48 protein-coding genes (1 of these 48 only partly in view) are annotated in these 57,671 nt (G+C 66.9%); 25 read left to right on the forward strand and 23 right to left on the reverse strand.

Annotated features, from left to right (window positions below):
- The 3 genes in view from ACFPPA_RS16605 to ACFPPA_RS16615 are tightly spaced (at most 36 nt apart) and all read right to left on the reverse strand, a layout consistent with a single transcriptional unit that may run on beyond the window.
- Positions 1–953, reverse strand: the 5' portion of a protein-coding gene (locus ACFPPA_RS16605) for a COX15/CtaA family protein (protein WP_377321936.1). It extends 226 nt beyond the left edge of the window; only the first 953 of its 1,179 coding nucleotides appear in the window; the start codon lies at positions 951–953; its stop codon lies beyond the left edge, outside the window.
- Positions 950–1,522, reverse strand: a complete 573-nt coding sequence (locus ACFPPA_RS16610) for a hypothetical protein (protein ID WP_377321938.1) — start codon at positions 1,520–1,522, stop codon at positions 950–952. Before ACFPPA_RS16610 ends, ACFPPA_RS16605 begins: the two co-directional genes overlap by 4 nt.
- 36 nt (positions 1,523–1,558) lie before the next feature.
- Positions 1,559–2,290 (reverse strand): SURF1 family protein, encoded by a 732-nt coding sequence (locus ACFPPA_RS16615; protein ID WP_377321940.1) that lies wholly within the window; start codon positions 2,288–2,290, stop codon positions 1,559–1,561.
- 59 nt (positions 2,291–2,349) lie between these two features.
- On the opposite strand from ACFPPA_RS16615, the gene ACFPPA_RS16620 reads away from it, so the two are divergent.
- A complete protein-coding gene (locus ACFPPA_RS16620; protein ID WP_377321942.1) occupies positions 2,350–2,565 on the forward strand; it encodes a twin transmembrane helix small protein in 216 nt (71 codons plus the stop codon).
- Positions 2,566–2,764: 199 nt separating this feature from the next.
- Here the strand turns inward: ACFPPA_RS16620 and ACFPPA_RS16625 are convergent, their stop codons facing one another.
- The 5 genes from ACFPPA_RS16625 to ACFPPA_RS16645 all read right to left on the reverse strand — a co-directional run bounded on the left by ACFPPA_RS16625 (position 2,765) and on the right by ACFPPA_RS16645 (position 7,054).
- Positions 2,765–3,652: a cytochrome c oxidase subunit 3 gene (locus tag ACFPPA_RS16625; protein WP_377321944.1), complete on the reverse strand. Its 888-nt coding sequence runs from the start codon at positions 3,650–3,652 to the stop codon at positions 2,765–2,767.
- 116 nt (positions 3,653–3,768) lie between these two features.
- Entirely contained in the window at positions 3,769–3,969 is a 201-nt protein-coding gene (locus ACFPPA_RS16630; RefSeq protein ID WP_377321946.1) for a hypothetical protein, read from the reverse strand.
- Positions 3,962–5,578 carry a cytochrome c oxidase subunit I gene (gene ctaD / locus ACFPPA_RS16635; protein ID WP_377321947.1) on the reverse strand — a complete coding sequence of 539 codons (1,617 nt, stop codon included), beginning with the start codon at positions 5,576–5,578 and terminating at the stop codon, positions 3,962–3,964. Before ctaD ends, ACFPPA_RS16630 begins: the two co-directional genes overlap by 8 nt.
- Positions 5,579–5,639: 61 nt before the next feature.
- The gene (gene coxB, locus ACFPPA_RS16640; protein ID WP_377321949.1) at positions 5,640–6,593 is read right to left on the reverse strand and encodes a cytochrome c oxidase subunit II; all 954 of its coding nucleotides are present in this window, start codon (positions 6,591–6,593) and stop codon (positions 5,640–5,642) included.
- A complete protein-coding gene (locus ACFPPA_RS16645) occupies positions 6,590–7,054 on the reverse strand; it encodes a DUF2244 domain-containing protein (RefSeq protein ID WP_377322240.1) in 465 nt (154 codons plus the stop codon). Before ACFPPA_RS16645 ends, coxB begins: the two co-directional genes overlap by 4 nt.
- 239 nt (positions 7,055–7,293) lie before the next feature.
- Between ACFPPA_RS16645 and putA the strand changes: the two genes are divergently transcribed.
- From putA to ACFPPA_RS16665, 4 genes are all read left to right on the forward strand, one after another.
- The gene (gene putA, locus ACFPPA_RS16650) at positions 7,294–10,449 is read left to right on the forward strand and encodes a bifunctional proline dehydrogenase/L-glutamate gamma-semialdehyde dehydrogenase PutA (RefSeq protein WP_377321951.1); all 3,156 of its coding nucleotides are present in this window, start codon (positions 7,294–7,296) and stop codon (positions 10,447–10,449) included.
- A gap of 99 nt (positions 10,450–10,548) precedes the next feature.
- Positions 10,549–11,964 (forward strand): coniferyl aldehyde dehydrogenase, encoded by a 1,416-nt coding sequence (locus ACFPPA_RS16655; RefSeq protein ID WP_377321953.1) that lies wholly within the window; start codon positions 10,549–10,551, stop codon positions 11,962–11,964.
- A 98-nt stretch (positions 11,965–12,062) separates the two neighbouring features.
- Positions 12,063–12,356: a YcgL domain-containing protein gene (locus ACFPPA_RS16660; RefSeq protein ID WP_377321954.1), complete on the forward strand. Its 294-nt coding sequence runs from the start codon at positions 12,063–12,065 to the stop codon at positions 12,354–12,356.
- 82 nt (positions 12,357–12,438) lie between these two features.
- Positions 12,439–15,891: an ankyrin repeat domain-containing protein gene (locus tag ACFPPA_RS16665; RefSeq protein ID WP_377321956.1), complete on the forward strand. Its 3,453-nt coding sequence runs from the start codon at positions 12,439–12,441 to the stop codon at positions 15,889–15,891.
- Positions 15,892–15,905: 14 nt separating this feature from the next.
- Here ACFPPA_RS16665 and ACFPPA_RS16670 read toward each other — a convergent pair whose 3' ends face one another.
- The 4 genes from ACFPPA_RS16670 to bioD all read right to left on the reverse strand — a co-directional run bounded on the left by ACFPPA_RS16670 (position 15,906) and on the right by bioD (position 21,315).
- Positions 15,906–17,732, reverse strand: coding sequence for a monovalent cation:proton antiporter-2 (CPA2) family protein (locus tag ACFPPA_RS16670; RefSeq protein WP_377321958.1), 1,827 nt, complete (start codon positions 17,730–17,732; stop codon positions 15,906–15,908).
- A gap of 153 nt (positions 17,733–17,885) precedes the next feature.
- Entirely contained in the window at positions 17,886–20,093 is a 2,208-nt protein-coding gene (gene dcp / locus ACFPPA_RS16675; protein ID WP_377321960.1) for a peptidyl-dipeptidase Dcp, read from the reverse strand.
- Positions 20,094–20,234: 141 nt separating this feature from the next.
- Positions 20,235–20,582 carry a hypothetical protein gene (locus tag ACFPPA_RS16680; RefSeq protein WP_377321962.1) on the reverse strand — a complete coding sequence of 116 codons (348 nt, stop codon included), beginning with the start codon at positions 20,580–20,582 and terminating at the stop codon, positions 20,235–20,237.
- Between the two features lie 55 nt (positions 20,583–20,637).
- Positions 20,638–21,315 carry a dethiobiotin synthase gene (gene bioD, locus ACFPPA_RS16685; RefSeq protein ID WP_377321964.1) on the reverse strand — a complete coding sequence of 226 codons (678 nt, stop codon included), beginning with the start codon at positions 21,313–21,315 and terminating at the stop codon, positions 20,638–20,640.
- A 272-nt stretch (positions 21,316–21,587) separates the two neighbouring features.
- Between bioD and ACFPPA_RS16690 the strand changes: the two genes are divergently transcribed.
- Positions 21,588–22,316: a hemerythrin domain-containing protein gene (locus tag ACFPPA_RS16690; RefSeq protein WP_377321966.1), complete on the forward strand. Its 729-nt coding sequence runs from the start codon at positions 21,588–21,590 to the stop codon at positions 22,314–22,316.
- A 10-nt stretch (positions 22,317–22,326) separates the two neighbouring features.
- Here ACFPPA_RS16690 and ACFPPA_RS16695 read toward each other — a convergent pair whose 3' ends face one another.
- Both ACFPPA_RS16695 and ACFPPA_RS16700 read right to left on the reverse strand, forming a co-directional pair.
- Positions 22,327–23,682, reverse strand: a complete 1,356-nt coding sequence (locus ACFPPA_RS16695; protein ID WP_377321967.1) for a GAF domain-containing protein — start codon at positions 23,680–23,682, stop codon at positions 22,327–22,329.
- On the reverse strand, positions 23,679–24,179 hold the full coding sequence (locus ACFPPA_RS16700; protein WP_377321968.1) for a hypothetical protein: 501 nt from the start codon (positions 24,177–24,179) through the stop codon (positions 23,679–23,681). Before ACFPPA_RS16700 ends, ACFPPA_RS16695 begins: the two co-directional genes overlap by 4 nt.
- Before the next feature lie 161 nt (positions 24,180–24,340).
- Between ACFPPA_RS16700 and ACFPPA_RS16705 the strand changes: the two genes are divergently transcribed.
- Positions 24,341–24,832 carry a GAF domain-containing protein gene (locus ACFPPA_RS16705; RefSeq protein WP_377321970.1) on the forward strand — a complete coding sequence of 164 codons (492 nt, stop codon included), beginning with the start codon at positions 24,341–24,343 and terminating at the stop codon, positions 24,830–24,832.
- A 93-nt stretch (positions 24,833–24,925) separates the two neighbouring features.
- Here ACFPPA_RS16705 and yihA read toward each other — a convergent pair whose 3' ends face one another.
- Entirely contained in the window at positions 24,926–25,585 is a 660-nt protein-coding gene (yihA, locus tag ACFPPA_RS16710; RefSeq protein WP_377321972.1) for a ribosome biogenesis GTP-binding protein YihA/YsxC, read from the reverse strand.
- Positions 25,586–25,784: 199 nt separating this feature from the next.
- On the opposite strand from yihA, the gene ACFPPA_RS16715 reads away from it, so the two are divergent.
- The 5 genes from ACFPPA_RS16715 to ACFPPA_RS16735 all read left to right on the forward strand — a co-directional run bounded on the left by ACFPPA_RS16715 (position 25,785) and on the right by ACFPPA_RS16735 (position 29,502).
- On the forward strand, positions 25,785–26,483 hold the full coding sequence (locus ACFPPA_RS16715; protein WP_377321974.1) for a c-type cytochrome: 699 nt from the start codon (positions 25,785–25,787) through the stop codon (positions 26,481–26,483).
- Positions 26,484–26,551: 68 nt separating this feature from the next.
- Positions 26,552–27,418: a thiol:disulfide interchange protein DsbA/DsbL gene (locus tag ACFPPA_RS16720; RefSeq protein WP_377321975.1), complete on the forward strand. Its 867-nt coding sequence runs from the start codon at positions 26,552–26,554 to the stop codon at positions 27,416–27,418.
- Between the two features lie 62 nt (positions 27,419–27,480).
- Positions 27,481–28,131: a thiol:disulfide interchange protein DsbA/DsbL gene (locus ACFPPA_RS16725; protein WP_377321976.1), complete on the forward strand. Its 651-nt coding sequence runs from the start codon at positions 27,481–27,483 to the stop codon at positions 28,129–28,131.
- 130 nt (positions 28,132–28,261) lie between these two features.
- The gene (locus tag ACFPPA_RS16730) at positions 28,262–29,074 is read left to right on the forward strand and encodes an endonuclease/exonuclease/phosphatase family protein (protein ID WP_377321977.1); all 813 of its coding nucleotides are present in this window, start codon (positions 28,262–28,264) and stop codon (positions 29,072–29,074) included.
- Positions 29,075–29,103: 29 nt separating this feature from the next.
- Positions 29,104–29,502 (forward strand): hypothetical protein, encoded by a 399-nt coding sequence (locus tag ACFPPA_RS16735; RefSeq protein ID WP_377321978.1) that lies wholly within the window; start codon positions 29,104–29,106, stop codon positions 29,500–29,502.
- Here ACFPPA_RS16735 and ACFPPA_RS16740 read toward each other — a convergent pair.
- Positions 29,413–31,014 carry a glycoside hydrolase family 17 protein gene (locus ACFPPA_RS16740; RefSeq protein ID WP_377321980.1) on the reverse strand — a complete coding sequence of 534 codons (1,602 nt, stop codon included), beginning with the start codon at positions 31,012–31,014 and terminating at the stop codon, positions 29,413–29,415. The genes ACFPPA_RS16735 and ACFPPA_RS16740 overlap by 90 nt on opposite strands.
- Positions 31,015–31,142: 128 nt before the next feature.
- Between ACFPPA_RS16740 and ACFPPA_RS16745 the strand changes: the two genes are divergently transcribed.
- Both ACFPPA_RS16745 and ACFPPA_RS16750 read left to right on the forward strand, forming a co-directional pair.
- Complete coding sequence (locus tag ACFPPA_RS16745) at positions 31,143–33,176, forward strand: transglycosylase SLT domain-containing protein (RefSeq protein WP_377321982.1); 2,034 nt, start codon at positions 31,143–31,145, stop codon at positions 33,174–33,176.
- Positions 33,177–33,204: 28 nt separating this feature from the next.
- Entirely contained in the window at positions 33,205–34,143 is a 939-nt protein-coding gene (locus tag ACFPPA_RS16750) for a complex I NDUFA9 subunit family protein (RefSeq protein ID WP_377321983.1), read from the forward strand.
- Between the two features lie 12 nt (positions 34,144–34,155).
- Here ACFPPA_RS16750 and ACFPPA_RS16755 read toward each other — a convergent pair whose 3' ends face one another.
- Positions 34,156–35,757, reverse strand: coding sequence for a tetratricopeptide repeat-containing sulfotransferase family protein (locus ACFPPA_RS16755; protein ID WP_377321985.1), 1,602 nt, complete (start codon positions 35,755–35,757; stop codon positions 34,156–34,158).
- 139 nt (positions 35,758–35,896) lie between these two features.
- Between ACFPPA_RS16755 and ACFPPA_RS16760 the strand changes: the two genes are divergently transcribed.
- Both ACFPPA_RS16760 and ACFPPA_RS16765 read left to right on the forward strand, forming a co-directional pair.
- The gene (locus tag ACFPPA_RS16760) at positions 35,897–37,132 is read left to right on the forward strand and encodes a multifunctional CCA addition/repair protein (protein WP_377321987.1); all 1,236 of its coding nucleotides are present in this window, start codon (positions 35,897–35,899) and stop codon (positions 37,130–37,132) included.
- 75 nt (positions 37,133–37,207) lie between these two features.
- A complete protein-coding gene (locus ACFPPA_RS16765; protein WP_377321989.1) occupies positions 37,208–39,415 on the forward strand; it encodes an LTA synthase family protein in 2,208 nt (735 codons plus the stop codon).
- A 43-nt stretch (positions 39,416–39,458) separates the two neighbouring features.
- Here ACFPPA_RS16765 and ACFPPA_RS16770 read toward each other — a convergent pair whose 3' ends face one another.
- On the reverse strand, positions 39,459–40,652 hold the full coding sequence (locus ACFPPA_RS16770) for a class I SAM-dependent methyltransferase (RefSeq protein WP_377321991.1): 1,194 nt from the start codon (positions 40,650–40,652) through the stop codon (positions 39,459–39,461).
- Between the two features lie 104 nt (positions 40,653–40,756).
- Positions 40,757–42,901: a TonB-dependent receptor gene (locus tag ACFPPA_RS16775; RefSeq protein WP_377321993.1), complete on the reverse strand. Its 2,145-nt coding sequence runs from the start codon at positions 42,899–42,901 to the stop codon at positions 40,757–40,759.
- A gap of 211 nt (positions 42,902–43,112) precedes the next feature.
- Here ACFPPA_RS16775 and ACFPPA_RS16780 point away from each other — a divergent pair, with 211 nt between their 5' ends.
- Together ACFPPA_RS16780 and ACFPPA_RS16785 are read left to right on the forward strand one after the other, a co-directional pair.
- The gene (locus tag ACFPPA_RS16780) at positions 43,113–43,808 is read left to right on the forward strand and encodes a hypothetical protein (protein WP_377321995.1); all 696 of its coding nucleotides are present in this window, start codon (positions 43,113–43,115) and stop codon (positions 43,806–43,808) included.
- 82 nt (positions 43,809–43,890) lie between these two features.
- Entirely contained in the window at positions 43,891–44,637 is a 747-nt protein-coding gene (locus ACFPPA_RS16785; RefSeq protein ID WP_377321997.1) for a pteridine reductase, read from the forward strand.
- Positions 44,638–44,695: 58 nt separating this feature from the next.
- Here ACFPPA_RS16785 and folK read toward each other — a convergent pair whose 3' ends face one another.
- The 3 genes from folK to folB are packed head-to-tail and all read right to left on the reverse strand — an operon-like array spanning position 44,696 to position 46,843.
- Entirely contained in the window at positions 44,696–45,184 is a 489-nt protein-coding gene (folK, locus tag ACFPPA_RS16790; RefSeq protein WP_377321999.1) for a 2-amino-4-hydroxy-6-hydroxymethyldihydropteridine diphosphokinase, read from the reverse strand.
- A 4-nt stretch (positions 45,185–45,188) separates the two neighbouring features.
- Positions 45,189–46,466: a mechanosensitive ion channel family protein gene (locus ACFPPA_RS16795; RefSeq protein ID WP_377322001.1), complete on the reverse strand. Its 1,278-nt coding sequence runs from the start codon at positions 46,464–46,466 to the stop codon at positions 45,189–45,191.
- 17 nt (positions 46,467–46,483) lie between these two features.
- The gene (gene folB, locus ACFPPA_RS16800; RefSeq protein ID WP_377322003.1) at positions 46,484–46,843 is read right to left on the reverse strand and encodes a dihydroneopterin aldolase; all 360 of its coding nucleotides are present in this window, start codon (positions 46,841–46,843) and stop codon (positions 46,484–46,486) included.
- 178 nt (positions 46,844–47,021) lie between these two features.
- Here folB and ACFPPA_RS16805 point away from each other — a divergent pair, with 178 nt between their 5' ends.
- The 4 genes from ACFPPA_RS16805 to ACFPPA_RS16820 all read left to right on the forward strand — a co-directional run bounded on the left by ACFPPA_RS16805 (position 47,022) and on the right by ACFPPA_RS16820 (position 51,073).
- Entirely contained in the window at positions 47,022–47,342 is a 321-nt protein-coding gene (locus tag ACFPPA_RS16805) for a metalloregulator ArsR/SmtB family transcription factor (protein ID WP_377322005.1), read from the forward strand.
- 103 nt (positions 47,343–47,445) lie between these two features.
- Positions 47,446–48,813, forward strand: a complete 1,368-nt coding sequence (locus ACFPPA_RS16810; RefSeq protein ID WP_377322007.1) for a DUF2867 domain-containing protein — start codon at positions 47,446–47,448, stop codon at positions 48,811–48,813.
- 69 nt (positions 48,814–48,882) lie between these two features.
- Positions 48,883–50,262: an ATP-dependent RNA helicase DbpA gene (gene dbpA, locus ACFPPA_RS16815; RefSeq protein WP_377322008.1), complete on the forward strand. Its 1,380-nt coding sequence runs from the start codon at positions 48,883–48,885 to the stop codon at positions 50,260–50,262.
- Positions 50,263–50,296: 34 nt separating this feature from the next.
- Entirely contained in the window at positions 50,297–51,073 is a 777-nt protein-coding gene (locus ACFPPA_RS16820) for a glutaminyl-peptide cyclotransferase (protein ID WP_377322009.1), read from the forward strand.
- A 24-nt stretch (positions 51,074–51,097) separates the two neighbouring features.
- On the opposite strand, the gene ACFPPA_RS16825 is transcribed toward ACFPPA_RS16820, so the two are convergent.
- Complete coding sequence (locus ACFPPA_RS16825; RefSeq protein WP_377322011.1) at positions 51,098–52,333, reverse strand: TIGR03862 family flavoprotein; 1,236 nt, start codon at positions 52,331–52,333, stop codon at positions 51,098–51,100.
- A gap of 802 nt (positions 52,334–53,135) precedes the next feature.
- On the opposite strand from ACFPPA_RS16825, the gene ACFPPA_RS16830 reads away from it, so the two are divergent.
- From ACFPPA_RS16830 to ACFPPA_RS16840, 3 genes are all read left to right on the forward strand, one after another.
- A complete protein-coding gene (locus tag ACFPPA_RS16830) occupies positions 53,136–55,187 on the forward strand; it encodes a pre-peptidase C-terminal domain-containing protein (protein WP_377322012.1) in 2,052 nt (683 codons plus the stop codon).
- Positions 55,188–55,213: 26 nt separating this feature from the next.
- Complete coding sequence (locus tag ACFPPA_RS16835) at positions 55,214–55,648, forward strand: hypothetical protein (protein ID WP_377322013.1); 435 nt, start codon at positions 55,214–55,216, stop codon at positions 55,646–55,648.
- A 406-nt stretch (positions 55,649–56,054) separates the two neighbouring features.
- A complete protein-coding gene (locus ACFPPA_RS16840) occupies positions 56,055–57,191 on the forward strand; it encodes a hypothetical protein (protein WP_377322014.1) in 1,137 nt (378 codons plus the stop codon).
- Positions 57,192–57,671 lie beyond the last annotated feature (480 nt).

Genomic DNA, 57,671 nt, shown 5'->3' on the forward strand with positions numbered 1-57,671 from the left:
TATGCCAGCCAGCCGAGATAGCAGAACACCACCAGCGCGCCGAGCCGGTGCGCCAGCTGGATCGCGCTGCGCGCGGCCATGTCCAGCACGCCACCTTCGTAGTTGACGCCGATCCCGCGCCACAGCACGAAACCCTGTCCGAAGTCCGTCGGCGGCGCCCATTGCCCCAGGCACTGCGGGAACGAACCGGGGCCGTAGCCGCAGGCCAGCGCCGCGTAGTTGGCCGAGGTCCAGCCACCCAGCGCGATCTGGCAGAACAGCAGCACCAGGCCGACGACCACCAGCCGGCGCAGATCGGCCAGGCGCCCGTCCGCTGCCGCCACGCCGGCGAAACGCAGCGCGGCGTAGGCCAGCAGCGCAAACGTGGTCATGCCGCCGAGCAGATGCCCCATCACCACGATCGGCTTCAGCAGCAAGGTCACCGTCCACATGCCGAGCATCGCCTGGAAGATGATCACCGCCAGCGCCAGCACGCAGACCCGCCATGCGCCGGGTCGCGGCAAGCGGATCGCGGCGAGCAGCGGCAACGCGATCGCGCACACCGCCAGCAGCGACGACCACCAGTGTTCCCCGCCCATGTACAGCCCGACCCCGACCGCCGCAAACGCCGCACCGAGCAGCACCGCCAGCAACGCACCGCGTCGGCGCCAGCTCGCCAGCAGCGCCAACGCCAGCACCATCATGCCCAGGGTGCCGGCGAGGAACCGGTGGACCTGCTCGCGCCATGCCTTGTCGGCCTCGTAGGGACGATCCGGAAAGGCCGCGTCCGCATGGGCCACCGCCTGCGCATGCTGTGGCCAGCTCACCTGGCCATAGCAGGTCGGCCAGTCCGGGCAGGACAGGCCGGCATTGGACAGCCGCACGAACGCACCGAACATCACCAGGCCAAACGCAAACACCGCGGCAAGCACGGACAGGCCGCGCAGGATCCTCAACGCGCGCGGCGAGCTCACTTGATCACCTTGCGCAGGTCGCGCAGCAGGCCGGCCGCATCGAAGCCCGCCGGGTAGAACGACAACGCGGTGCCATTGGACTCCACCAGCACGGCACTGACGCTGTCCGGCGTCGCCGGCCGGTAGCGGGCCAGCTTGCCGTCGACGTCCCGACCCAGCTGCCAGTAACTCGCCATCGCCGTGCGATCGGCGGCATTGGCCGGCGGCGTGCCGAGGTAGAGCAGGCGCAGGCGTGACTGGTTGCGGCTGAGCATCACGCGCGCCTTGGCCATGGCGGTCAGTGTATCGAGGCAGCGCGCGGCGCAATCCGGCCCGGCCAGCGCCAGCAGGGTCATGCGCGGCTCGCTGTCGCGCCACGCATACGCCTGACCATCCGCCAGCTGCACGCGCAGCTGCTCGTCGACGAAATTGCGCTGCGGCACGATCGGCTGGCCATTGCCCTTGGCGGAAGGTTGCCAGCCGCCATAAGTGAGCAGCCCCGCCACGATCATCGGCGCGGCAAACACCAGCGCGATCAGCAGCAGGTACAGGCGACTCTTGCGCAACGACTTGGACTCAGCAGTATTCATCGGGACTGTTCATCGGGCAGGGTGGGCAGGCATGGATCAGGGCCGGCGTCGGTCGCGCTTGCGATGCAGCACCAGCAGGATCACCACTGCCGCGAGCGCAAACGAAAACCACTGGAACGCATAGGCTCGATGCCGTGCGGGCGGCATCGAGGAAAGATCGAGGGTGCGTACGCGCACATAGATCGAGGCCGGATCGGCGTCCAGCGCGAGTACCCGCGGATACAGCGGACGCCCCAGGTCACGGGCGATTTCCGCCGGCGCCAGGAAGATGCTCGTCTTCGGCCAGCGGGTCTGCCGGGCCAGTGCATCGCCGCCCATTTCGAAACCGGTCGGCGGCGGCGGCACGTACAGGCCCTGCAGCGTGACTTCGCCGGTCGGCAGCGGCGGCAACTCAGGCGCCTGGTCGGTGCCGTTGCCGGGGAGAAAGCCCAGGTCGACCAGCAACAGGGATTTTTGCCCGGGCAACGCGAACGGCGCGAATGCCTCGACCCCGCCGCGTTCGTCGTGTTTCGGGTTGTCCAGCAGATACAGCCGATCGACCAGGTAGCGGCCCGCCACCCGCACCCGCGGAAAACGGTCGGCCGGCGGATTGGCAGCCACCTTGGTGAAGTCCTGCAGCGGCGCGGAGGACGATGCGGCATAGCGCCGCAGAAGCGCCTCCTTGAAGTCGGCGCGGTGCAGCTGCCACACCCCCAAACGTATGAACAGCAAGGCGCCAGCCAGCGTCAGCAGCAGCGCCCACCATGTCGGACGTCGAAATCCGCTCACGCTGAACCACCGCCGGCGGTGGCTATACTGCCCATGTCAAAGTGGATCGGGTGCGTCACGTGGAAGCCATTTACAAAATTGCGCTGGTGGTGGTGCTGCTGGTGGTGATCTTCAGCCTCGGCCAGGCGCTGTACTTCATGATGACCGACAAGGACGACGACAAGCGCACCGTGTGGGCGCTGACCCGTCGCATCGGCCTGTCCCTGCTGCTGATCGCCATGGTCGCGTTCGGTATCTGGATGGGTTGGCTGCATCCGCACGACATCGGCCAGTGATTGTACCGGCTGCGCCGCCGCGGCGTCCCGGCCGCGACATATTGCGCGCAGTGGAGAGCATCTCCGCGCACGTTTGAGACGATCGCCGCAACAACAAGAAGCCCGCCAATGGCGGGCTTCTTGTTGCGTCCGTGTCCCGGCTCTCGAGCAGGACCTGCCACGAGTGGCCGGTCCTGCTCTTCGCGAAACGGACGTCGCGTCAAAGAATGTAGACGAACATGAACAGGCCCAGCCAGACCACGTCGACGAAGTGCCAGTACCAGGCCACCGCCTCGAACGCGAAATGGTGATCCTTGCTGAAATGGCCCTTCGCCACGCGGAACCAGATCACCGCCAGCATGATCGTGCCCAGGGTCACGTGCAGGCCATGGAACCCGGTCAGCAGGAAGAACGTGGAGCCGTAGACGCCGCTGTGCAGGGTCAGGTTCAGCTCCTTGTACGCCTCGATGTATTCGTGCGCCTGGAAGTTCAGGAACAGCGCACCGAGCAGCACGGTCAGGCCGAGGAAGACCAGGATCCTGCCGCGATGCCCCGCGCGCAGCGCATGATGCGCGATCGTCACGGTGACACTGGAGCTGAGCAGGATCAGCGTATTGAGCAGCGGCAGCCCCCACGCCGGCACCGTGCTGAATGCACCACCGACATGCTGCGGGCCATTGCCGCCGTTGGCGCCCCACGAGGCGGCGTAATCGCTCCACAGGAACTGATGGGTCAGCACGCCATGGCCTTCGCCACCGATCCACGGCACCGAGAACATGCGGATGTAGAACAGCGCGCCGAAGAATGCGCCGAAGAACATCACCTCGGAAAAGATGAACCACATCATGCCCATGCGGAACGAAGTGTCGACCTGGTGGTTGTAGTCACCGGCCAGAGACTCGTTGATCACCGAGCGGAACCAGCCGAAGAACATGCCCAGCACACCCAGCACGCCGACCGCGAGCACGGTTCGGCCAAACCCGGCATCACCGGGCTCGGCATTGAGCCAGTGCGCGGCGCCAAACACGGTGGTGAACATGACCACCGCGGCCACGAACGGCCAGTAACTCCTGGCTGGAACAAAGTAAGCGTCGTGCTGCTGACCCATGGTGAGACCCCGTGGATTTCTCTTGATGACTTTTGCCCCGCCGGATAGCTCGGGGAACTGCATGCCGGTCGTACCAACCCGAGCGATTGAAGAAAACGCTTGCTGCCGCGTTGCTGCTATTTCATCAGCACGATCTGCACGAACGACAACAGGAAGAAGAACGCCACCACCACCACCAGGATCGTCACGGTGCGCCTTACACCGCGGCGGCTGGCTTCACTGACCTGGTCTGTCGTCTGTTGCGTCATGTCCACCGGCTTCGTCTGGATGTTGCCCCGACCAGCGCTGGCCGGGGCAACGGAATGAGTGTCAGGCATGCACGTTGCCGTGGGCCAGCTCTTCGTCATGGATGATCGGCGGCACGTCGAAGGTGTGGTGCGGCGCCGGCGACGGTACGGTCCACTCCAGGCCCTTGGCGCCTTCCCAGACCCGATCGGTGGCCTTCTTCTTGGAGAAGAACGCGCAATGGATCAGCAGGAACAGGAAGATCAGCTGCGAGGCGCCGAACAGGAAGCCACCGATCGAACTGATCATGTTGAAGTTGGCGAACGCGACGTTGTAGTCGGGAATGCGTCGCGGCATGCCGGCCAGGCCCAGGAAGTGCTGCGGGAAGAACAGCACGTTGACCCAGATCACGCTGTTCCAGAAATGCACCTTGCCCCAGAACTCGCTGTACATGTGGCCGGTCCACTTCGGCAGCCAGTAGTAGGTCGCCGCGATGATCGCGAACAGCGCACCGGTCACCAGCACGTAATGGAAATGCGCCACCACGAAGTAGGTGTCCTGGTACTGGAAGTCGGCCGGTACCAGCGCCAGCATCAGGCCGGAGAACCCGCCGATGGTGAACAGGATCACGAACGCGATGGCGAACAGCATCGGCGTCTCGAACGTCATCGAGCCACCCCACATCGTCGACACCCAGTTGAACACCTTCACGCCGGTCGGCACCGCGATCAGCATGGTGGCGTACATGAAGAAGATATCGGCGCCCAGCGGCAGGCCCACCGCGAACATGTGGTGCGCCCACACGATGAACGAGAGGAACGCGATCGAGGCGATCGCGAACACCATCGCCTTGTAGCCGAAGATCGGCTTGCGCGCGAAGGTCGGGATGACCTCGGAGATGATCCCGAACGCGGGCAGGATCATGATGTAGACCTCGGGGTGCCCGAAGAACCAGAAGATATGTTGATACAAGACGGGGTCGCCACCGCCGCCCGGGTTGAAGAAGCTGGTGCCGAAGTACTTGTCGGTCAGCAGCATGGTGACCGCACCGGCCAGCACCGGCATCACCGCGATCAGCAGGAACGCCGTGATCAGCCAGCTCCACACGAACACCGGCATCTTCAGCAGATCCATGCCGGGCGCGCGCATGTTGAGGATCGTGGCGATGATGTTGATCGCACCCATGATCGAGCTGATGCCCATCAGGTGGATCGCGAACACCACATAGGCCAGCGAGTCGCTCTGCAGCGACAGCGGCGGATACATCGTCCAGCCGCCGGCCGGGCCACCGCCTGCCATGAACAGGGTGGACAGCAGCAGGGTGAAGGCGAACGGCAGGATCCAGAACGACAGGTTGTTCATGCGCGGCAACGCCATGTCCGGCGCACCGACCATCAGCGGGATCATCCAGTTACCGAGGCCGACGAAGGCCGGCATGATCGCGCCGAAGATCATCACCAGCGCATGCAGCGTGGTCATCTGGTTGAAGAAATACGGCTGCACCAGCTGCAGGCCCGGCTTGAACAGCTCGGCGCGGATGACCATCGCGAAACTGCCGCCGATGAAGAACATCGTCAGCGCGAAGATCAGGTACAGCGTGCCGATGTCCTTGTGGTTGGTGGACATGCACCAGCGCTGGAAGAAATTCTTCGGCGCGCCGTGGTGATCATCATGCTGATCATGGGTGGCTGCGTGGGACATGGCCTTGCACCTCTAACCTGTTATTGAATGCGACTGCATGGAACGGCGTGAACGGCGTGGATCAGCCCTGCGCGCGGTTGACCGGGGGGGTGACGACCTGGGCGGAAGCGGGTGCCGCGGCAGTCGATGCCGGCGCCGGCGCCGCAGCGGGTGTCGCAGCAGGTGCCGCCGACGTCGCTTCCTGCTCGGCCAGCCACTTCGCGAAGTCGGCCTTGGACTTGGCCACCACCACGATCGGCATGAAGCCATGATCCTGGCCACACAGCTCCGCACACTGGCCACGATAGGTGCCAGGCGTCTTGATGTTGGTCCAGGCGGCGTTGACGATGCCCGGAATCGCGTCGAGCTTCCAGCCGAGCGCCGGCACCCACCACGAGTGGATCACGTCGCCGCCGGTGATCACGAAGCGGATCTTGGTGTCGACCGGCACCACCAGCGGCTTGTCGACGTTCAGCAGGTAGGTATTCTCGTCACCCACCTTGACCGCGTACGGGTCCATGCCCGAGCCGAGCTGGCGGGTCTGGTCGCTCTGCGTGTCGAGCTTGGACATGAAGCCGACCTTGTCGATCGGCTTGCCCAGGTAGCTGACGTAGTCGTAACGCCACTTCCACTGGTATCCGGTGACCTTGACGGTCATCTGCGAGCCGGTGGTGTTGGCCCACGAGGTGAGTCCGCCGGTGGCCAGGTAGGCCAGCACCACCAGGATGATCACCGGCACGGTGGTCCAGACGATTTCCAGCTTGGTGTTGTGCGACCACTTCTCGGCCACTGCCCCGCGCGATTTGCGGAAGCGGAACATCGCGATGAACATCGCACCGAAGACCAGGATGCCGATCACCACGCAGACGCCGAGCGAGATGTTGTTGAGGTGGTACGGCACGTCCGACCAGGTGCTGGCGCCACGCTCCATGTTCAGCTGCCAGGGTCCGGGGGCGGCCTGAACCACACTGCCGAAAGATGCAAGGACGAAGCTCGCCGCTGCCATGAATGATCGCCTGATACCGCCAGATGTCATGTCTTGCACCTTTGTTGAACCTGTTTGCGTGGCTGTCCGTTGAAATCGGCCAGCAACACCTTGAGTTTCTTCGACAGCTCGACGCGCTCCTGTTCCGCCAGGAACTCGCCGATCTCCAGATTACGGCCATGCGATGACAGCAGCAGGCGTTGGTGACCATTCCCCGCCTCCAGCAACACGCGCACCCAGTACGACGGGAAACGCACGCAGCGCCGGCTCGGCAGCAACCGCACCTCCAGCGACGATTCGTCGAGGGTGATGCGCTCACTGCGGTCGCCGGCCCGCCAGGCCACGCCCAGGGCGTAGCTGATGGCGGCGGATTCCACCAGGGCAAACAGCGGAGCAAACACGTTCCCCTGCCACGCCCCCAGTCCTGCCGTTGTCAGCGCCAGAGCCACCAGAACCATGATCAATCGACGCAACCCGCGCCGGCTGAGCGCGCGATTGGGCTTGAGCCACATCGTCACGCAGGGCAAGCCGGCGGTAGCTGGTCGAAGCACGATCATGGGGATCCGGCGTGCCTGGAACGTCGGAATGATAGGCTGCGGCGAGGCGTCGGGCAAGAATGTCGCATCCGGCTGATCTGGATCAAGGCGATTGGGCGATCCGTCACGCGACGTACGGATGCGTGTGGGCACGGCCACCGCGTACAATCGCGCGTTCACTTATCGCGCATGCAGTGTCCCTGCCGAAAACCCCCGTGACCCAGCCCATTCTCAGTCCCGAACTCCCCACCGACATCACGCCGGCACGTGCGCGCATCACCGCGGCGTGGCTGCGTGACGAGACCGAAGCGGTCAACGACCTGCTCGACCAGGCCGACCTGCCGCCGGACGAACGCGAGCTGGTGATCGAGCGTGCCGCCGCGCTGGTCTCCCGCGTTCGCTCGCGCGTGAAGGACCAGAGCGTGGTCGAGTCGTTCATGCGCCAGTACGACCTGTCCAGCGAGGAAGGCGTGCTGCTGATGTGCGTGGCCGAGGCGCTGCTGCGCATTCCCGACAGCACCACCGCCGACAAGCTGATCCGCGACAAGCTGGGCGACGCCAACTGGCGCAAGCACCTGGGCCGCAGCGAATCGCTGCTGGTCAACGCCTCCACCTGGGGCCTGATGCTGACCGGCCAGCTGGTCAACCTGACCGACGGCACCCATCAGGATTTCGCCGGCGCGCTGCGCCGGCTGGTGACCCGCATCGGTGACCCGACGATCCGCGTGGCGGTACGCCAGGCCATGCGCATCATGGGCTACCAGTTCGTGATGGGCCGCACCATCGGCGAGGCTCTGGATCGTGCCGCGAAGAAGGAAAACGCGCCCTACCGCTATTCGTACGACATGCTCGGCGAGTCGGCGGTCACCGCGCGCGGTGCCGAGCGCTACCAGCAGGATTACCGCAACGCGATCGCCGCGCTCGGCCAACGCGGGCCGTTTGCCAGCCACACCGATGCTCCGTCGATCTCGGTGAAGCTGTCGGCGCTGTTCCCGCGCTACGAAGTGGCCCAGCGCCAGCGTGCGCGCCAGGCGCTCACCGAGAAGCTGCTGGAGCTGTCGCAGCTGGCGATGAAGCACGGCATCGCGCTGTCGGTCGATGCCGAGGAGGCCGACCGGCTGGAGCTGTCGCTGGACATTCTCGGCGACGTCTTCAAGCATCCCTCGCTGGAGGGCTGGAACGGCCTGGGCATCGTGGTGCAGGCGTATGCCAAACGCACCCCGTTCGTGATCGACTGGCTGGTCGAGACCGCGCTGGCCGCCGGGCGTCGCTGGTACGTGCGGCTGGTCAAGGGGGCCTACTGGGACGCCGAGGTGAAGCGGGCGCAGGAACAGGGCCTGGCCGGCTACCCGGTGTTCACCCGCAAGCCGAACACCGACGTGTCCTACCTGGCCTGCGCACGGCGCCTGTTCAATGCGGGCTCCGAACTGATCTACCCGCAGTTCGCCACCCACAACGCCCACACCATCGCCGCCGTGCACCACCTCGCCCAGGGCCGGGTGTTCGAGTTCCAGCGCCTGCATGGCATGGGCACCGACCTGTATGCCGAGGTGATCGGCAAGAACAGCTTCAACGTGCCCTGCCGCGTCTATGCACCGGTCGGTTCGCATCAGGACCTGCTGCCGTACCTGGTGCGCCGCCTGCTCGAGAACGGCGCCAACACCAGCTTCGTCAACCGCGTCGTCGACGAGAGCCTTTCGCCACGCGAGCTGGTCGCCGATCCCTGCCAGACCGTGCGCGGCTTCGACTCCATCCCGCATCCGCGCATCCCGCTGCCGGCCAATCTCTACGGTGAACTTCGGAAGAATTCCATGGGCGTCAACTTTGCCAACGACAACGAACTGAATGACCTCGCCGCGGCGGTCAACGCCCAGCATGGTCCATGGACCGCCGGCCCGCTGGTCCCGGGTGCCAGCAGCGGCGGCGCCACGGTCGAGGTCACCGATCCATCCGACCGTCGCCGCGTCATCGGCAGCTACGTCACCGCCGACCAGGCCACCGTGGACCTGGCGGTGGCCAACGCAGCCGCCGCACAGGAACGCTGGAACACGCTGCCGGTGGCCAATCGCGCCGCCATGCTGGAATACGCCGCCGAGCAACTCGAGGCACGCCGCGGAGAGTTCATCGCGCTGTGCGTGCGCGAGGCCGGCAAGAGCCTGCCCGACGCGATCGCCGAGATCCGCGAGGCGGCGGATTTCCTGCGCTACTACGCCACCATGGCGCGCCGGCTGTTTGCCGAACCCGAGCAGCTGCCCGGCCCGACCGGCGAGACCAACCAGCTGTTCCTGGGCGGCCGCGGCGTGTTCGTGGGGATCAGCCCGTGGAACTTCCCGCTGGCGATCTTCGTCGGCCAGGTCAGCGCCGCGCTGGCCGCGGGCAACACCGTGCTGGCCAAGCCGGCCGAGCAGACCAGCCTGATCGGCTACCTCGCCACCCAGCTGCTGCACGAAGCGGGCATTCCGAAGGACGTGCTGCAATACCTGCCCGGCGACGGCCCCACCGTGGGCGCCGCCCTGACCCGCGATCCGCGCGTGGCCGGCGTGGTGTTCACCGGCGCCACCGAGACCGCCTGGGCGATCAACCGCGCGCTGGCCGCGCGCAACGCCCAGATCGCCGTGCTGGTGGCCGAGACCGGCGGCCAGAACGCGATGATCGCCGACTCCTCGGCGCTGCCCGAGCAGATCGTCAAGGACGTGATCGCCTCGGCGTTCCAGTCCGCCGGCCAGCGCTGTTCGGCCGCGCGCGTGCTGTACATCCAGGAAGACATCGCCGACAAGGTGATCACCATGCTGGCCGGCGCGATGGCCGAGCTGAAAGTCGGCGATCCGGGCCTGCTCTCCACCGACGTCGGCCCGGTGATCGACGAGGACGCCAAGGCGATCCTGGTCGCCCACGCCGAGCGGATGGACAAGGAGGCGAAGAAGATCGCCGAGGTGCCGATGGATCCGGAGCTCACCGGCCACGGCACGTTCTTCGCGCCGCGGGCGTACGAGATCCCCTCGCTGTCGATGCTGCATCGCGAAGTGTTCGGCCCGGTACTGCACCTGATCCGCTTCAAGGCCAGCCAGTTGAAGGAAGTGGTCGACGAGATCAACAGCACCGGCTACGGCCTGACCCTGGGCATCCACAGCCGCATCGACGCCACCGTCGACTACATCAGCCGGCATGCGCGCGTCGGCAACTGCTACGTCAACCGCAACCAGATCGGCGCCGTGGTCGGGGTGCAGCCGTTCGGCGGCGAAGGCCTGTCCGGCACCGGCCCCAAGGCCGGCGGTCCGCACTACCTGCTGCGCTTTGCCGGCGAACGCACGCTCACCATCAACACCACCGCCTCCGGCGGCAACGCCTCGTTGCTGACCATCGGCGAATAAGCCCCGGACCGATGCGCCGGCAGGCGCATCGGCCCCTGCAGCCATCCCGATGTCCGCTGCATCGGGCTATGCTGCGGGCTCAGACGTGGGTGAGATGACATGACGACCGACAACGCATCCGATCTCATCGCGCAGCTGCAGTCGATGCGCGCCGCGCAACGACGGCAGCCGATGCCGGATTGGTCCACCCGAGCCATCCGCCTGCGGGCGCTGGAGACGATGCTGCGCGACAACCGCGCCGGCATCACCGAAGCGATCAACGCCGACTTCGGCTGTCGCCCGCGCCAGGAAACCGAGCTGCTGGAACTGTTTCCCAGCCTGTCGGCGATTCGCCACGCGCTCGCCAAGGGCCGGCGCTGGATGAAGCCGCGCCGCCGCCTGGCCGACCTGCTGTTCCTGCCCGGTCGCACCGAGCTGCGGCCCCAGCCGCTGGGCGTGATCGGCATCATCGTGCCGTGGAACTACCCGCTGTACCTGGCCGTCGGGCCGCTGGTCGACGCGCTGGTCGCCGGCAACCGCGCGATGGTGAAGATGAGCGAGTTCACGCCGCGCTTCTCGGCCCTGTTCGCCGACCTGGTCGGGCGCTATTTCGAGGCCGACGAGATCGCCGTGATCAATGGCGACGCCGCAGTGGCCCAGGCGTTCTCGTCGCTGCCGTTCGACCACCTGCTGTTCACCGGCTCCACCACCGTCGGCCACCACGTGATGCGCGCGGCCGCGGCCAGCCTGACCCCGGTCACGCTGGAACTGGGCGGCAAGTCGCCGGCGATCGTCGGTCCGGGGGCGCGCTTCGAGCATGCGGTGGAGCGCATCATGCTCGGCAAGCTGGTCAATGCGGGACAGACCTGCATCGCGCCGGACTACGTGCTGCTGCCGCGGGCGCGCGTCGCCGAGTTCATCGAGACCGCCCGGCGGATCGTCACCACGATGTACCCGCAGCTGGCCCGGAGCACCCAGTACGCCAGCATCGTCTCCGATCGCCAGTACCAGCGCCTGGTCGCCCTGCGCGATGCCGCGGTGGCCAGTGGCGCCCGGGCGCACGCGCTCGGCGACGCGGCGGACGACCCGGAGCGCCGGCTGCTGCCGCCGCAACTGCTCAGTGACGTCGACGACGACATGAACGTGATGCAGCAGGAGATCTTCGGCCCGTTGCTGCCGCTGCTGCCGTATGACTCGCTGGAGGAGGCGATCGCCTATGTGGCGGCGCATCCGCACCCGCTGGCGCTGTATCTGTTCGAGCAGGATCGCGCGCTGATCGACCAGGTGCTGGCCCAGACCGTCGCCGGCGGCGTCAGCGTCAACGACACGCTGTATCACATCGCCCAGCACAACCTGCCATTCGGTGGCGTGGGGGCCTCCGGCATGGGCGGATACCACGGCGAAGCCGGTTTCCGCACCTTCACGCACCTCAAGCCGGTCTTCCATCAGGCCCGCTTCAACGGCGTCGGCCTGCTCAATCCGCCCTACGGCGCACGCTTCAGGCGCATGCTTGAACTATTCTTGAAGCGCGGTTGAACCGGCGGCTCCGAACCGCCGCGGTCCCGCCGCACTGCTGTTACCCTCACGAACGCCGCGGGGCCGCGCCCCGTCAAGCCTTCCCAGCAGGTGCCGCCATGCCTTGTTACGTCTATGCCAGTCTGCGCAAGATCGACAGCTACGTGTGGCTGGCGCAGCGCGACGGGTTCGATGTGTTGCCCGAATCGTTGCTGCTGCTGCTGGGCGAACTGCGCTTCGTGATGGAAGTGCACCTGGACGAAGCGCGCAAGCTGCCGGTCGAGGATGCCGAACAGATACTCGAGCATCTGCGCACGCAGGGCTGGCACCTGCAATTGCCGCCCCAGGAGACCCTGGCCACCGCCAACCATCCGGTCTACACGCACTCCCCGCAGAGTGATCACGACGACTGACTCGCACCTCGCCGGTGCACGCTGTCCCCATGGTTAACACTTGGTTACCGTCTGCCATGCCAACGATTTCTATACTGTCGCCATGAACCAGCCCAAATCACGTCGCCGCCCCCCCTTGCTGCAAGCGCTTGCCTGGTTCATTCCGGGTCTGCTCGCGGTCGCCGTCGCCGGATCGACCACCCATCCGCTGACCCTGCTGCCGTTGCTGCTGGCCAATGCACTGACCATGGCGGCGATCTGCCACGCGATCGGCTTCGATCCCGAACCGCGTTTCGGCCGCACCGTGCTGCGCCGGGGCGCCGCGCACCTGGTGATGTTCAGTGGCTACGCCGCGCTGGTGTTCCTGCTGGTCGCCTGGCCGATGCTGCAGTTGAGCCAGACGCCCAGCCTCAGCGCATCGCTGCTGCTGGCCGCGGCGCTGGTGCTGGCGCTGGTGGCGCTGTGGCGGTTGTGGCCGGCGTTCGGCCTGGTGTTCGTGTGGGACGACGCCTATCCGCAGCAGAGCGATGGCTCGTGGATATTCACCGCAACCTTGCGCAGCATCGCGTTCGGGCGGCATCTGTCGCGCGAGGAGCGTTTCTTCAGTCATTTCCTGCCGGCCGCCTTCTCCCTGCTGGTGCTGGCCTTCGGCGCGATCGCACTGACCGGTCTGGTCGGCATGCTGCCGTCCGAGCTGCGCATCGCGGCGCTGGTCCTCTACGGCTTCGTGCTGCTGCCGCTGGGCTGTCTGGTCATCGCCAACCGGACGCTGCGCGCCTTGCTCTGCGAAAAGCACCGGCCACGCCGGCGCAGCGACCTCGGACCGCCGTCGGCGAGCACTGCGGCCCATACCCCGCGTCCGATATTGAGCGAGCAGGAACGCACCGCCGGCAGCCCCGAACAGGCCGCCTCGCTGCTGGCGGCCACCCGGGATGGGGATATCGAACGCGCGCTGGCCCTGCTCGAGGTCGGTGCCGACCCCAACACCGCACCAGCCGACGACGAGCGTGACCAGCGCCCGGTCCTGATGCTGGCCGCGCTGCTGCCCGACACCCGCCTGCTGCGCGCCCTGATTGCCAGGGGCGCGGACGTGAATCGCGCCAGCGGCGGCATCACCCCGTTGCTGGCGGCCACCCGCGACAGCTGGCACGGGCGCGCCGAGGCCGTGCTGACCCTGCTCGCCAACGGCGCCAGCCCGCTGGCCACCGACGGCGATGGCAATACCGCCCTGCACGGCGCCGTGCTCAGCGGCGAACCCGGCGTGGCGGCGATGCTGCTGGATGCTGCGGCGCCGATCAACGCGCTGAACCAGGCCGGCATCAGTCCGCTGGCCAGCGCCTGCCATGCGGCCAACTGGCCACTGGTGAAATTCCTGCTGGAACGTGGCGCCAAGCCGACGCCCGCCGAGGGTGAGCCCGCGCTGGTGGCCGCTGCCGGCATCGCCGACGACGACGCGACCGGGGTCAAGCTGCTGCTGAAGCACCGTGCCGCGATCAATGCCGTCGATGCACGTCATCGGCATGCCTTGCTGAGCGCCGCCGCCGAGGGCCACGAGCAGATCGCCCGGGTCCTGTGCGCCGCCGGCGCCGACGTCAAGCTGGCCGATCGGCACGGCACGACTGCACTGATGGAGGCGGCGCGTGCCGGCGCCAGCGGTATCGTGCAACTGCTGGCCGAGGCACAGCCCGATGCGCGGGTGCGCGATCAGCACGGTCGCGACGCGCTGACCCTCGCCTGCCAGTCGCCGCATGCCGACGGCGAAACCGTCGGTGCCCTGCTGGCACTGGGTGCGGAACCGAAAACGCCGGGCAGCGATGGCCGCAGCGCGCTCGATCACGCCGCCGCTGCCGGCCGCTGGGATCTGGTCGCCCTGCTCGATCCGGATACCCCGCTCCCGACCAGCCTCAGCCAGGATCTGCTGGCCGAAGGCGCCGATACGCCGCGGCACCTGCTCGACGCGCTGCGCTTCGGGCACTGGGCGATCGTGTCCGGTTTTGCCGAGCGCGTACGCGAATGGCCGCAACCCCAGCTGGCCCAGCTGTATCTGGATCTGGCCGCACCGGGTCTTGCCGCCGGTCGGCGCTGGCTGCTCGACCACGGCCTGGATGCCGAGGCGCGGCTGGAAGCGCCGCAGGTGGATGACGCCGAAACCGCCGAGGCCCCCGTGCTGCCGCCACCGGGCCGGCGCCTGTTCGACGCCTTGCTGCAACAACTGCCGGATTCGACCGAAGCGTTGGAGGATCTGCTGCAAGCCGGCGCCTCGCCGGCCGGCGCCGGCCTGCTGGCCCTGGCATTGTCGCGCCTGGGCGCCGCCGCCCAGGGCGCGGCGTTGCCGTTGAACCTGCTCGAACGCGGCGCCGACCCGTTCGGACCGGATGCGCGCGGACGCACGCCGCTGCATCTGGCTGCGATCAACGGGCAAAGCGAACTGCTGCATGCCCTGCTGGCCCGCGGCTGCGATCCGAACGCGCGCGACCGCGACAACCGAACGCCGCTGTTCGCCGCGCTCGAACACGGGGCACAGGCGTTGCCGCTGGTGCGTGCGCTGATCGCCCATGGTGCCAACCCGGAAGCAACCGATGCCAACGGTGAAACCCCGTTGGGGCTGGCACTGGAACACCCGGCGGTGGAGCGCTGGCTGGACTGGCGCGACTGGCCGCGGCCACACCGTCCGTTGCGCCCCAGCGACCTGCCGGCCGCTGCCGCCGCCGGTGCGCTGGCCACGGTACAACGCCTGCTGGAACTGGGCTTCGCCGTCGATACCCAGGATGACCAGGGCGCCTCGGCCCTGCTGCGCGCGTGCGGCGCCGGTCATCGCGAGGTGGCCGCCTGCCTGCTCGAGGCCGCCGCCGATCCCGCTCTGCCCGCCCGCAGCGGAGTGACTCCGCTGGCCGCCGCCGTCGCGGCGCGACGCGAAGCGCTGGTCGCCCTGCTGCTGCAACATCGGGTCGCCGTCGATCAGCGCCTGCCGAACGAGGCGACCGCTCTGATGGTGGCCGCGGCGATGGGCTATCCGGACATCGCCGAACAGCTGCTGGATGCCGGCGCCGACGTCAACGCCGTCGACGCCGCCGGCCGCAGCGCGCTGCATGCCGCGGCGCAGTTCGGCTTCGAGCACAACGACAGCCTGCGCGCGCGGCGCCAATTCGACGGCCTGCTCAAGCGCGGCGCCGACGTCAATCGCGCGGACAACGAGGGCAAGACACCGCTGCTGCTGCTGCTCGGCGCGCAATTGCCTCCCGGCAGCGACTGCGATGCCACCCACCTCGGGGCTCTGGTGCCGGTACTGCTGGAAGCCGGTGCGAAGGTGGAGCATGCCGATCAACGCGGGGTCACCGCCTTGCATGCCTGCGCCATGCATGCGCTGCTGCCGCCGGCACGCGTGCTGCTGTCGCGCGGCGCCGATCGCCATGCCGCCGACGGCTTTGGCCGTACCGCCGCCGATGTGGCGCGACAGCTGGGCTTCATCGACATCGCGCATGAGCTGGCCGCCCGTGTCGGTGCGATCCCCAGTGTGCGGCAGACCCTGCGGCAACCGGCCCAGCCGGCCGACTGAGCCGGCTGCGCGGATCAGTCCGGGCGCACGGGCTCGGCCAGGTCTTTTTCGCGGGCACGTTCGGCGCCCGGCTCGGCATCGGCCTCGAACAGTTGCTGCAAGTCGACCAGCGCATCGCGGGTGCTCTGGATCAACTTGGTCTCGTCGTCATAGACCAGCGCCTGTTTCTTCAGCAGATCCTCGTCGTAACGGCGGAAGCGCTCGACCCGGTCGGCCGCCCGCTCCGGCGAAAGACCCAGCGCCTCCAGCGTCTTGCGGGTCATCTTGAGACTGGAATGAAACGTCTCGCGCACCGGGTCATCCACCCCCATATCCATCAACCGGAACACGTGCTGGCGGTTGCGTGCGCGCGCCACGATCTTCAGGTGCGGGTAGTGCCGCCTGACCAGTCGCGCAGTGCGCAGGTTCGCCTCCGGGTCGTCGGTCGCCAGCACGAACACCTCGGCCCTGGCGGCCTGCGCCGCGCGCAACAGCTCCGGCCGGCCCGGATCGCCGAAGAACAGGTTGATGCTGCCGAAGCGGCGCGAGACATCGACCTGCTCGGCCGAGTGCTCCAGCGCCACGAACGGAATGCCCTGCGCGCGCAGCACACGGGCGATGATCTGGCCGACCCGGCCGAAGCCGGCGATGATCACCCGCGGCGTATCGGCGTCGATGTCGTCGAACTCGCGCCCGGGCTTGCGCGGATGCACGTTCAGCGCCTTCGCCGCCAGCACCACCAGCAGTGGGGTCAATGCCATGGTCAGGGTGATCGCCAGCACCAGCGCGTCACGCTGGCCCACCCCGATCAGCTGCTGCTCGGCCGCCTGCCTCAGCACCACGAAGGCGAACTCGCCGCCGCAGGCCAGCAGCACGACCAGGCGCAGGGTATCGGAACGGTTGAGCCCGCCCAGCAGGCGGCCCAGCGGCCACAGCAGCAGGCCCTTGAGCAGCAGCAGCGCCGCCACCAGGCCGAAGATCAGGCCCGGCCGGTGCAGCAGCAAGGACAGGTCCATCGACATGCCGACGCTGATGAAGAACAGGCCCAGCAGCAAGCCCTTGAACGGCTCGATATTCGATTCCAGCTCGTGCCGGTATTCCGAATCGGCCAGCAGCATGCCGGCGAGGAACGCCCCCAGCGTGGCCGAGACCCCGGCCAGCTCCATCAGCCAGGCGACCCCCATCACGACCAGCAGCGCGGTGGCGGTGAAGACCTCGACCGAGTCGGCACGGGCCACGAAACGGAAGACCGGCCGCAACAGGTAACGACCACCCGCCACCACCGCCACGATCACGCCCACCGTGCGCAACACGCCGAACAGTTCGAAGTTCTGCGCGTTCGAGGACGCCAGCAGGGGCACCGCGGCAATCAGCGGAATCGCGGCCAGATCCTGGAACAGCAGGATCGAGAATACCTGGCGCCCGTAGGCCGAACCCGCTTCCTTGCGCTCGGCCAGGATCTGCAGGCCGAATGCGGTAGAGGACAGCGCCAGGCTGCCACCGACGATGGCCGCGGCCTTGCCGGTGAGGCCGACCAGGAAATATGCCGCGGCCCCGATCGCCACGCAACTGGCCAGCACCTGCAGCAGGCCGGTACCGAATACCGAGCGGCGCATCACCCACAGCCGCTGCGGCGAGAGCTCCAGACCGATCACGAACAGCATCAGCACCACGCCGAACTCGGAGATCGCGGCAACCCCGCCGGTCTCGCTGACCAGCCCCAGCAGTTGCGGGCCGATCACCACGCCGGCCAGCAGGTACCCGAGCACCGCGCCGAGGCGGAACCGCTTGGTCAGCGGCACCGCGATCACCGTGGCGAGCAGGAACACCACCGCGGTCTGCAGGAAATGATGGCTGTCCACGTGCGCCGCTCCGATTCGGGAAGACGGATTATTCCACGCGAGCGGTGATCGCACGGCATGCACCGGCGATTTCAGTGGTCGGCCCCAAAAATGGATCAGGCCCGCACGAGGCGGGCCTGATCTGCAGCGGGCGGAGCGTCGGGGAAGCGCCGATTATTTCTTCGGCACGTCCTTCAGGCCCCGGTTCTCCAGCATCGGCTCGATGCTGGGTTCCTTGCCGCGCCAGTCCTTGTACATCTTCGCCAGCTCCTCGGTGTTGCCGCGCGACAGGATCATGGCGCGGAAACGGTCGCCATTCTCGCGGGTCAGGCCGCCATGGTCCTTGAAGTCGACGAACGCATCGTCGGCCAGCATCTCGGTCCACAGGTAGGCGTAGTAACCGGCCGCGTAACCGTTGCCCCAGATGTGCTGGAAGTAGCTGGAACGGTAGCGCGGCGGCACGTAGCTGAGATCGATGCGATCCTTCTTCAGCGCGGCAGCCTCGAACTTGTCCGCGTCCTGCAGCGGCGCATCCGCACCCAGCGTATGCCAGTTCATGTCGAGCAATGCGGCGCTGACCAGTTCGGTCATGTCGTAGCCCTTGTTGAACTTGCCGGCGGCCTTGATCTTGTCGACCAGCACCTGCGGCATCGGCTCACCGGTCTTGTAGTTCTTCGCGTAGTGGGCGAACACCTTCGGATCGGTCGCCCAGTGTTCGTTGAACTGCGACGGGAACTCGACGAAATCGCGCGCCGTGTTGGTGCCGGACAGGGTCGGGTACTGCTCGTCGGCGAACATGCCGTGCAGCGCATGGCCGAACTCGTGGAACATCGTGATCACGTCGTCGAACGACAACAAGGCAGGCTGGCCGGCGGCCGGCTTGGTGAAGTTGGTGACGTTGAAGATCACCGGCTTGGTCCCGAGCAGCTTCGATTGCGCCACCAGATTGTCCATCCAGGCACCGCCACCCTTGTTGTCGCGCTTGAAGTAGTCGGTGTAGAACAGCGCCAGCGACTTGCCGTCCTTGTCGAACACCTCGTACACGCGCACGTCCGGCTGGTACACCGGAATGTCCTTGCGCTCCTTGAAGGTCAGTCCGTACAGCTGGTTCGCGGCATAGAACACGCCGTTTTGCAGCACATCGTTAAGTTCGAAGTACGGCTTGATCTGGCTCTCATCCAGGTCGTACTTCGCCTTGCGCACCTGCTCGGCGTAGAAATTCCAGTCCCACGGCTGCAACTTGAAGCTGTGCTGCTTCAGCGCCTTCTGGTCCTTGTCGATCTGCGCCTGGATGTCCTTCGCCTCGCGGTTGGCGCGAGCCGTGACCGCCGGCACCAGCTGCTGCATGAACTTGAGCGCCGTCTCCGGCGTCTTCGCCATCTGGTCGTCCAGTTTCCACGCCGCGTAGTTCGGGAAGCCCAGCAGCTTCGCCTGCTCCGCCCGGACCTGCGCCAGTCGCTCGATCGTCTTGCGGGTGTCGTTGGCGTCGCCCTGCTCGGCACGGTTCCACGACGCCTCGAACAGCTTCTGACGCGTGCCGCGATCGCTCAGATCCTGCAGCTCGGGCTGCTGGGTGGTGTTCTGCAGGGGCAGCACGTACTTGCCGTCCAGCTTGCGATCCTTGCCGGCCTGGATGGCCGCCGCGATCTCGGCATCGGACAGCCCGGCCAGCTTCGCCTTGTCATCGATCACCGGTGCGGCGGCCTTGGTCGCGGCCAGCAGCTTGTTGGTGAAGGCGGTGCTGAGCGTGGATTCCTCCTTGTTCAGGTCCTTCAGCTTCGCCTTGTCGGCATCGGACAGCTTGGCACCGGCATGCACGAAGTTCCTGTAGACCACCTCGATCAGGCGCTGCGACTCCGGATCGAGCTTGAGCGTGTCGCGCTGGTCGTAGATCGTCTGGACACGCTGGAACAACTTGCTGTTGAGATAGATCGCATCGCGGTGCGCTGCCAGTCTCGGCGCTTCTTCTTCCTGTACTTTCTGCAACGTATCGTCGGTGTTGGCGCTGGTCACCGCGCCGAACACCATCATCACGCGATTCAGCATGGCGCCGGATTTCTCCATCGCCACGTAGGTGTTGTCGAACGTCGGCGCATCCGGGTTGTCGGCGATCTTCTCGATCTCGGCCAGCTGCCGCTTCATGCCCTCCTCGATCGCCGGCTGGTAGTCGGCGTCGGTGATCTTGTCGAACGGCGGCGCCTGGAAGGGCAGCGTGCTGGCCTGGAAGAACGGGTTGCTGGTCATGGCGGCGGCCGATGCGGCGGTGCTGGCGGCGGCCACCGAGGCAGTCGTCGCGGGGGAGGTGGCAGCCCCGTTCGGCTGCTGCGAGCAGGCGGCCAGGACCATCGTGGTGGCAATCACTATCGGGCGGAGACGAAGCATGGAGTTCCCCAGGTGGTAAGCCCGTCATCGGGCACGGAAAGTCGGAACCTCTGACTGTACCTATCCGGCAGCCACTTTCCAAACAGCCACAAAGTTCCCCGGACGAACGAAAATATCGCGCCTCGCGGCGCGAGGGCGTGCTCAGGCCGCGCGCAGGTCGCGCAATTGCCATGCCCCGCCGATCAGCAGATGCAACCGGTGTCGCACCACGCTCATCGGCAGGTCGGTGAGCAGGTCCACCTCGGTGTGCAGGTCGGCGACCCGGGCGGTCACTTGCGCGGCCGGATCGACGGCGCCCAGGCTGCTTTCCACCGCGTCCGGATCCGGCTGCGCGGCGCGCCAGCGCTGGAACAGGCCGTCTTCGCGCAAGGCCTGCCGCAGCGTCTCGGCGAATTGGTCCGGACCGGCACCGTCCCAGGCAAACCGCGGATCGTCCCCGCGCGCCTGGGCCAGACTGGCGATCGAGATGTAGTAATGGTTGCGTGCCATGTAGCCTCCGCCGGGGCGAGAATCGAAACCTATCCAAGCACAACCGATGTGAAACTCAGTCCAGCTCCGCCAGCGCGGACGACAGCCGCGGCGCCGCCTGCGACGGCGCCATCCCATGCGGCAGTACGCCGAGGCAGGGCGCCGGCAACAGCTCGGCCAGGGTCGCCAGGTTTTCTTCCACCGCCGCCATCGCCGGATCGATCGTGTTGCCGATCCAGCCGACCAGTCGGCAGCCATCCGCCACGATCGCCCGTGCACTGAGCAGGGCATGATTGAGACAGCCCAGCCGCAATCCGACCACCAGGATCACCGGCAGTTGCCACTGCTTCGCGATGTCGGCCGCAAACAGGCCCGGCGCCAACGGCACCAGCCAGCCGCCGACACCTTCGACCACCACGGTGTCGTGCGCCGCGCGGAGCCGATCGAAGGCCGTGCGCAGGGGCTGCAGGGTGATCGTGACACCTTCCCGCGCGGCGGCCAGATGGGGTGACAGCGGGGCGCGAAGCGCCACCGGATTGATCCACTCGTACGGTTGCGGCGCGCTGCCGGCGGCCTGCAGGGCCAGCGCATCGTCGTTGCGCAGCCCCGCCGGCGTATCGACGCAGCCGCTGGCCACCGGCTTCATGCCGCAAACGTGGCCGCCCGCCGCGCGCAGCGCATGCAGCAGCGCGCAGGCGGCATGCGTCTTGCCGATGCCGGTGTCCGTGCCCGCAATGAAAACCGCGGCCGTCATCGCGTCCGCACTCGGCAACCGGTGGGTATCAGCCTGCCGGCGCGGCCGAACCTTGCTCCATCCATGCCCGTCTCCCTGACCGCTCGTGCGGTCGTGAACGACCATGTTCGGCGCGGGGCGGCAAGACCGCAAGTACAACCCGGCCACGGTCGCGGCGGCATTTAGGAAATTCTTAGGAAACCCGCAGCGAGTTTTTAGGAACCCGCTCCGGGCGGGCGGCCTAGACTGATTCCCCCGTGCTCCCGCGCACCCCACCCAACGACAGACCTCCCATGCAAAGTTCGTCATCTCTCGCCGTCGCGACGCAACCGGCCGCCGCGCGCTACAACATGTACGGTTTCATCCACAAAGCCCTGCGTGCCTTCATGAGCGACACGCTCACGCGGCTTGGCCGCATGGACGTCATGGATGCCGAGGACGTCGCCGCCAGCCTCGGGCAGACGCGCGACCTGCTGCATTTCTGCCGCGCGCACCTCGAACACGAGAACCGCTTCGTCCACCCGGCGCTGGAGGCGCGTGAGCCGGGCTCCACCCGGCGGATCGCGGGCGAACACGTCCACCACGAGGACGACATCGAGCTGCTGCTGGGTCGCGTCGACTCGCTGGAGCGCCTCGACGACGACGCAACTGCGGCCGGCGCGGCGGCTACCCGGCTGTACCGCGACATGGCGGTGTTCGCCGGCGGGAACTTCGAGCACATGGATTACGAGGAACGCGAACACAACGCGACGCTGTGGGCGCACTACAGCGACGCGGAACTGCAAGCCATCGAAGGCGCACTGGTCGCCTCGTTGCCGCCGGAGACGGCAATGCTCTCGATGCGCTGGATGATCCCGGCGATCAGCCACGCCGAACGCGTGCAACTGCTCGGTGGCATCCGTGCCAATGCCCCGGCCGAGGTGCTGTCGGGCGTGCTGAATCTGGCACGGGCCCGGCTGGACGAGCGCGACTGGAGCCGGCTGGCCGCGGCGCTGGAGTTGTCACCGGTCGGGGTTGCCTGAGGACGCTGGATCAGGACCGCCCGCCGGCGGATACGTCGAGCAGCTGCAGCGGTCGTTTCACGCACAGGCGGAACCGACCTCGTCCGGTCTTCTCGATGCGCACGCAGGCGGCGCGCTCGACCAGCCGGCGCTGCAGCAGGATCAGCCGGGCTTCGAGGTTGTCGCTCAGATCCGGCAACCGTATGCGCGGATCGACGCGCAGCTCGCGGTTGCAGAACACACTGCGCTGTCGTTCGACGTGGTCGCGCAGCAGCGCCCACAGGATCGCTCCGGCCACCCCCTTGATCAGGTAATCGTCGCCGATGAACACGCTGTCGTTCTCGGCGTAGTGACGCACGCTCACCGGCACGCCGGCGAGCGGAGAAGCACACTCCCCCGCGTTCACCGGCTCGCCCGCCGCCTCGCCGTCGTCGCGGAACAGGTTGATCGCCAGGCCGAGCTGGCTCGCCAGTGTCACCAGCGCGTCCTCGTCGTCGTAGGTGAAGCGCAGATCCTGCGGACTCTCCACATACAGCACGCCATGCAGGCGGCGGCAGGCGGTGATCGGCACCGCCAGCTGGCTGCGGGATTCGGCCAGCCCGGGCAGTGGAATACCGGTTTCCAGCTGCGCGGCCGAGTCGCCCTGCGAAACGGCGTCGCGGATGGCGCGGCCGTAGGCGTATTCGCCGGTCATGTGGGCGATGCGGATCGGGGTCCCCTCGCGCGCGGCGACCCCGATGACGCCCTCGCCCAGCGGAATCTCCGAGCCGATGCCGGAGGACTCGTAGCCGCAGCTGGCCAGCGTGAACAGCTTTTCGCCGCCACCGTCCAGCAACAGGATCATGGCGTGCCGTATGTCGAAGTCATCCTGCAGCGAGCGCAGCGTCGCCTCCATCAGGCTCTCCAGGTCGACCGCTCCCGCCAGCCGCTGCGCACTTGTCCGCAGCGCCGCCAGCAGGCTGCCGCGCGCGGGCGGCGGCGGAAGCGCGGCGCCTGGCAGCAGCTCGATCGCCAGCACCCGATAGACATCCGAGCCCTTCAGGCGGAACACCCCGCTCATGCCGGTATGCGAGGCGATGCCGGCGAGCTTTGCCCGCATGCGCTCGAACAGCGGCCCTTCCATCTCGGTGCGCAGATAGTGCAGCGACAGGCGGTACATCGCCGCCGTTCGGGGATCGATCAGCAGCAGCCGGGCCTGCGGATTGGCAAGGATGTTGCGCCGGGTCTTGTTGAAGAACTGGAAGGACAGCGCGAGGTGCTCGCCATCGATGTATTCGATCTGCGACAGGTAGGCCACATTGGGCGTGCCATCCGGCGCGCAGGTGGCCATCACCCCGGGGATGCTGCCCTCGAGGCATTCGCGAATCGCATCCAGCGCGGGCTTCATGAGGCCTGTGGCAATGGCATGCCCGCCTCGGGGCCCGGGGTCTGCACGAACGCGGTGCCGAGCGTGAATTCGATCGAGACCATCTCGCCGGTCGCCCCGGCAAGCAACGCCCGGGTCATCACCTCGCTGACCCCGATCCGCGCCAGCTCCGTCACCATCGCGTCGCGATAGGCCGCGATGCGGGCCGGATCACCCCGGCGTAACGGCACGATGGCGGCATCGTCGCCCTTGAGCTGAAGCGAGCGATGGCTGCTCGGCTCGGTGAACACCACCGCGATGCGCCCATTCTGGCGAAGATCGGCAAGCAGTTCGACCGCCTGGGCGGTCACCACGAAGAGGCGGATCGTGCGTCGGTCGCGTGCCACCCGGCAACCCTGTGCGCGCACCAGATCAGGCCGATTGCCCGCGTTGCGCGCGGACACGATGATCGAGACACCGCCGGCGATGAAACGGGCGTTGTCCGCATCGATGACCGTCGGGGCGATGGTCGAGGGCATGAGTGGTCACATGCTGGGCATGGCCCCGAGCTTACGACGACGGCAAACCATCACGCCATAGCGGGCGGCAACGGTCTGCAGCGATCGCCCCGGCACGTCAGATCGACCGGGCCGCCCGGCGCCGACGCATAATATGCAGCTTGTTCCCCGGGTCCCACACCATGTTCGAAGTCAAATCGACAACCTACGCCAGCAAGCGCGAGCACTACGACGACCTGATGCAGCAGGCCCGCGGCCTGCTCGCCGGCGAGCCCGACCTGATCGCGAACGCGGCGAATTTCAGCGCGCTGGTCTACCACAGCCTGCCCGAGCTCAACTGGGCCGGCTTCTACCTGTTCGACGGCAACGAGCTGGTGGTCGGCCCGTTCCAGGGCAAGCCCGCCTGCATCCGCATCGCGCTGGGTCGTGGGGTCTGCGGCACCGCCGCGCAGAGCCGCGAGACCCAGCTGGTGCGCGACGTCAACGCGTTCGAAGGCCACATCGCCTGTGACGCCGCCTCGCAATCGGAGATCGTGGTGCCGCTGGTCACCTCCGACGGTTCGCTGCTGGGCGTGTGGGACGTCGACAGCCCGGTCATCGACCGTTTCGACGAAGACGACCGCGCCGGCATGCAGGCGCTGTGCGCGGTGTTCATGGAAGCCGTGCGCGGCTGACCCGGTTCGATTTGTGGGAGCGACTTCAGTCGCGATGCCTCTACTGATCACCGGTCAAGAGCATCGCGACTGAAGTCGCTCCCACGGAAACATTCAGCGTTCGTGCCCCTGATGGGCCCCTTCGCGCGGCTGCCGCAGCAGGCTCATCACCGCCTGCCGCGCCTCGTCCACGCCGGTGCCGGCCGAGGAGGAGAATATCTGGGCGGTGGCGTGCAGGCCCTCGGCCGCGAACTGCTTGCGCAAGGCCGCCAGCGCCTGGGTCGCCTGGCCGCGCGAGAGCTTGTCGGCCTTGGTCAGCAGCAGGTGACACGGCAACTGGGTGGCGAAGCAGAACTCCAGCATCAGGCGATCGAATTCCTTCAGCGGATGGCGGATATCGACGATCAGCACCAGCCCGCGCAGGCTGCGGCGCTGGTGCAGGTAGGCGTCGATCTCCAGCTTCCAGTGCTCGCGCATCTCCAGCGGCACCTTGGCGTAACCGTAACCGGGCAGGTCGATCAGGCGGATGTCCAGCGGCGGCTCGCCGTCGACCTGAGTCGGCGGCGGCAGGCTGAACGCCACCATCTGCTGGGTGCGCCCGGGCGTCTTGGAGGTTCGCGCCAGCCCCTTGTGATTGGTCAGCGCATTCAGCGCGCTGGACTTGCCGGCATTGGAGCGACCGGCGAACGCCACCTCGGCACCCTGATCGGCGGGCAACTGGCTGATGCGGTGGGCGGCAAGCACAAACTGCGCGCCTTGCAGGGGATTCGACATGGGAATGGTTTGACCAGGGTAGAGTGGCACGTGATAATTCTGGGGTTTCTGCCTGCTGCAGCCGTCGTGGCTGCCGTCATTGGCAGTCTTAGCAAGTCTCTCGGGAGTCAAGTGTATGAGTTTTCGGTCCGCTGGTTTTCGGCCCGCTGTTCTCGGGTCCGCCATAGCCCTCGCGTTTGCACTGTCCACCAGTGCACTGATGGCACAGGAAGCCCAGCCGAAGACCGATGCTCCGGCAGCGGCTGCCACCGTGGCCGGCCCGGCGAATGCGGCCAGTGCTGCACCCGCCGCTGTGGCAGCCGAAGCGGCAGTCAAGCCCGGTGATGCCACCGCGGGACAGGCCAGGGCCGCGGTCTGCGGCGCCTGCCACGGCATGGATGGCAATTCCAGTGACGCGCAATATCCGAAACTGGCCGGCCAGAACGAGCAGTACATCGTCCGCCAGCTGACCAGCTTCAAATCCGGCAAGCGCCAGAATCCGATCATGATGGGCATGGCCTCCACGTTGTCCAGCCAGGACATGCGCGATGTCGCCGCCTACTTTTCCAGCAAGACGCCGCTGCCCGGGGTCGCCGACCAGGCGCTGGTCGAGCGCGGCCAGACGCTGTTCCGCGAGGGCGATGCCACGCGCGGCATTCCCGCCTGCATGGCTTGCCACAGCATCGACGGTCGCGGCAATCCGGGGGCGATGTACCCGCAACTGACCAGTCAGCACGCGCAATACGTCCAGGCCACGCTGAAGGCCTGGCACGACGGCACGACCTGGGGCGACGACGCCCACGCGCAGATCATGCCGGCGATCGCGAAGAAGCTGGACTCCGCCGACATTGCCGCGCTGGCCAGCTACGTCGAGGGCCTGCACAGCGCCGACCCGCAGCCGGTCGCCGCCACGCCCTGACCATCAACCGCGCGCCGGCCATCTGGTCGGCGCTGTCGGTTTTACGTCCCATCGATTCGAGGTCCGTCATGTTGAAGCGTCTGCCGATCCTGTGTGCCGCCCTGCTCGCCCTTGCCGCCTGCAGCCATGACAGCGACACCGGCGGCGCCAAGCCGGCCACACCGAGCGCTGCCAGTACCGCCGCCGCTCCCGCGGCGAGCGGCAGCGTGGCACCGGCCAGCACCACCACGACAGCCGCCGCCGCGGTAGCCGCCAGCGTGGCAACCGCTCCGGCCGCCAGTGCGGCGCCGGCGGTGACCGCCGCGCCATTCGTCGACGATGGCAAATGGGTCGCGGGCAAGAACTATTTCGTGATCGATCCGGCCCAGCCGACCAGCCATCCCGGCAAGATCGAGGTGACCGAGGTGTTCTCCTACGGCTGCCCGGCGTGCAATGCGTTCCACTCCACCGTGGACCGGATCGCCAAGAGCCTGCCGGCAGGCGCGGTGATGAACTACCTGCCGGCCTCGTTCCGCCCGGACGAGAACTGGCCGGTGTACCAGCGTGCGTTCTACGCGGCGCAGGTGCTGGGTCTGGTCGACAAGACCCAGGATGCGATGTTCGACGCGGTCTGGAAGAGCGGCGAGTTGTCCACTTACGACCTCAAGGGCAGCGGACTGAAGCCGAAGGAAGCGTGGCCGACGATCGACGACATCGCCAGGTTCTACGCCAAGTACGGCGCCGATCCCAAGGAATTCGTCGGCATCGCGAACTCGTTCACGGTCAACACCCGGATGAAACGCGCCGATGACCTGATCAAGGCTTACGGGGTAACCGGCACGCCGACCATCATCGTCGACGGCAAGTACCGGCTGGACACCACCTCGGCCGGCAGCTATGCGCAGACGATCGAGCTGACCCAGTGGCTGGTGGCCAAGGAAGCGGCCGGCAAGTAAGCCGGTTCGGTCAATCTGCCCCACCCGGTGGCCTCGTGCCCGCCCTGCGAAGAGAAAGCCCCATGTTCAAGCGATTCGCCCGTCTGCACGTACTCACCCTGCTCGGCAGTTTGCTGCTGGCCAGCGCCTGCACCGCACAACCCAGTGCGCCGGCACCGTATACCGAGGGCACCGAGTACGTCACCCTGCCCGGTCCGCACCAGCGCTACAGCAGCGCAGGCAAGGTGGAAGTCGTCGAGGTGTTTTCCTACGGCTGCATCCACTGCGCGCAGTTCGCGCCGGTCGCCGAGAAGCTGCGCAAGCAGCTGCCGGCAGGGGTGCAGTTCAAACTGATGCCGGCGCCATTCAGTGCGGAGTGGCTGCCGTTTGCACGTGCCTACTACGCGGCCCAGCAGATGGGCGTGGTCGACCGCACCCACCTGGAATTGTTCGTCGCGAAGTTCTCCCAGCACTATCCGATCAACTCGATGGACGAGCTGGCCGATTTCTACGCCCGGGAAGGCGTCGATCGCGCCGAATTCATGCGCATCGCCACATCCGCCGAGACGACCGCGAAGTTGAAGCGCGACCTCGACCTGATCCGCAAATGGCAGGTCGACGGCACGCCGACCCTCGTGATCGACGGCAAGTACCGGGTGACGACCGTCCATTCGCATGACGAGATGGCCGCGGTGGCGCTGTGGCTGGCCAAGCGCGAACTGGCCGGCAAGTAGCTCGCCCGGCAGCCGCGGCGTTGCCGGCCTGGCGGCTGGCGCGCCGTTCACATCCGCGGGATCATGCTGGCGGTAGTGTGCGGCGCATGCCCGTGAGCGCCAGCATCCCTTTCCCCTGCAGTGTGTTGCGATGACCCGCGCCGCGAATCCCCAAGCCGTCCCCGCCGAGCGCCACCTGCGCCTGCTGAGCTGCAACATCCTGGCCGGCGGCAGCGTGCAGCGCTACAGCGAGTACGTCACCCGCAGCATCAGCGCGGTGCTGCCCGGTCGCAGCAAGATGGACAACCTCGACCGACTCGCCGAGGTGCTGCCGCAGTTCGACCTGATCGGCCTGCAGGAAGCCGATGCCGGCAGCCTGCGTTCGGGCTTTCTCAACCAGACCCGTTATCTCGCCGAAACCGCCGGCATGCCATTCTGGAGCCATCAGCCAAATCGGCCGATGGCCAAGCTGGCGCACTCGGCGAATGGCCTGATCAGCCGGCTGGAACCGCATTCGGTGCTGGATTACCCGCTGCCCAGCCGGATCCCCGGCCGCGGCGCCCTGCTGGCGCAGTTCGGCGAAGGCGACAGCGCGCTGGCGGTGATGATCGCGCACCTGTCGCTGAGCGCCCCCGCACGTGCCCGTCAGCTCGGTTTCATCGCCGAACTGTTGCAGGACTTTCCGCATGCGGTGCTGATGGGCGACCTCAATACCGAACCGCACAGCGCGGAGATGCGTCACCTGTTCGCCAAGTGCAACCTGCAGCCGCCGACCCAGCCGACCCTGACCTTTCCCAGCTGGAAGCCGCGCAAGGCGCTGGATCACATCCTCACCTCGCCGGCCATCCAGCTGGACAAGATGTGGGCGTTGCCGCAGGCATTCTCCGATCATCTGCCGCTGGCGGCGGAAATCCGGCTGCCGGCGCATGTCGGCGGCAAGCCGTTGCGGAATCGCCGCGGATGACGATGCGGATGACGATGCGGATAGGGCGCATGGCGCTGCCCTGGCTGCTGCTGCTGGCGATCGGTGCCGTGGCCGCCGCACTGCGTTACGGGTTGATCGAATCCAGCACGATCGGGCAGCAATGCGCCGCCATCCGCAGTCCATGGTGGTGCACCTGGCGACAGGGGCTGGTGCTGGGTTTCCTGCACAACGTCTACGGTATCGCCGCGCTGGTCGCCGCCGCCATGTCCTTGCTGTCGAGGCGGCTGTGGCTGGCCTGGCTGGCGGCTGCCCTGGGGGTCTTCGCCTTGCAGCTGTATTGCGTCGAGAGCGGGGCGCTGGCCTGGCTGGTCGGTTGCCTACGCCTGCTGCGCGCACAGGCGAACGCCCGCATGGCGCCAGTCGAACAGCACCGGCAAGGCCAGCAGCAGGTTCATTCCCAGCCATAGCCACGCCACCGGCGTGAGGCCCGCCTCCTGAACCACCACGATCGCGGCGAGCGGAGGCAGCCACAGCGCCAGGAAGCGCTCCTCCAGCGGCGGCATCGGCACCTTGCCCCGGTCGGACAACCAGCCGGCCAGGGCATAGCCGGCGCAGGGCAGCATGAACAGGCCCAGCGGAAAATCCCGGTAGCGGCCGTCGAATACCAGCAGCAATCCGTAAAAGGCCAGCGCGAACAGCCAGCCCAGGCGCAACCGGGGCAGCCACCCGGCGAGCGGCATCCGGCCGCCCAGCCGCGCCGCGATCCAGCGCGCCAGCAGCCCTGCCGTCAGCAACGCCAGGACACAGGCGACGGCGGACACCGTCCATTCCCACCGATCGCGGCAGGCGAACAGCATCTGCCGGAACTGCCACGCCAGCGCACAGCCACTGGCCACACCGGCCAGGCCCAGTGCGGCCCAGCCGCGCCAGCCGATCCAGCGCCGCCGCCGGGCGCCGACCAGCACGAACAGCCCGGCCACCGCCAGGCCGGCCAGCCAGCCGGCCCACCAGCGCGGCTCCTCGGTCACCGGTCCCTGCATCGAAAACTTCGGGCGCGCATGGGCATCGAAGATGCCCCAGTAGCCGCCGGCCGTGCCTTCCTGCGCACGCTTCCACGGCTGGTCGAATGCCTCGATCACGTTGTAGGGCATGTTCACCGTGGCGGCATAGCGCAGGAACTCGCGCAGGTAGCGTGCCTCGTTGACCACCCCGGCGCTGGCCGCCTGGCGTGGCCGGCCGGCACTGGGCCAGCCGGTTTCACCGATCATCACGCGCCTGCCGGGAAACGCCTTCTGCACCCGGGCATACACCGTGGCTACATGCTGCACCGCGCGTTGCGGCGACACCGGCGTGTCCTCCCAGTACGGCAGGATGTGGATGGTCAGGTAATCGACCGAATCGGCCAGTTCGGGATGGCGCAGCCAGAACTCCCACACGTCGGCATAGCTCACCGGTACGCTCACCGCCGAACGCACCGTGTGCAGGTAGCCGGCCAGTTCCTTCGCCGACAGATCGCCGCGCAGCAGCACCTCGTTGCCGACGATCACGCCGCGCAACACCTGCGGGTAGCGCTGCGCGGTGGCGATGCCGAGCTGGATCTGGCGGGCGTTGGCCTCGCGGTCGCCACCCAGCCAGATACCCAGCAAGACCTTCATGCCGTGGCGCGCGGCAATCTCCGGTACCGCGCTCAGACCCTGCCCCTGCGAGTACGTGCGCACGCAATCGAAACGCTGCGACAGCACGCGCAGATCCTGCTCGATGCGTTCGGGACTGATGAACGCGTTCGCGTCCAGCGGCGTCTCGCCCGCGTAGCGGAATGGTGCATACGACACGCAGGCGATCCGTGCCGAGGGCGCATCCGGCAAGGCCACCGGCCGGCCCACCGACCACCACCAGTACGCGCCGGCCAGCGCGCAGGCGATCAACATCAGCCACGCCCACCCCTCACGACGAAAATCGGGCGCAGGTGTTGACGACATGCCGGTACCGTGAATGCTGAGGAATCAGCGTGCCAGCTTAACAGGGCACCCCACACCCTCACCGTATCTCCACAAGCTGGCCGGAGCCATCCACTACACTGCCCGGCGTACCCCATGCAGGAGCTTTCATGTTTGTCTGTGGCCCACCACGGCGCGTCTGGTTGACCTGTCTGCTGCTGGTCGGCGGCTGGCTGCTGGGCGGTACCGGCGCGCACGCCGCCCAGCCCGACGACGCCCGGCGGGCGGCGTTCAAGCAGGCCTATGCGGCCGCACGCCAGGGCGGCAGCGCCTGGCAGGCGCTGGCCACCGGACTGCGCGACTATCCGCTGTATCCGTATCTGCAGGAAGCCGCGCTGGAGCACGACATCCAGCAGATCGACCGCGCCACGGTGGAGTCGTATCTCACGCAATACCCCGACTGGATTCCCGCAGCCGATCTTCGTCGTGCCTTCCTGCTGGAACTGGCGCGGCGGCAGGACTGGAGCGATTTCCTGGCGATCTACCGGCCCGGGCTGGGCGACGCGCTGAGCTGCGATGCGCTGCAGGCACGACTGGCAAACGGCGAGCGCCTGGATTTCGACAAGGACCTGGCCGCGCTGTGGGCCAGGCCGAGCCTGCCCGATGCCTGCGATCCGGTACTCGCCGCCGCGCATGATCAGGGCCTGCTGACCCGTGACCGCCTGTGGATGCGCATCGATCGCGCCGCCGACGCCGGCCAGGCCGGCACCATTGCCAGCCTGGCCGACTGGCTGCCGGCCGCCGACGGCATTGACGCCAAGCGGCTGGCATTGGCTTTGAGCGACCCGGCCACCGCGCTGGCGACGGCCACCAGCTGGCCGGACACCCGGCGAGCCCGGCAAGCGGCCACGCTGGCACTGGTACGGATGGCCCGCCGACAGGCCGACAACGCCGATGCGGCGTGGCAGCAGCTGCGGGCGCACCTCAGCTTCAACGAACAGCAACGCGACCGGGTCCTGCAGGCACTGGCGCTGTTCCATGCCACCGATTTCGATGACCACGCACTGGCCCGACTGATCGCACTGCCGGCGGCAGCGCAAACCGACGCCACCCGGGAATGGCGGGTACGGGTAGCGCTGGCGCGACAGAACTGGAGCGCGGTGCTGGCCGGCATCGACGCCATGCCGGCCAGCCAGCAGCAGGACGGCGAATGGCAGTATTTCCGCGCCCGCGCGCTGGCCGCGCTGGGCCGCAGCGGTGATGCCCGGCAGCTGTTCCGCGAGCAGGCCGGGAATGCCACCTTTTTCGGATTCCTCGCCGCCGATCGGCTCGATCAGCCCTATGCGATCTGCCCGCTGACCCTGGCCGACGACCCGCAACGCGAGCAGGCATTGCTGGCCAACCCCGGACTGTTGCGCGCGTTCGAACTGTACGCGGTCGACCTGCCCGAACTGGCGCGGCGCGAATGGACACGGGCCCTGCACGGGGCCGATGAAGTCACCCTGCGCATCGCCGCCGATCTCGCCAACCGGCGCGGCTGGTACGACCGTGCCGTATTCACCCTGAGCAGCGGCAACGCGTTGCAGTTGTACGACCTGCGCTTCCCGCTGGCCAGCCAGGACGGCCTGGTGCCGCAAGCCCGCCAGGCCGGCATCGAACCGGCCTGGGCCTACGGCATCCTGCGCGCGGAGAGTGCCTGGATGAGCGATGCCCATTCCGGTGCCGATGCCCGCGGCCTGATGCAGCTATTGCCCGACACCGGCGAACTGGTGGCCAAAAGCAACGGCCTGAACTGGGGCGGCGGCGACACGCTGTACGACCCGACGGTCAACATCGCGCTGGGCACGCGTTACCTGGCGCAACTGGCCGCGCGTTTCGACGGTTCGCCGTGGCTCGCCAGCGCCGCCTACAACGCCGGTCCGAACCGGGTCGACCAATGGCTGGCAGCTCGCGGCACGCTGGCACCGGACCTGTTCGTGGCCACCATCCCGTTCAAGGAAACCCGCGAATACGTGGCGCGGGTGATGGCATTCAGCGTGATCTACGATTGGCGCCTGCACGGCGCGGCAGTCCCGCTGGATGTTCGCATGGGCGCGATCGGCCAGCCGTATGGACTGCCAGACGCGACGACCGTGCGGCGCCCGATCAGCTGTCCGGTGGCCGCGCCGGCAACGGCTTCCAGCACGGTCGGCGCATCACCGTAAACTCTTGTTTCGCCCAGGATGGATTCACATGGCCGCACAGCAACTCGTCATACTCGGCGGCACCGGCTTCGTCGGCAGCCATCTGGTGCCGCGACTGGCCGCCGACGGGCACCGCATCGTGCTGCTCAGTCGCAATCGCGAACAACACCGCGAGCTCGGTGTATTGCCCGAAGTGAGCGTGCGCAGCGCGGACATCTATGACGACGAGGTCCTGCGCCGCCAGCTCGCCGGTGCCGACGCGGTGATCAACCTGGTCGGCATCCTCAACCCCCACGGTCGCCACACCTTTCAGCGGGCGCACGTGGAATTGACCCGTCGCCTGATCGCCGCCTGCCAGGCCAGTGGTGTCGGGCGCCTGCACCAGATGAGCTCGCTCAAGGCGGGCCAGGGCCTGTCGCATTACCTGAAGACGCGCGGTGAGGCCGACGCGCTGGTCAAGGCCTCGACGCTGGACTGGACGATCTACCAGCCCAGCGTGATCTTCGGCCCCGGCGATGGCCTGGTCAGCCGATTCGCCGCGCTGCTGCGGCGCATGCCGCTGCTGCCGCTGGCGCGCGCCAAGGCTCGGATGGCACCGACCTGGGTCGGCGACGTGGCCGAGGCGATCGCTCGCTGCGTCGCGGGCCACCCGGCAGGCCGGCGGCACAGCTTCGAACTCTATGGCCCCGAGGTATTCACCCTGGGCGAGATCGTGCGCAAGATCCGCGACGGCGCCGGTCTGCGCACGCCGATCCTGGCGCTGCCCGACGGCCTGGGCCGGCTGCAGGCGCAATGCGCCGAACTGCTGCCGGGCAAACCTTTTTCGCTCGACAATTTCCGCTCGCTGCGCACCGACTCGGTCGGCAAGATCGACGGCTACGCGGCACTCGGCATCGTGCCGCAACCGTTCACCGCATGGTTGCCGGCCCTGCTCAATGCCTCGCCACGACAACGCCGGCTGGACCAGGCCCGTTCGCTGCGGCGCTGACCCCCGGCAGGTTCAGCTAACCGTATCGCCGGAACTCAGCAACGCGCGCAGCCGGTCCAGGTTTTTCCCGTACAAGGCGGCGCGCTCGCTGTCCCGCCGCAGCAGCTGGCCGGGGGACATGCTGCCGGCGCTGGCGTCCTGCTTTCGATGGAATTCCACGCAGGCCGGGGCGAAGGCCAGCCCGCAAAAGTCGAGCAGGCGGCGCACCTGACCTTCCGGATCGGCCTGCCACGCCTCGTAGCCATGGTCGGTGAAGCGCGTCGGGAACAGCCGCTGCCAGTGACGGCTGAGCCGATCGTAATCGCGCCAGTAGCTGACCATGTGATCGAGGTCGTAGGTGAACTCGTAGCCGCTGGCGAACAGCTGGCGGTAACAGGCGAAACAGTTTTCGAACGCGTCGCGCCGGCTGTTCACTACCCGCGCCCCCGGCAGCATCGCCAGCGCCGCACCCACCAGTCGCCAGTTGTGCAGGCTGCGATCGATGAAGCAGGGCTTGCGCCGGCGCCAGCACTCGGTGCGCGCAAGGTAGTCCCGCCCCAGCCGCGACCAGTCCGCCGCCGTCGCCGTCTTCGCCCACTGCCGCAAGGGTCGCCCCTGACGCACCGACTCGTCGTTGATGACCTGCTGCAGGTCGGTCAGGTCGCCGGCGGCGGCCATCTGCGGATGCGCCGCCAGGACCTGTTCGGTCAGTACCGAGCCGGACTGCGGCAGCGCCACGACGAAGATCACCTGCTCGCCCTGCGTCGGATCCGACGCGCCGTGCGGGGGCGTGGCGAACGCACCGATGAGGGCGTCCACCTGAGCACTGGCCTTCGCGGGACTCCAGTTCAACTGCCGATGTTGCAGTGAATTGGCTTTGTACAGCGCGCGAAAAGCGCCGTCATAGTCGGACTGGTCCTCCAGCGCCTTGACCAGCGCGAAGCCGAGAGCGACGCGCACCGGGTGGGTCGCACCGGGCTTGTGCAAGGCCTTGCGCAATTGCACGACATCCTCCTTGCTCAAGCGCTCGGCATCGAGATCGGCCAGCCCGCCCCAGGCAATCGGCTGCCCCGGCTCGCAGCGCAGCACTTCGCGATAGTTCGCACTGGCCTGCGTCACCATGCCCAGCGCGGTTTCCGCCTGCGCCAGCAGGACCCGCGCCGGGACGTGATCCGGGTCCACATCCAGTGCACGATGCAGTGCGGTGATTGCCCCGGCGGGACGCCCCTGCAGCATGTAGACCTTGCCCAGGTTGAACCACGCCGGTGCGAAATCGGGCGCGAGCGCGCAGGCCCGTTGCAGGTAGGGTACGGCGGTGGCGAATTCACCATCGGCATACAGCGCGGTCGCCAGATTCATCTGGACCATCGCGTCATCCGGCGCCAACGCATGCGCCCGCCGCAGCAGCGTCACCGCCTCCGCGTAGTCGCCGCGCAGATGCAATACCACACCCTGCATCCGCAATGCCTCGGCGCAGTCCGGTTCCAGCGCAAGCACGCTGGTCAGCGCCACTTCGGCCGTTTTCGGGTCCAGCCTGTCCAGCGCAACGGTCGCCGTTCGCAGCAGGCCTGCCGCTATCGGCGACAAGCCCGCGGCACGATCCTGCATCAGCGGATGAGGCTGTTTTGCCGCCATGATCGAAAATCTCACCTGCCCGCCAGTGTCCGAACATCAGCTTACGTGAGCGTGCTGGCGGCATAAAGCACGTTGTCGACCGGCCTGATTGCCATCGCTTCGCCCACAGCTGTGGCGGTGCGCGTGGCAGAATCCGCGTATGCACATCTATCTGGTTGGCGGCGCGGTCCGTGACAAATTGCTGGGGCGGCCGATCGTCGATCACGACCACGTGGTGGTCGGCGCGCTGCCGGAGGAGATGCTGGCACTGGGCTACCGGCCGGTGGGCAAGGACTTCCCGGTGTTCCTGCATCCGCGTACGGGCGAGGAATATGCGCTGGCACGCACCGAGCGCAAGACCGGGCGCGGCTATCACGGCTTCGTGTTCCAGGCCGACGCCACGGTGACACTGGAACAGGATCTGGCCCGGCGCGACCTCACCATCAACGCGATCGCCGAAGACGCCCACGGCGTGCTGACCGATCCATATCACGGCGTGCGCGACATCGAGGCGCGCGTGTTGCGGCACGTGTCACCGGCTTTCGTCGAGGACCCGGTACGGGTGCTGCGGGTGGCACGGTTCGCCGCGCGGTTCGCTCCTCTGGGCTTCGGCGTGGCTGCCGAGACGATGGCGCTGATGCGGCAGATGGTGCGCGATGGCGAAGTGGATCATCTGGTGCCGGAACGGGTCTGGGCGGAAACGCGCAAGGCGCTGGGCGAGGCGCAGCCATCGGCGTTCCTGCGCGTGCTGCGCGACTGCGGCGCGCTGGCCGTGCTGTATCCCGAGATCGACGCCCTGTATGGGGTACCGCAACGCGCCGAGTTTCATCCGGAGATCGACACCGGCGTGCATCTGGAACTGGTGCTGGATGCGGCCGCACGGATCGCGCCGGGCGACGACCTGGTCGGCTTCTGCGCGCTGGTGCACGACCTCGGCAAGGCACTGACGCCGGTCGACGAGCTGCCGCGGCACATCGGGCACGAGCATCGCGGCGTCGCGCCGCTGCGTGCACTCGCCGCGCGGTTGAAGGTGCCGACCGAACACGCTGCACTGGCCGAGCTGGTCTGCCGCGAGCACCTGAACGCGCATCGCGCGTTCGAGCTGAAACCGGCCACGCTGCTGAAGTTGCTGACCGCGCTGGATGCGCTGCGCCGCCCCGCACGACTGGATGCCTTCCTCGCCGCCTGCGAAGCGGACAAGCGTGGCCGGCGCGGCCACGAGCACGACGCCTACCCGCAGGCGAGTTACCTGCGCGAAGCCCGCGCGGCGGCCGCGGCGGTCGATGCGGCGGGCTTTGTGGTGCAGGGACTGGCCGGCCCGGCGATCGGCAAGGCGATGGAAATCGCCCGGATCGCGGCCATCGGTTCGCTGAAAACTAAACATCCCCCAAGCTGATCCACGGTATAAAGCCCGGTCCGTCCCGCCTGTCGCGGGCAACCGTCGATCTCAATTGTTTTGCTGGAGTTACCCGTGTCGAGCGCCTTCACCCCGACCTCCCCCCTGCGTCAGCGTTTTCGTCCGCTGGCATGGCTGGCGATCACCTTCCTGTCGATCTCGTTCGCCACCCGGGTGGTGCTGCTGCTGATGTCCGGCCGCGAGGTCGCGCACACCCCGCTGAACCTGCTGTACGCATTCGGTGTGGGCCTGGGCTATGACCTGGTCACCTTCATCTACGTGGCATGGCCGATGGTGCTGTTCCTGTGGCTGGTACCGACGCGGTCCGGCGCACTGTCACCGCTGCTGCGCTGGCTGGTGTACGCGTTCGGCGTGGTCCTGGCCTGCGTGCTCTGCGTGGGCGCGCTGCACCTGAAGTACCACGCCAGCCTCAAGGTCACCTGGCCGGCGATCCTGCCGTTCCTGTTCATTCTGCCGCTGGCTGCGTTCACTTACACCTCGCGCGTGGGCCAGTGGGTGCTGTACGGCTTCGGCCTGCTGCTGCTGTACGGCCTGCTGTTCGTGGCGGCATCCGAACTGGTGTTCTGGAACGAGTTCAGCGTGCGCTTCAATTTCATCGCGGTGGATTACCTGGTCTACACCACCGAAGTGATCGGCAACATCCAGCAGTCGTATCCGATCGGCAAATGGCTGGCCCTGCTGGTCCTCCTGGCCCTGGTGATCTTTGCCGTCGGCAAGCGTGGCCTGCGCGCGCGCGACGACGGCAGCCGGCTGTGGCAGCGCGGCAAGGTGGTGCTGCTGTGGCTGGTGCTGACGATCATCTCGGTGGCCGCGGTCAACGGCGGCATGAAGGACCGTACCCACAACAACTACGTCAACGAACTGGCCGGCAACGGCATCTATCAGTTCTTCGCGGCATTCCGCAGTTCCCATCTGGACTACGCGAAGTTCTATCGCACCCTGCCCGACGAGCAGGCCTATGCGCGGCTGCGCCAGCTGCTGAATACGCCGGACGCCACCTTCATCAGCAGCGATCCACGCGATCTCACCCGCGAGATCCGCCACACCGGCCCGGAGAAGCGCCTCAACGTGGTGCTGATCAGCGTCGAGAGCCTGTCCGGCGACTACCTCGGCACCTTCGGCAACAAGGAGCACCTCACCCCGTATCTCGATTCGCTGGTCGACAAGAGCGTGTTCTTCGACAACCTCTACGCCAACGGCACGCGCACGGTGCGCGGACTGGAGGCGCTGGCGCTGTCGGTACCGCCCACGCCGGGCGATTCGCTGATCCGCGAACAGCACAACGAGAAGCTGTTCTCGCTGGCCGATATCTTCAACGATCGCGGCTACCGGTCGGACTTCGTCTACGGTGGCTACGGCCAGTTCGACAACATGAACTATTTCTTCGCCAACAACGGTTACCGTGCAGTGGACCGGCGCGACATCCCGAAGACCGCCACGATCCACGGCGAGAACGTCTGGGGCGTGGCCGACGAGGATCTGTACACGCTGGCGCTGGGCCAGATGGACCAGATCCACGCCGAGGGAAGGCCGTTCTTCCTGCACATCATGACCACCTCCAACCATCGGCCGTACACCTTCCCCGATAACCGGGTGAAACAGCCCAACCACACGCGGGCGGGCGCGGTGGCCTACACCGACTGGTCGATCCAGGACTTCATCCGCCGCGCGCGCACGAAAGCGTATTTCGACAACACGGTGTTCGTGATCACCGCCGACCATTGCGCCTCCAGCGCCGGCAAGACCAGCCTGCCGATCAACCGCTACCACATCCCGCTGTGGATCTACTCGCCGGCGAACTTCAAGCCCGAAAGAGTGGAGCGGCTGATGGGCCAGCTGGACATCCCGCCAACCCTGCTGGGCATGCTCAACTTCAGCTACCGCACGCGCTTCTTCGGCCACGACTTGTTCCAGCTGCCGCCCGCACGCGAGCACGCGTTTCCCGGCACCTACGAGAAGCTCGGCTACCTGCAGAACGATGTCCTCAGCATCCTCGAGCCGCAGCGCAAGCTGGAGCAGTTCAAGCCCGATTACGCCACCGGTGATGCGACGCCGGTCACCCCGGTGAACGAGGGCCTGGTCGATGACGCCGTGGCCTACTACCAGGTGGTGAGCGAGCTGTTCAAGCACGGCCAGCTGGTACACCGGGCGGAAGACTCGACCCCGGTGCAACCGCTGCCGGCAGCCGCCAGCTCGGCCCCCGCGCCGGCAACGTCGGCGGCGCTGCCGGCAAGCGCCAGCAGCTCTCCGGGCGTGCATTGATCTACCCCCGACGCGGCCATAGGCGGCGTCGGGGAGTTCCGGTCTACAGCCGGCCGCCCTGGTCGGCGGCGAGCAGTTCGGCCGGCAGCGCCAGCGTATCCAGGCCACGCGCCAGCAGCATGGCCTGGAATCGCTCGCCCATCTGCTCGGGCAGCATCAGTTTCTTCACCTGCTGGGCCAGCCGATAGCCGCCATGCTCATCGGTCGCCTGAGCCTGCGCCTGGGCAAATACCTCCTGCAGGCCGGCGCCGATCAGGAACTGCGCCTGCGGCAGGTACGCTGCCACGGCGAAGCCGGCGCTGTTGCCGGCTTCGGCCAGCGCGGTGAAATCGACCGAGGCGGTGAGGTCGTTCAGACCCGGCAGGTACAGCGGATCGTTGTGCGCGTGGTGGCGGTAGTGCGCCATCAGGGTGCCGTCGTCGCGCTCCGGCAGGTAGAACTCGCGGCGCACGTAGCCGTAGTCGATGAACAGCATCACGCCGGCACTGAGCGAACCGGCCACGGCCTGGATCCAGTACGGCAGCTGCGGCAGGATTTCCGATCGGTAGCCGTCGGCGAACTCGCTACCCAGGTCCCGCTCGACATGGCGCACGGCACCCGCCACCAGCGCGTCGGCCGGGCGATCCACCCGGACCAGCCGTCCTTCGTCGTCCTGCGCGACGTATTCCTCGTAGACCTCGCCATCGCGCATCGCGAAACGGGTCGCCGGCAATGCGTCGATCACCTCGTTGGCGAACAGCACGCCGTGCCAGTCCTGCTCGGGCGGGCGATCCAGCCAGCGCACGCGTGCATTGAGTCCGGATGGCAGGTTCGCACGCAGGCGTTCGCGCTGGCGTTCGCGCAGATCCGCGCTGGGTTCCAGGATCAGATATTGCCGCGGCAGCGTGCCGCCGGCGGCGAGGGCCTGCAGCGCGGTCTCGGCGAAGGCACCGCTGCCGCCGCCGATTTCCAGAAAATCCGCTTCGTCGCCCAGCGCCGCCAGGGTGGGCTGCAACGCACGAACCACGCAGCGGGCAAACAGCTCGCCCAGTTCCGGCGCGGTGACGAAATCGCCGGCGGCGCCGAACTTGGTGCGCCCGGCGCTGTAATAGCCCAGTCCCGGCGCGTACAGGCAGCGCTCCATGTACTGCGAGAACGGCAACGGCCCCTGCGTGGCGATCAGCTCGCGCAGCAGTTGCAGCAACCGGTCGGAGTGCACACGCTCGTCGGCGCTCGGTTCGGGAAAGCTGGATCGCATCGGTCATGCCGTCGGTGAAAAAAGCGCGGCAAGCATAGCGGATGGGGTGCTTCGGGCAGGTGATCGGCGCCCTCTCCCATGGAAGGAGTGGGCGCCGGGCCGCATCAGAAGTCCTTCTGCAGACTCAGGTACACGCCGCGTCGCGGGCCGTATTGCGGCGCGCCGACGCCGATGCCGCTGCCATCGCGCAACTCGTACGTGCGATCCAGCGCGTTGAGGACGGCCAGTTGGGCATGCAGCTTGTCTGAGCGCTCGAACGCGAAGTCGTGCGACACGTTGAGATTCAGCTGGAAGTACGCCGGCAACGAGGCACCGTTCGGTACCGCACCGTCCTTGCGCAGTCCGCTGCCGAACAGGTAGTCGGCGCCGACCCGGGTGCGGTCATTCAGCGCGTAGTTGACGCCGCCGGACGAGGTCAGCTTCTGGTCGTGGTCGAGGAAAATGTAGTGATCCTGGACGTAGGCCAGATCGTCCGGTGCGAAGTTGTACTGGCTGGTGATGATGCGCTCGCCGATCGCCTTGCCCAGCGACGCATTGACGTACGCCGTCAGCGGGCCCCGCGCATAGTTTGCAGTCAACTCCAGTCCTTTTACGCGGCCCTTCGCGTAGTTGAAGGTGGAGTAGACCAGCGCCGAGCCGAACTGACCTTCGTCCTGCAGGCGCCGCACCTTGCGGTAGTAGGCGTCCACGCCCAGCGTCCAGGCTTGCCCGACGTTCTGCGAAACACCGACGTCGAAATAGTCCGAACGCTCGGCCAGCGGCGTGTTGTTGCCATGGTCGGGTACCGCGTTGGTGGTGCCGTCGAACCTGGCGATGTTCGAACTGGCGATCATCTCGGTGGCCGGTGGCGTGAAGTAGCGCGAATAGCCGCCATGCACCACCGTGCTTGCCGTCGCCTGCCAGACCAGGCCCAGGCGCGGACTGAGCTGACTCTCGGTGCGTGCCAGCTGGTAGCGGTCGCCACGCAGGCCGTAATTGAGCGTCCAGTTCTCGCCGATGCTCCATTCGTCCTGCACGTAGGCCGACCAGGTCCTCGCGGTGAGTCGGCTGCTGTCGAGGATGTTGATCGGCGTGGTACTGACCTGGTTGCCGCCGGCATCGGCCGGGAACACCCACGCATCGTTGCCGCTGACGGCCCGCTCGAAGCTGCCGTAAACACCGTAACGCAGTGTGTGGTTGCTGCTCAGCGGGGTGGAAAGATCCGCCTGCAAGGTACTGGCCCGGTTGCTGCGGGAGACCGCCGAGGCGACCCCGTTGAACATCAGCTCACCGATCCGGTCCGGCGTGTATTCGAGACTGCTGTAGCGCTGGCCGAGCGACACCTGGTAGTCGGTTGCGCCCATCTTGCCTTGCAGTGCCAGCACGCCGAAACGGGTGTTCTCACGCTGCTGCTCGTTGAGATCAGCCGAGTTGAAGTCGACCGTGTCGAGATAGCCGAATTGTGGCGTCTGCCCCGGGTTGTCTGGAATCTGGAAACGGTTGTTGGCGACGCCGAACAGCAGGCTGAGGCGGGTATCGTCGTCGATCAGGTAGCTGATGTCGCCGAAACCCTTCGCCTGATGGGTGCGGTCATGGATCGGCTTGCGGCTGGCGGTCGGATTCTCGATGCCCGCATCGTTTTCCATGGTGTTGCCGGTGAGGAACCAGCTCCAGCGATCGTCGCTGCCCCAGACCGACGCGTTCGGATTGAGCGTGCCGTTCGAACCCCCGGTGATGCCCACACTGCCGCCGTTGCCCAGCGAACTGCCGCTCCTGGTGCTGATGTCGACTACCGCCGCCGTACGCAGGCCGTATTGTGCCGGCAGCGCGCCGTCGAGCAGCTTCACGCGCTGGATCGTGCGTGCGTCCAGGCTCTGGCCGAAGCCGCCGATGGATTCGGGAATGATCACGCCATCGATGCGGTATTGCAGGTTGGCGTGATCGCCGCGCACATGCAGGCCGCCATAGGAGTCCTGCACCACGCCGGGTGCCTGCAGCAGCACCTGGTTCATCGGCGTGGCCGCGCCCAGCGCCAGCTGGCCGATCGCTTTCTGGTCGATCACGTACTGGCTGCTGCCGGTTTCCGGCGATAGCGCATTGCGCGCCTGATCCAGCGCGGCCGATACCGAAACCGCTCCCAGCTGCTGCACCGGGGCGGGCCGTCCTCCCCCGGCTGTCGGCGCGTTCATTTCGAGGGACGGATCGGCGGCGTGGACAGGGCTCGTGCCCAGGGCTACGGCCAGACCGAGTGCTATCAAGGAAGGCTTCATGGTGATTCCAGCAGGGCGGAGGAGAGTTTGTAATGTAATGTTATAACATTACATTTACAGTGTCTCCGCGGCCTCGGCCAGAAGTCATGCCCGCCGGCGAACCGTGACCGTGCACGCACCGGGCACCTCATTGAGTCCCGCTTCACGCAGCTCCCCTAGACTGCAGGGATCCCCAACGCGCCCGGCGTACGCTCGCCACCCGGAGCCATGCATGACCCAGTCCAGCCAGCAGCTACCCGCCGTCATCATGCCGCTCGAACATGGCCGGATCACCGCGGCGATCCTCGATTTCGTCAGCGAGGTGCCGGACAGCAAGGTCACCGGCAGCGGGAATCCCGCCAGCGAAGCACGGCGGCTGGCCCACCGCGCGGCCCGGCGCGCCGCGCTCACCGCCGGCTCGCTGGCGCTGCCGCCGGGGCCGCTGGGCTGGCTGACGCTGCTGCCGGAGCTGATCACGATCTGGAAGATCCAGGGCCAGATGGTCAGCGACATCGCCGCGGCCTACGGTCGCCACGCCATGCTGGGACGCGAGCAGATGATGTGGTGCCTGTTCCGGCATACCGCCGCGCAGGCGTTCCGCGATCTGGTGGTGCGCATGGGCGACCGCCTGATATTCCAGCGGATGTCCTACGGCGTGGCCCAGCGGGTGGCGAAACAGGTGGGTGTCAAGCTCACCCGGCGCACGCTGAGCAAGGGCGTCTCGCGCTGGCTGCCGGTGATCGGTGCACTCGGAGTCGGCGCCTATGCGTATTACGACACCGGCCAGGTCGCCGACACCGCGATCGCGATGTTCGAAGGCGGGATCGCGATGGCGGATACGCCGACCGACCGGGCGATGCCGGCCGCCGAGGAGGCCACCCCCGGCACAGTCGACCCGACGCCGCACGCGCCGAAAGCGGCCTCGTGAACTCGCCCCGGCACGCACCATGGGGTGACGCACCGGAGCCTTTGCGGCAAGCTTCCCGCTGGATCGCCGCGGAACCCGCCCCATGAAGTCACGTCACGATCGACCCGTCGCGCTGATCACCGGTGCCGGTCGCCGGGTCGGCGCGGTGATTGCGCGCACCCTGCACGCGGCGGGCTACGATCTGGCGCTGCATTACCGCCGTTCCGCCGATGACGCCCGCGCGCTGGCACAGGAACTGGAACGCCAGCGCAGCGGCAGCACCCTGCTACTGCAGGCCGAACTGGCCGACATCGACGCGCTGCCCGCCATGCTCGGGCAACTGCTGTCGCATTACGGCCGGCTCGATGCTCTGATCAACAACGCCTCGGCGTTCTACCCCACGCCGCTGGGGACGGCGACCCCGCAGCAGTGGAACGAGCTGTTCGCCTCCAATGCGCAGGCGCCGTTCTTCCTCAGCCAGGCGGCGATCCCGGCGCTGCGCGAGGCGCGCGGCGGCATCGTCAACCTGCTCGACATCTATGCCGAGCGGCCGCTGGCCGAGCACCCGATCTACTGCATGGCCAAGGCCGCCCTCGGGGCGATGACCCGTTCGCTGGCCCTGGAGCTGGCGCCCGAGGTGCGGGTGAATGGCGTGGCCCCGGGAGCGGTGCTGTGGCCCAGCGACGGCAAGGCGTACGTCGATCAGCAGGCGATGCTGGCGCGCACCCCGCTGCAGCGTGCCGGCACCCCCGACGATGTCGCCGGCGCGGTGCTGTGGCTGCTGCGCGACGCGCCGTATGTCACCGGCCAGGTCATCCACGTGGACGGCGGCCGCACGCTGTCGGTCTAGCAGATTGCCCGGAACGCAGGCCGCGCCGGCTTGCCGCGACATCGCGGTGCCGTGGCGATCACGCCTGCCACGGCTCGAGCCGCAGCGGCTCGCGCTCCACCGGAAACGCCGCCCACAGGTCGGCCATGCGCTCGCCGCTGAGCGGATGCCGCAGATCCGGCGCGATGTCCGCGATCGGCTTCAGCACGAAGGCATGCTGCAGCTCGCGGCGCGGAATCTGCAGATGGCCCGGCCCCTCGGTGACCAGATCGCCGTAGAAGACGATGTCCACATCGAGCGTGCGGTCGGAGTAACGCGGCACGTCGCGGCGGCGACCATGGCGATCCTCCAGTGCGTGCAGCCAGTCGTTGAGTTCCCGCGCGGACAGCTCGGTGTCCAGCCCGACCGCCAGATTCACGAAATCGGTACCGTCGAAACCCACCGCGCGGCTGCGGTAGACCGGTGACACAGTGATCGCGCCGAAGCGCGCGCGCAGCTCGCCGACCGCCGCACGCAGGTGGGTTTGCGGCTCGAGATTGGATCCCAGGCTGAGGTAGACCCGCTCCATCGGATCAGGATCCGGTTTGCCTGACGCCGCCGCGATCCGGCGATTCCTCGCGTGCCGCGGCGACCGCCGCCAGCCCCGCCCGCACGTCCCGGCCGGACGGCTGCTGGAACAGCGCCAGGCCGAACTCAGGCAGCAGCGCGAGCAGGTGATCGAAGATGTCGCCCTGGATGTTTTCGTACTCGGCCCACGCCGTGGTCGTGGTGAAACAGTACAGCTCCAGTGGCACGCCCTGCGGCGAACTGGCCAGCTGGCGCACCATGCAGGTCATCTGGCGATGGATCTTCGGATGCTGGCCCAGGTAGGCAGCAACGTAGGCGCGGAAGGTCCCCAGATTGGTCAGCCGGCGGCGGTTGACCGCCTGCTCGCCGGCCTCGCCGAGCCGGCGGTTCCACTCGTCCAGCTCACTGTGCTTGTGGCCGAGATACTCGTCGAGCAGGCGGAACCGCCGCAGCCGGGCCAGCTCGTCCTCGTCCAGGAAATGCACGCTGGTCGCATCCAGATACAGCGCCCGCTTGATCCGGCGGCCACCGGACTCGGTCATTCCGCGCCAGTTCTGGTAGCTCTCCGAGATCAGCTTCCAGGTCGGCACGGTGACGATGGTCTGGTCGAAGTTGCGCACCTTGACCGTGTACAGGGTGATGTCGATCACGTCGCCGTCGGCGCCCGCACCCGGCATGGTGATCCAGTCGCCCACCCGCAGCATGTCGTTGGAGGCGAGCTGCACCCCGGCCACGAAACCCAGGATGGTGTCCTTGAAGATCAGGATCAGCACCGCCGACATCGCGCCCAGGCCCGACAGCAGCAGGCCCACGCGCTGGTCGGTCACCGTGCCGATGATCACCAGCGTGCCGATGAGGAACAGCGCCAGCTTGACCAGCTGCATCAGCCCCTTGATCGGCCGCTGGCTGCCGGTGGGCGTCTGCTGGTAGAGCGATTCGACCGCCGACAGCGTGCGGTTGATCGCCATCACCACGAACAGCACCATCAATGCCTGCGCCACGTTGCCGACCAGCCGCCCGGCATGCGCGGACAGACCGGGCACCAGGCCCACGCCGAACTGGATCACCACCATCGGCACCAGCCGCGCCAGCCAGCGGAACACCCCATGCTGGAACAGGGCATCGTCCCACTGCCAGGTCGTACGCTCGGCAATCGTGCCCATCACCCGCAGCAGCACCAGCCGGGTCAACACGCCCGCCAGCCACGCCATCAGCAGCAGACCCAGGGCACCCATCAGGGTCGCCATCCCGGGTTGCTGCAGAAAGCCGGATATCCAGTCCATGCCGCTCTCGACTCCGCTCACTGTGGCCGCACGCCACGCTCGATACGCACGCCCACCGCGCGTGCGCCGCGCACCGCACCGGGCTTGGACAATTTCAGGCGTACCCAGCCGACCCCGAATTCCTCGCGGATGATCGCCGCGCAGCGCTCGGCCAGCGTCTCGACCAGGCCGAAGCTGGAATCACCCACATAGTCGATCAGCCGTTTCGACACGTCCTTGTAATTGAGCGTGAGCGCGATGTCGTCGCCGGCTGCCGGAATCGTGTTGTCGAACGCCATCTCGATGTCGAACGACAGCGTCTGGCGCACCCGCCGCTCCCAGTCGTAGATGCCGATGACGGCGTCGATACGCAGATCCTCGATGAAAACGATATCCATGATGGTGGTCACTGAGACGATAGCGGTACAGGGTCGACGAGCTGGCGCACGGATGCAAGTCGCCATCGCGCGGTGCGGCCAGGAGCCGATGAGGCAACTGTCTGGCCGCAGACGACGCTTGACCGGCAAGATTTTCAAGAGTATATATTTAACTATTACTTTAAATGATTAATTATCCATGGCTGTCGATCGCATCTTCGAGGCCCTCGCCTCCCGCCCGCGCCGGGAAATCCTGGCCTATCTGTCTGCGCAGGAGCTGAGCGCTGGCGAGATCGCCAGTCGCTTTGCGATGAGTGCACCGGCGATTTCGCGGCATCTGTCCGTGCTGGATGCCGCCGGGCTAGTCACCAGCGAGCGCCGCGGTCAGTTCATCGTCTACAAGCTCAACAAGGACAGTCTGGTGAATACGCTGACCGGCTTCGCCTTCGAGATCTGCCCCACCGCCGGGCCGCTGAAGCGCGAGTCGCGCAAGCTGGCCACGAAAAAACAGGGCGCCTGAGCAACGCGGCATCCGCACACCGGGGAATTCGATGGCAACGCAGGCAAGGCGGGTTCAAACCTTTCCATCAACGCACCTCCCTTCGTCATCAGGCGGCTTGCCGGTGGAAGTCTCGCTGATTGCGCAGCTCGGGCATGGAGCCGGCGATCAGCTGTTTGCCGGCGCACTGGCGCGGCAGCGCGCCCACGCTGACTTCATCGACGAACTGGATGAACCGTCCGCCCGGCTCGGCGGCACGGATCTTTCGAAGGGTGACGCCACATCGCTGTACTCGTTTGCAGTGGGCGCGAAAGGCCACCCGTTCCATCGCCATGCCGGCCATCGCGTGTTTACCGCCATCTCCGGCAGCGGTGGCGCGCAGCTACGCTTCTCCACCGCCTCGCCTTCGCAGATCGAGCAGGATCCGCACAGCTTCATCCAGGCTTTGCGCCATATCAACATTCCGCCGGATTGCCTGTTCACGGTCCGCTTCGGCGGGGACACCTGGCACCAGTTCGCGCCGCTGGCGAAGAACTCGCTGCACCCGGCGTTCTTCGCGCTGTCGTGCCACACCAACGAACTCGGCGGCGAGTTGCCGGACGGGCTGCGCGCACAGGTGCTGGCGAATGCGGCAAGCATTCCCGCGCTGACCGTGCTGCTGCCGACCGCGGTCAGCGACCTGCTTCGCGACACGCCCACCGATCACCTGAATGTGCCGACCACCTGCCTGTCGCTGGGCGCGTTGCCGGGTACCCTGCAGAGCCTGTTGTGCAAATCCGCACGCTGCGCCGCCGGCCTGCTTCGCGGCGCATGGGCGGCCTGGCGACGCACGACCGGTTTTCTCGGCGAGAGTGGCGTCCAACTGCCGATCACGCAGCTCGACGACCTGCCCGCCGGCTCGATGCTGGCGCGGCAATTGGCTGACCGGCCGTACCAGCATCAGGACATGTTCCTACTCACGCTCGATGGCAAGGACGTCGCCAGCACGAGTGCCACGATCCTCCTGAGCCAGCTATTGGAGGGCTTCCTGCGCAATCCGCCCACCGGGGTCTCGCGCATGATGGCGCTGCGCAACCTGCTGGTGAAGCCGATTGGCCTGCGCACCTCGCCACTCGGCTGCCCGGTGTCCTCACTGCTGTCGCCGATCCGGGACGGCGTGTTCGATCGGCGCTATCCCGTGCTCGATCAGCTCATCGACGGCAACGACCGCCGCGCGCAGGTCGTGCTCGGCGCCGACGACAAACACCTGATCTTCCGCTCCTGCGTCGGCGTCCATGTACTCGACGGAAACCGCGTGGAGGTCACCCTGGGCACCCGGGTGCATTGCAGGAATCTGTTCGGACGCTTCTACATGGCGGCGATCGACCGCATCCATCGCTCCTACATCGCGCCGACGATGTTGCGCATGGCAGCGGAGCACGCATTTCCGCTGGCCGAGTCGGCCAGCGTATCGCGGCAGGCCATGGTTCCCAACTTTAGTCATGGCGGATAGAGGCTGCGCCATGGCGAGCGCACCAGCCCTACCGCAGCAACGCAGCGGCTTAGATGCGATCATGCGCGGATGACCGCCTTCAGCACGCTTCCACTCAAACCCGCCCTGCTCGCAAGTCTCGAGAGCCTCGGCTACACCACCATGACGCCGGTGCAGGAGCAGAGCCTGCCGCCGATGCTGGAAGGTCGCGACGTGATCGCGCAGGCGCAGACCGGCAGCGGCAAGACCGCGGCGTTCGGGCTGAGCCTGCTGCAGTCGCTGGATGCCGACACGATCCGGCTGCAGGTGCTGGTGCTGTGCCCGACCCGCGAGCTGGCCGACCAGGTCAGCAAGGCGATCCGCAAACTGGCCGCGAACATCCCCAACGTGAAGCTGCTGACCCTGTGCGGCGGCATGCCGCTGGGTCCGCAGCTGGCCTCGCTCACCCACGACCCGCACATCGTGGTCGGCACCCCCGGACGCGTGCAGGAGCATCTCAAGCGCGGCAGCCTGCACGGCGGCGGGATCAAGGTGCTGGTACTGGACGAAGCGGACCGCATGCTCGACATGGGCTTCACCGAGGCGATCGACGACATCATCGGGCGCATCGCCAAGCATCACCAGACCCTGCTGTTCTCGGCCACCTACCCGGACGAGATCCGCGCGGTGAGCCAGCGCGTGCAGAGAGACCCGGTGGTGGTCACGGTGGACGCACCGCGGGAGGAGCAGCCGGCGATCGAGCAGCAGTTCATCGAGGTCGAGCAGGCCAGCAAGCCCGATGCGCTGGCGCAACTGCTCAGCGGCGAGCGCGGCCAGCACGCGCTGGTGTTCTGCAACATGCGCCGCGAAGTGGATGCGGTGGCGCAGGAACTGGATCGCCGCGGCTTCTCCGCGCTGGCACTGCATGGCGACATGGACCAGCGCGACCGCGACGAGGTGCTGGTGCGTTTCGCCAACCGCAGCTGTGCGGTACTGGTCGCCACCGACGTCGCCGCGCGCGGGCTGGACATCGTGGCGCTGCCGCTGGTGATCTGCTACGACATCGCGCACGACCCGGACACACATACCCACCGCATCGGCCGCACCGGACGCGCCGGTGAGTCGGGCCTGGCGATCACGCTGTGCACGCCGCGCGAACGACCCAAGGCCGGCAACATCGAGGAGCTGCAGGGCACCCCGCTGGCGTGGCGACCGCTGAAGCTCGCACCACCGCGTGGCAAGACACTGAACCTGGCGCCGATGAAGACCCTGGTGATCGACGCCGGGCGGCAGGACAAGCTGCGCCCCGGCGACATCCTCGGCGCGCTGACCGGCGACGCGGGGCTGCAGGCCGGCGACATCGGCAAGATCGACGTGTTCGCCACCCGCGCCTACGTGGCGATCAGCCGGGCGCTGGCGAACAAGGCGCTGGAACGATTGCGCGCCGGCAAGATCAAAGGTCGGAATTTCCGCGTGCGGCCGCTGGCCTGAGTCCGCGCCGTCCCTCCGCTGCCACATTGGCCCGATGCCCCTTATGCGCCACCTGATCGCCACCGTTGCCCTGCTCCTCTGCGCGACCGCCACCCGGGCGGCGGTCCCGATCTATGGCTACAAGGTCGTGAACGCCTATCCGCACGACACCTCGGCCTATACCGAGGGCCTGTTCTACCGGGGCGGCTATCTGTATGAGAGCACCGGCGAGATAGGTGAATCGAGCGTGCGCAAGGTGCAGCTGGAGACCGGCAAGGTAGTGCAGCGGCACGACGTTCCTTCACCGTATTTCGGCGAAGGCATCGTGGACTGGAAAAACCGGCTGATCCAGCTCACCTGGAAGAGCGGCACCGGCTTCGTCTACGACCTGGAAGGCTTCAAGCTGCGCCACACGTTCAGCTACCCCGGCGAAGGCTGGGCGCTGACCCGCGACAGCCGGCAGCTGTACATGAGCGACGGCTCGGCGGTGCTGCGCATCCTCGACCCGGATTCGCTGGCCACCACCGGCAGCATCATGGTGATGGACGACGGCGTGCCGGTGACGAATCTCAACGAGCTGGAATGGGTCAACGGCGAGATCTACGCCAACATCTGGCTCACCGACCGGATCGCCCGCATCGACCCGACCAGCGGCCACGTGCTGGGCTGGATCGACCTCACCGGCCTGTTCGACGTGAACCGGCTGGCCGAGCCCGGCGAAGACGTGCTGAACGGCATCGCCTGGGACGCCGTGCACGATCGCCTGTTCGTCACCGGCAAGCGCTGGCCGCAGTTGTTCGAGATCAAGCTGGTGAAGAAGCCCGGCCGCTGACCGCGCGAGCGGGATCGGGATCGGCTACTTGCGCAGCCAGTGTGCCGCGCCGCGGCCGGCAATCAATCCGCTGGCGAAGCAGGCGGTCAACAGATAGCCGCCGGTGGGCGCCTCCCAGTCCAGCATCTCGCCGGCACAGAACACGCCGGGAAGCGCGCGCAGCATCAGGCTGTCGTCCAGCGCCTCCAGCCGCACGCCACCGGCGGTGCTGATCGCTTCGGCGATCGGTCGCGGTGCGCGCAGTTGCAGCGGCAACGCCTTGAGCCGGGCGGCCAGCGCCGCCGGATCGGCCAGCGTGGGCTTGTCGACCAGCTCGAACACCAGCGCGCACTTCGCCGGATCCAGCCCGGCGCGGCGACGCAACCAGTCGCCGATGCTGTGCTTGCCGCGCGGCGCGGCCAGCCGTTCAGTCAGCACTGCCCCGGTGTAACCGGGCACCAGATCCAGCAGCAACGTGGCCGCGCCCCGCTCACGTATCTGCTCGCGCAGCTCGGCGCCGATCGCGTAAATCAGGCTGCCCTCGATACCGTATTCACTGAGCACGAATTCGCCCTGGCGAGAATGGGCCATGCCCTGACGGTCGACCCAGTGCGCCACCACGGGCTTGAGCGGCGCACCGGCAAAGCGGCTGCGCAGATGCTCGCTCCACGTCAGCTCGAATCCGCAATTCGCGGGCTGCAGCGGCGCGATGTCGACCCCACGCTGTTGCAGCGGACCCACCCAGCCGCCATCGGAGCCCAGCTGCGGCCAGCTCGCGCCACCGAGCGCGAGAATAACCGCGCTGGCCGGGATCACCCGGGCGCCCTGCGGCGTGGCGAAATGCAGGGCATCGTGCGCCTGCCAGCCCAGCCAGCGGTGGTGCATGTGGAATGTCACGCCGGACTCGCGCAGGCGGTGCAGCCATCGGCGCAGCAGCGGAGCCGCCTTCAGGTCGGCAGGGAAGATCCGGCCGGAACTTCCCGCAAACGTTTCCACACCCAGGCCCTGCGCCCAGGCACGCAGCGCATCCGCGTCGAATGCATCCAGCCAGACTCCCAACTCGGCTCGCCGTGCGCCGTAGCGTTCGACGAAACGCGCCGGCGGCTCACTGTGGGTGAGGTTGAGCCCGCCCTTGCCCGCGAGCAGGAATTTTCGCCCGACCGAGCCCATGGCATCGTACAGATCGACGGCAACACCCGCCGCGCAGGCAGCCTCGGCTGCCATCAGGCCAGCCGGGCCACCGCCTATGATGGTCAGTCGTGTCGAAGTTGCATGGGTCATCGCGGCATGGTCGCATGCCGCAGGCGCGGAATGAATCGACGGCCGCGGTCGATCAGCGAGCGTCACGCCCCTGGGCCCATCGGCAACGTCGTCCAAAGGTACCGACACCACTCCGACGGGGCGACGGGTGCATCACGCCCGGCGGGTCCGTTGAAAACGTTTTCCCGGTTCATATTTCACGACATTAATCCCGCCGGATCGACGCCGTCGATATTAATGACACGGATATTCGTGTCGAATTATGCAATAACCGGGTTCCGTGTTTATTTGCGTTATAGCGCAATATGTTTCGAAACAGTCAAGATACCGGAGACCGTATCCCGATTTCGATCCGCCCCGGCAATCCCGGGGAAATCCTTCAAGTGCCTGATCGGAAGAATGTATCGGAGCGTGGCATGGCTATCCCACCGCGCCGGCCATGGCGCAACTCTCGACCGGCCGCGCCTGGCGCAAGTTGCTGCGACGAGAAGGACAGCGCCGAGCTGTCTGTGATTTCGATCACCCGGTATTTCGAAAAGTCCTATTGACGGTCTCCGAGATCTCGACATAACGTCCGCGCATTCGTTCGATCGGGATATTGGCGAATGACCCTTGAAGGACGTCCACATATTTCCTGGCGTCCAGAAAAAAACGACTGTGCCTTGCTCGATGGATGAATGGGGGCAGCCACAGGCACATACAGGGTCGCAAGCAGGATCGTTCCACAAGCACCACCTGTTGCCGCGACGATCGCGGCATTTTCATATGAGGCCAGTCCGGCCTCATACGGGTTCGTTTGTCCTGAAATTTTATGGGGAGTCATATGTCCAGGTACTTGAAACGCAATCTGTTGAACGTCTTCGCGGTCTCCGCGTTGCTCGGTCTGACCGCGGGGGCGGCCATGGCCAGCAGCGGCAGTGAATTGGCGCCGCAGACACAAAACCCATATGCGCCGGCTTACGGGCATGCCTATCGTCACGGCGCGGTTCCCACCCGCGAAGCCCACGGCCGGATGAAGCAGTACCAGTCGCTGCATGCGGCCTCGACCGCCGCGGCTACCGGTTCGAAGACGCTCAGCTACGGCGGCGGCGTGGACGGGATCGGCGTCACCAGCGGTACGCCGAAGGTCTACATCGTGGTCTACGGCAGCCAGTGGGGCACTGCCGGCACCGACGGCAGCGGCAACACCACCGTGTCCAACGACCCGGTCGGCGCCGTGCCCTACATGCAGAAGTTGTTCAAGAATCTCGGCACCGGCAGCGAGCTGTGGTCGGGTGTGCTGACCCAGTACTGCGATGGCCCACTGGTCTCCAGCGGCGCCACGTTCTGTCCGTCGGGCGCCCCTCACGTGGGCTATCCCACGGGCGGCGCGTTCGCCGGCATCTGGTACGACAACTCGGTCTCCTCACCGTCCAATGCCACCGGCGCACAGCTGGCGCAGGAAGCGATCAAGGCCGCTCAACATTTCGGCAACACCACGGCCGCGTCGAACCGCTACGTGCAGTACGTGATCCTGTCGCCGACCGGCACGCACCCGGATGGTTTCAACACCTCGAGCGGCCAGTTCTGCGCCTGGCATGACTGGAATGGCGACCAGAGCGTCAGCTCGCCGGTGGGCGATGTGGCATTCACCAACATGCCGTACGTCTACGACATGGGTACCAGCTGCGGCATGGGCTCGGTCAACGGCAACACCGCCCAGGGCAAACTCGACGGCTTCTCGATCGTCGAGGGCCACGAGTATGCCGAGACGGTCAGCGACCAGAACCCGGCAGGCGGCTGGACCAATCACGTCAGCGGCTCGGCCAGCAACGGCCAGGAAAACGGTGACGAGTGCGCCTGGATCAGCTCCGGCCAGGGCGCCACGGCGAACGTGGTGATGGGCAGCGGCACGTTCCCGATGCAGAGCACCTGGTCCAACGACACCAACGAGTGCGACATCTCGCACCCGATTGTCGGCGGTGGTGGCGGTGGCAACGTTCCGCCGGTAGCGAACTTCAGCGATACCATCAGCGGACTCACGGTGAACTTCACCGACAGCTCCACCGACAGTGACGGCAGCATCGCGTCGCGCTCGTGGAACTTCGGCGACAGCAGCACCTCCACCGCTACCAACCCGAGCCACACCTATGCCGCGGCCGGTACCTACAGCGTGGCGCTGACGGTGACCGACAACAGCGGTGCGACCAACACCAAGACGCAGTCGGTGACGGTCTCCAGCGGTGGCGGTGGCGGCAACGTGCTGCAGAATGGCGTGGCATTGACCGGCCAGGCCGGTGCGACCGGTGCCCAGCTGTTCTACACCGTGGTGATCCCGGCGGGCGCCAGCAACCTGGTGATCTCCACGTCCGGCGGCACCGGCGACGCGGATCTGTACACCAAGTTCGGTTCCAACCCGACGCTGTCCAGCTATGACTGCCGTCCGTACATCACCGGCAACAACGAGAGCTGCACCGTGGCCTCGCCGCAGGCAGGCACCTACTACGTCATGTTGAACGGCTACGCGGCGTTCTCCGGCGTCAGCATCAAGGCCACCTGGTCCACCGGCGGTGGTGGTGGTGGCAACGTGCTTTCGAATGGCGTGGCCGCAACCGGCCTCAGTGCCACCACGGGCAACTCGGTGGCCTACACCATGGTCGTGCCCGCAGGCGCCACCAACCTGAAGTTCGTGATTTCCGGCAGCAGCGGCGACGCGGACCTGTACGTCAAGTTCGGTTCGGCGCCGACCACCAGCAGCTACGACTGCCGTCCGTACCTCACCGGCGACAACGAGACCTGCACGATCTCGAACGTGCAGGCCGGTACCTACTACGTGATGGTGCGTGCCTACCAGAGCTACTCGGGCGTCAGCCTGACCGGTAGTTACACCCCGTGACCTTGTAGCACCGGGGGCGCGCAAGGATGCGCGTCCCATTCTGCCTCAAGCGGGACTGCGACACCGGCGAACTGGATCGTGTACCGGAGCATGAAAGCCCGCTCGATGATCAATGCCATCAGCGAAACGAGGGCCCGGTCGGCAACGACCGGGCCTTTCCGTTTGCCTCCACCATGGCGACATCACGGGTCGACGCGCGAACCGGCCGGGAAATTGCCATCCTCACCGACGGTCGGCTTTCCGCGCCGGACAGGGACGAGATCATCGATGCTGCCGGGTATGCAAACCGCCATGCCCATTGCATCCTCGCGGGACTGTCCCGAAAACCGGCGAATCCGCGCATGGTCATCGACGGATTAACCTGCCAGTCCATCTGGACATTATCAGAATCGCAATTTATTGCGTTTTTCGAATACTCCACCGCGACCATCCCGATTCTTGCCGATTCGACGGCGGCCTGAATCAGATCGTTGATTTCATGGCAATAGATATTCGACACAAGCCCGGTCAGGACCCGCGGGGGCACGAATTACCACGGATTAACTGCCCGACATTTCGTGATCGGCATCACTTGTTAATGAAAAAATTCCTATTGACGAAAATCGAATTTCAACTCTATGGTCCCGAGTCCGTTGGTGCCAGGCTCGACGGATGATGCTGTGGCGAACCGATCGGATCGGTATCTCACAGCGATCTCAGGCATGTTTCCCCAGGAGCGGTTTCCACCGACGGATTGAATAAGCGCAGAAATATGGGGCCGCTTGAAATGCCTGGCAACACGGACGTCGTGCTGATCGCGACGTCCATGGCACGGGTCGATCCGGCCCAACTCGCTTCATCATGTTCTGAACATCCATGGGGAGTCATATGTCCAAGACCATCAAGAGCAGCCTGTTGAAAGCCTTCGCCGCCTCCACGCTGCTCGGCCTCGTCGCCGGTGCCGCCGTGGCGGGCAGCAACAATGAATTCGCGACAGGGCAAAACCCTTACGCACCCTCCTACGGGCATGCCTATCGCCATGGCGCGGTTCCCACCCGGGAAGCGTTGGGGCGCATGAACCAGTACGGAGCGTTGCATGCCGCCAAGCCAGGTGGCGGTGGCAGTTCGCAGACTCTCAGCTACGGTGGTGGTGTGGACGGCATCGGTGTTACCAGCGGCACGCCGAAGGTCTACATCGTGGTCTACGGCAACCAGTGGGGCACCGCTGGTACCGATGCGAGCGGCAACATGACCCTGTCCAACGACCCGGTCAGCGCCGTGCCCTATCTGCAGAGGCTGTTCAAGGGTCTTGGCACGGGTGGCGAGCTGTGGTCGGGTGTGATGACCCAGTATTGCGACGGCCCCGGCGTTTCCACCGGCGCCACTTCCTGCTCGTCGAGCGCCGCGCATGTCGGCTATCCCAGCGGCGGCAATCTCGCCGGTATCTGGTACGACAACTCGGTTGCCTCGCCGTCGCAGGCCACCGGCACCCAGCTGGCGCAGGAAGCGCTCAATGCGGCCGCCCACTTCGGCAACACCACCGCGGCGTCGAACCGCTACGTGCAGTACGTGATCCTGTCACCGACCGGCACGCATCCCGATGGCTTCAATACCTCCACGGGCCAGTTCTGCGCCTGGCATGACTGGCAGGGCGACGGCTACGGCGTCACCTCGACGGTCGGCGACGTGGCCTTCACCAACATGCCGTATGTCCACGACATGGGAACCAGCTGCGGTCAGAATTATGTCAACAGCGGCGTGCAGGGCGCGCTCGATGGCTTCTCGATCGTCGAGGGGCACGAGTACGCCGAGACGGTGACCGACCAGAACCCGGCCGGTGGCTGGACCAACCACGTCCGTGGCTCGCGCAGCAAGGGCCAGGAAAACGGCGACGAATGCGCATGGCTCAGCTCGGGTCAGGGGGCCTCGGCGAACGTGGTGATGGCCAACGGCAGCTTCGCCATGCAGAGCACCTGGTCGAACGACACCAACGAGTGCGACATCGCGCACCCGATCGTCCTGTAACGGCAAGTTCGCAGCAAGCGGATCCGGTGCCGGCGCGGACCGTGATCCGGCAGAAGGGCACAAGCGCAATGGCCCGGTCGGCAACGACCGGGCCATTGTCGTTTGCCGGGCCAAGGTGGATGGGCGGCTTCACATCGTCATGCCACGCGACCGATCGGTCGAGGCGGCCCTGACCGTCCTGATCGGCCTGCCGTCGATCAGGACGATGCCGCAGTATGCCACTGATTTACAAGGTATTCCTGCCTTGCACACTCCCGTCACGCGACCGGGTATTAAATATTTGTTGTGACTTCGGCGATGTCTCCCCAGCGGCATGTCGACGTTCCGCCCTCCCTCTCTCTCCACCCACCATCGAAACCGACAGACCGACAGCACTCGCTGCTTTATTCGAGTGGGTAAAGAGCACGCGCGGGATTTACTGCCCCGTGAACTGGAACGCGGGCAGCACCCCGCCACCATGAAACGCCGGCCGGTGGAGCC

This window comes from Rhodanobacter ginsengisoli (assembly GCF_042657065.1).
GTDB classification, from domain to species: Bacteria; Pseudomonadota; Gammaproteobacteria; order Xanthomonadales; family Rhodanobacteraceae; genus Rhodanobacter; species Rhodanobacter ginsengisoli.

Bases quoted from the DNA above. Each gene is read 5' to 3' on its own strand.
- ACFPPA_RS16610 (WP_377321938.1), bottom strand. From the start codon at position 1,522: ATGAATACTGCTGAGTCCAAGTCGTTGCGCAAGAGTCGCCTGTACCTG.
- ACFPPA_RS16625 (WP_377321944.1), bottom strand. From the start codon at position 3,652: ATGGGTCAGCAGCACGACGCTTACTTTGTTCCAGCCAGGAGTTACTGG.
- ACFPPA_RS16630 (WP_377321946.1), bottom strand. From the start codon at position 3,969: ATGCCTGACACTCATTCCGTTGCCCCGGCCAGCGCTGGTCGGGGCAAC.
- ctaD (WP_377321947.1), bottom strand. From the start codon at position 5,578: ATGTCCCACGCAGCCACCCATGATCAGCATGATGATCACCACGGCGCG.
- coxB (WP_377321949.1), bottom strand. From the start codon at position 6,593: ATGACATCTGGCGGTATCAGGCGATCATTCATGGCAGCGGCGAGCTTC.
- ACFPPA_RS16645 (WP_377322240.1), bottom strand. From the start codon at position 7,054: ATGTGGCTCAAGCCCAATCGCGCGCTCAGCCGGCGCGGGTTGCGTCGA.
- ACFPPA_RS16655 (WP_377321953.1), top strand. From the start codon at position 10,549: ATGACGACCGACAACGCATCCGATCTCATCGCGCAGCTGCAGTCGATG.
- ACFPPA_RS16660 (WP_377321954.1), top strand. From the start codon at position 12,063: ATGCCTTGTTACGTCTATGCCAGTCTGCGCAAGATCGACAGCTACGTG.
- ACFPPA_RS16665 (WP_377321956.1), top strand. From the start codon at position 12,439: ATGAACCAGCCCAAATCACGTCGCCGCCCCCCCTTGCTGCAAGCGCTT.
- dcp (WP_377321960.1), bottom strand. From the start codon at position 20,093: ATGCTTCGTCTCCGCCCGATAGTGATTGCCACCACGATGGTCCTGGCC.
- ACFPPA_RS16680 (WP_377321962.1), bottom strand. From the start codon at position 20,582: ATGGCACGCAACCATTACTACATCTCGATCGCCAGTCTGGCCCAGGCG.
- bioD (WP_377321964.1), bottom strand. From the start codon at position 21,315: ATGACGGCCGCGGTTTTCATTGCGGGCACGGACACCGGCATCGGCAAG.
- ACFPPA_RS16690 (WP_377321966.1), top strand. From the start codon at position 21,588: ATGCAAAGTTCGTCATCTCTCGCCGTCGCGACGCAACCGGCCGCCGCG.
- ACFPPA_RS16695 (WP_377321967.1), bottom strand. From the start codon at position 23,682: ATGAAGCCCGCGCTGGATGCGATTCGCGAATGCCTCGAGGGCAGCATC.
- ACFPPA_RS16700 (WP_377321968.1), bottom strand. From the start codon at position 24,179: ATGCCCTCGACCATCGCCCCGACGGTCATCGATGCGGACAACGCCCGT.
- ACFPPA_RS16705 (WP_377321970.1), top strand. From the start codon at position 24,341: ATGTTCGAAGTCAAATCGACAACCTACGCCAGCAAGCGCGAGCACTAC.
- yihA (WP_377321972.1), bottom strand. From the start codon at position 25,585: ATGTCGAATCCCCTGCAAGGCGCGCAGTTTGTGCTTGCCGCCCACCGC.
- ACFPPA_RS16715 (WP_377321974.1), top strand. From the start codon at position 25,785: ATGGCACAGGAAGCCCAGCCGAAGACCGATGCTCCGGCAGCGGCTGCC.
- ACFPPA_RS16720 (WP_377321975.1), top strand. From the start codon at position 26,552: ATGTTGAAGCGTCTGCCGATCCTGTGTGCCGCCCTGCTCGCCCTTGCC.
- ACFPPA_RS16725 (WP_377321976.1), top strand. From the start codon at position 27,481: ATGTTCAAGCGATTCGCCCGTCTGCACGTACTCACCCTGCTCGGCAGT.
- ACFPPA_RS16730 (WP_377321977.1), top strand. From the start codon at position 28,262: ATGACCCGCGCCGCGAATCCCCAAGCCGTCCCCGCCGAGCGCCACCTG.
- ACFPPA_RS16735 (WP_377321978.1), top strand. From the start codon at position 29,104: ATGGCGCTGCCCTGGCTGCTGCTGCTGGCGATCGGTGCCGTGGCCGCC.
- ACFPPA_RS16740 (WP_377321980.1), bottom strand. From the start codon at position 31,014: ATGTCGTCAACACCTGCGCCCGATTTTCGTCGTGAGGGGTGGGCGTGG.
- ACFPPA_RS16745 (WP_377321982.1), top strand. From the start codon at position 31,143: ATGTTTGTCTGTGGCCCACCACGGCGCGTCTGGTTGACCTGTCTGCTG.
- ACFPPA_RS16750 (WP_377321983.1), top strand. From the start codon at position 33,205: ATGGCCGCACAGCAACTCGTCATACTCGGCGGCACCGGCTTCGTCGGC.
- ACFPPA_RS16755 (WP_377321985.1), bottom strand. From the start codon at position 35,757: ATGGCGGCAAAACAGCCTCATCCGCTGATGCAGGATCGTGCCGCGGGC.
- ACFPPA_RS16760 (WP_377321987.1), top strand. From the start codon at position 35,897: ATGCACATCTATCTGGTTGGCGGCGCGGTCCGTGACAAATTGCTGGGG.
- ACFPPA_RS16770 (WP_377321991.1), bottom strand. From the start codon at position 40,652: ATGCGATCCAGCTTTCCCGAACCGAGCGCCGACGAGCGTGTGCACTCC.
- ACFPPA_RS16775 (WP_377321993.1), bottom strand. From the start codon at position 42,901: ATGAAGCCTTCCTTGATAGCACTCGGTCTGGCCGTAGCCCTGGGCACG.
- ACFPPA_RS16780 (WP_377321995.1), top strand. From the start codon at position 43,113: ATGACCCAGTCCAGCCAGCAGCTACCCGCCGTCATCATGCCGCTCGAA.
- ACFPPA_RS16785 (WP_377321997.1), top strand. From the start codon at position 43,891: ATGAAGTCACGTCACGATCGACCCGTCGCGCTGATCACCGGTGCCGGT.
- folK (WP_377321999.1), bottom strand. From the start codon at position 45,184: ATGGAGCGGGTCTACCTCAGCCTGGGATCCAATCTCGAGCCGCAAACC.
- ACFPPA_RS16795 (WP_377322001.1), bottom strand. From the start codon at position 46,466: ATGGACTGGATATCCGGCTTTCTGCAGCAACCCGGGATGGCGACCCTG.
- folB (WP_377322003.1), bottom strand. From the start codon at position 46,843: ATGGATATCGTTTTCATCGAGGATCTGCGTATCGACGCCGTCATCGGC.
- ACFPPA_RS16805 (WP_377322005.1), top strand. From the start codon at position 47,022: ATGGCTGTCGATCGCATCTTCGAGGCCCTCGCCTCCCGCCCGCGCCGG.
- dbpA (WP_377322008.1), top strand. From the start codon at position 48,883: ATGACCGCCTTCAGCACGCTTCCACTCAAACCCGCCCTGCTCGCAAGT.
- ACFPPA_RS16820 (WP_377322009.1), top strand. From the start codon at position 50,297: ATGCCCCTTATGCGCCACCTGATCGCCACCGTTGCCCTGCTCCTCTGC.
- ACFPPA_RS16825 (WP_377322011.1), bottom strand. From the start codon at position 52,333: ATGACCCATGCAACTTCGACACGACTGACCATCATAGGCGGTGGCCCG.
- ACFPPA_RS16830 (WP_377322012.1), top strand. From the start codon at position 53,136: ATGTCCAGGTACTTGAAACGCAATCTGTTGAACGTCTTCGCGGTCTCC.
- ACFPPA_RS16835 (WP_377322013.1), top strand. From the start codon at position 55,214: ATGCGCGTCCCATTCTGCCTCAAGCGGGACTGCGACACCGGCGAACTG.
- ACFPPA_RS16840 (WP_377322014.1), top strand. From the start codon at position 56,055: ATGTCCAAGACCATCAAGAGCAGCCTGTTGAAAGCCTTCGCCGCCTCC.